Origin of the sequence: Leptospira vanthielii serovar Holland str. Waz Holland = ATCC 700522 (assembly GCF_000332455.1) — a bacterium.
GTDB classification, from domain to species: domain Bacteria; phylum Spirochaetota; class Leptospiria; order Leptospirales; family Leptospiraceae; genus Leptospira_A; species Leptospira_A vanthielii.
Map to the genome: position 1 here is coordinate 17501 of NZ_AOGY02000072.1, position 57671 is coordinate 75171.

General features: G+C 39.8%; 55 protein-coding genes (1 of these 55 cut by a window edge). 23 read left to right on the forward strand and 32 right to left on the reverse strand.

Annotated features, from left to right (window positions below):
* Window positions 1–242 precede the first annotated feature (242 nt).
* Window positions 243–1076 (forward strand): hypothetical protein, encoded by an 834-nt coding sequence (locus LEP1GSC199_RS17835; protein ID WP_002989545.1) that lies wholly within the window; start codon window positions 243–245, stop codon window positions 1074–1076.
* A gap of 27 nt (window positions 1077–1103) precedes the next feature.
* Complete coding sequence (locus LEP1GSC199_RS17840; RefSeq protein ID WP_002989153.1) at window positions 1104–1703, forward strand: hypothetical protein; 600 nt, start codon at window positions 1104–1106, stop codon at window positions 1701–1703.
* A 135-nt stretch (window positions 1704–1838) separates the two neighbouring features.
* On the opposite strand, the gene LEP1GSC199_RS17845 is transcribed toward LEP1GSC199_RS17840, so the two are convergent.
* Window positions 1839–3620 (reverse strand): methyl-accepting chemotaxis protein, encoded by a 1782-nt coding sequence (locus LEP1GSC199_RS17845; protein WP_002989375.1) that lies wholly within the window; start codon window positions 3618–3620, stop codon window positions 1839–1841.
* A gap of 138 nt (window positions 3621–3758) precedes the next feature.
* On the reverse strand, window positions 3759–4955 hold the full coding sequence (locus tag LEP1GSC199_RS17850; protein ID WP_002989259.1) for a metallophosphoesterase: 1197 nt from the start codon (window positions 4953–4955) through the stop codon (window positions 3759–3761).
* A gap of 70 nt (window positions 4956–5025) precedes the next feature.
* On the opposite strand from LEP1GSC199_RS17850, the gene LEP1GSC199_RS17855 reads away from it, so the two are divergent.
* Window positions 5026–6549, forward strand: a complete 1524-nt coding sequence (locus tag LEP1GSC199_RS17855) for a malate:quinone oxidoreductase (protein WP_002989473.1) — start codon at window positions 5026–5028, stop codon at window positions 6547–6549.
* Window positions 6550–6580: 31 nt separating this feature from the next.
* Here LEP1GSC199_RS17855 and LEP1GSC199_RS17860 read toward each other — a convergent pair whose 3' ends face one another.
* Window positions 6581–7837: an OmpA family protein gene (locus tag LEP1GSC199_RS17860; protein ID WP_002989240.1), complete on the reverse strand. Its 1257-nt coding sequence runs from the start codon at window positions 7835–7837 to the stop codon at window positions 6581–6583.
* 102 nt (window positions 7838–7939) lie between these two features.
* Between LEP1GSC199_RS17860 and LEP1GSC199_RS17865 the strand changes: the two genes are divergently transcribed.
* Genes LEP1GSC199_RS17865 through LEP1GSC199_RS17885 form a run of 6 tightly spaced genes read left to right on the forward strand, consistent with a single transcriptional unit; the run spans window position 7940 to window position 14360 of the window.
* Entirely contained in the window at window positions 7940–9112 is a 1173-nt protein-coding gene (locus tag LEP1GSC199_RS17865; RefSeq protein WP_002989585.1) for an NAD(P)/FAD-dependent oxidoreductase, read from the forward strand.
* A gap of 4 nt (window positions 9113–9116) precedes the next feature.
* Window positions 9117–10052: a sigma-70 family RNA polymerase sigma factor gene (locus tag LEP1GSC199_RS17870; RefSeq protein ID WP_002989653.1), complete on the forward strand. Its 936-nt coding sequence runs from the start codon at window positions 9117–9119 to the stop codon at window positions 10050–10052.
* Window positions 10006–11124: a 7TM diverse intracellular signaling gene (locus tag LEP1GSC199_RS21935; protein ID WP_002989621.1), complete on the forward strand. Its 1119-nt coding sequence runs from the start codon at window positions 10006–10008 to the stop codon at window positions 11122–11124. The genes LEP1GSC199_RS17870 and LEP1GSC199_RS21935 overlap by 47 nt, the downstream gene beginning before the upstream one ends.
* A 45-nt stretch (window positions 11125–11169) precedes the next feature.
* Window positions 11170–12522, forward strand: coding sequence for an ATP-binding protein (locus LEP1GSC199_RS21940; RefSeq protein ID WP_002989410.1), 1353 nt, complete (start codon window positions 11170–11172; stop codon window positions 12520–12522).
* Between the two features lie 12 nt (window positions 12523–12534).
* A complete protein-coding gene (locus LEP1GSC199_RS17880; protein WP_002989666.1) occupies window positions 12535–13566 on the forward strand; it encodes an MBL fold metallo-hydrolase in 1032 nt (343 codons plus the stop codon).
* Between the two features lie 56 nt (window positions 13567–13622).
* Window positions 13623–14360, forward strand: a complete 738-nt coding sequence (locus LEP1GSC199_RS17885) for an SDR family NAD(P)-dependent oxidoreductase (RefSeq protein ID WP_002989386.1) — start codon at window positions 13623–13625, stop codon at window positions 14358–14360.
* A 55-nt stretch (window positions 14361–14415) separates the two neighbouring features.
* Here LEP1GSC199_RS17885 and LEP1GSC199_RS17890 read toward each other — a convergent pair whose 3' ends face one another.
* The 3 genes from LEP1GSC199_RS17890 to nirK are packed head-to-tail and all read right to left on the reverse strand — an operon-like array spanning window position 14416 to window position 17220.
* Window positions 14416–15033 carry an SCO family protein gene (locus LEP1GSC199_RS17890; protein WP_002989145.1) on the reverse strand — a complete coding sequence of 206 codons (618 nt, stop codon included), beginning with the start codon at window positions 15031–15033 and terminating at the stop codon, window positions 14416–14418.
* Entirely contained in the window at window positions 15030–15797 is a 768-nt protein-coding gene (locus tag LEP1GSC199_RS17895; RefSeq protein ID WP_002989344.1) for a formylglycine-generating enzyme family protein, read from the reverse strand. Before LEP1GSC199_RS17895 ends, LEP1GSC199_RS17890 begins: the two co-directional genes overlap by 4 nt.
* A 22-nt stretch (window positions 15798–15819) precedes the next feature.
* Window positions 15820–17220: a copper-containing nitrite reductase gene (gene nirK, locus LEP1GSC199_RS17900; protein ID WP_002989209.1), complete on the reverse strand. Its 1401-nt coding sequence runs from the start codon at window positions 17218–17220 to the stop codon at window positions 15820–15822.
* Between the two features lie 208 nt (window positions 17221–17428).
* Between nirK and LEP1GSC199_RS17905 the strand changes: the two genes are divergently transcribed.
* Window positions 17429–19192 carry a GAF domain-containing SpoIIE family protein phosphatase gene (locus LEP1GSC199_RS17905; RefSeq protein ID WP_002989309.1) on the forward strand — a complete coding sequence of 588 codons (1764 nt, stop codon included), beginning with the start codon at window positions 17429–17431 and terminating at the stop codon, window positions 19190–19192.
* A gap of 37 nt (window positions 19193–19229) precedes the next feature.
* Here the strand turns inward: LEP1GSC199_RS17905 and LEP1GSC199_RS17910 are convergent, their stop codons facing one another.
* From LEP1GSC199_RS17910 to LEP1GSC199_RS17930, 4 genes are all read right to left on the reverse strand, one after another.
* The gene (locus LEP1GSC199_RS17910) at window positions 19230–20945 is read right to left on the reverse strand and encodes a methyl-accepting chemotaxis protein (protein ID WP_002989647.1); all 1716 of its coding nucleotides are present in this window, start codon (window positions 20943–20945) and stop codon (window positions 19230–19232) included.
* Between the two features lie 210 nt (window positions 20946–21155).
* The gene (locus LEP1GSC199_RS17915) at window positions 21156–21923 is read right to left on the reverse strand and encodes a GNAT family N-acetyltransferase (protein WP_002989597.1); all 768 of its coding nucleotides are present in this window, start codon (window positions 21921–21923) and stop codon (window positions 21156–21158) included.
* Between the two features lie 37 nt (window positions 21924–21960).
* Window positions 21961–22182 (reverse strand): hypothetical protein, encoded by a 222-nt coding sequence (locus LEP1GSC199_RS17920; RefSeq protein ID WP_002989399.1) that lies wholly within the window; start codon window positions 22180–22182, stop codon window positions 21961–21963.
* 299 nt (window positions 22183–22481) lie between these two features.
* Complete coding sequence (locus LEP1GSC199_RS17930) at window positions 22482–23015, reverse strand: gamma carbonic anhydrase family protein (RefSeq protein ID WP_039927404.1); 534 nt, start codon at window positions 23013–23015, stop codon at window positions 22482–22484.
* 158 nt (window positions 23016–23173) lie between these two features.
* Between LEP1GSC199_RS17930 and odhB the strand changes: the two genes are divergently transcribed.
* The 4 genes from odhB to LEP1GSC199_RS17950 all read left to right on the forward strand — a co-directional run bounded on the left by odhB (window position 23174) and on the right by LEP1GSC199_RS17950 (window position 29631).
* Window positions 23174–24397: a 2-oxoglutarate dehydrogenase complex dihydrolipoyllysine-residue succinyltransferase gene (gene odhB, locus LEP1GSC199_RS17935; protein ID WP_002989294.1), complete on the forward strand. Its 1224-nt coding sequence runs from the start codon at window positions 23174–23176 to the stop codon at window positions 24395–24397.
* Between the two features lie 6 nt (window positions 24398–24403).
* A complete protein-coding gene (gene lpdA, locus LEP1GSC199_RS17940; RefSeq protein ID WP_002989568.1) occupies window positions 24404–25810 on the forward strand; it encodes a dihydrolipoyl dehydrogenase in 1407 nt (468 codons plus the stop codon).
* 34 nt (window positions 25811–25844) lie between these two features.
* A complete protein-coding gene (locus LEP1GSC199_RS17945; protein ID WP_002989267.1) occupies window positions 25845–28613 on the forward strand; it encodes a 2-oxoglutarate dehydrogenase E1 component in 2769 nt (922 codons plus the stop codon).
* A 166-nt stretch (window positions 28614–28779) separates the two neighbouring features.
* On the forward strand, window positions 28780–29631 hold the full coding sequence (locus LEP1GSC199_RS17950; protein ID WP_002989548.1) for an outer membrane beta-barrel protein: 852 nt from the start codon (window positions 28780–28782) through the stop codon (window positions 29629–29631).
* A 37-nt stretch (window positions 29632–29668) separates the two neighbouring features.
* On the opposite strand, the gene LEP1GSC199_RS17955 is transcribed toward LEP1GSC199_RS17950, so the two are convergent.
* The 7 genes from LEP1GSC199_RS17955 to LEP1GSC199_RS17985 all read right to left on the reverse strand — a co-directional run bounded on the left by LEP1GSC199_RS17955 (window position 29669) and on the right by LEP1GSC199_RS17985 (window position 35425).
* Entirely contained in the window at window positions 29669–30439 is a 771-nt protein-coding gene (locus LEP1GSC199_RS17955) for a hypothetical protein (RefSeq protein WP_002989243.1), read from the reverse strand.
* On the reverse strand, window positions 30439–31560 hold the full coding sequence (locus tag LEP1GSC199_RS17960; protein WP_002989495.1) for a DegT/DnrJ/EryC1/StrS aminotransferase family protein: 1122 nt from the start codon (window positions 31558–31560) through the stop codon (window positions 30439–30441). Before LEP1GSC199_RS17960 ends, LEP1GSC199_RS17955 begins: the two co-directional genes overlap by 1 nt.
* A 16-nt stretch (window positions 31561–31576) precedes the next feature.
* Window positions 31577–31999 carry a hypothetical protein gene (locus LEP1GSC199_RS17965; RefSeq protein ID WP_002989327.1) on the reverse strand — a complete coding sequence of 141 codons (423 nt, stop codon included), beginning with the start codon at window positions 31997–31999 and terminating at the stop codon, window positions 31577–31579.
* Between the two features lie 3 nt (window positions 32000–32002).
* Entirely contained in the window at window positions 32003–32941 is a 939-nt protein-coding gene (locus LEP1GSC199_RS17970) for a PdxA family dehydrogenase (protein WP_002989526.1), read from the reverse strand.
* Window positions 32942–33382 carry a bactofilin family protein gene (locus LEP1GSC199_RS17975; protein ID WP_002989231.1) on the reverse strand — a complete coding sequence of 147 codons (441 nt, stop codon included), beginning with the start codon at window positions 33380–33382 and terminating at the stop codon, window positions 32942–32944.
* Between the two features lie 68 nt (window positions 33383–33450).
* Window positions 33451–34224 (reverse strand): hypothetical protein, encoded by a 774-nt coding sequence (locus LEP1GSC199_RS17980; RefSeq protein WP_002989466.1) that lies wholly within the window; start codon window positions 34222–34224, stop codon window positions 33451–33453.
* Window position 34225: 1 nt separating this feature from the next.
* Window positions 34226–35425, reverse strand: coding sequence for an LBF_1011 family protein (locus LEP1GSC199_RS17985; protein ID WP_002989520.1), 1200 nt, complete (start codon window positions 35423–35425; stop codon window positions 34226–34228).
* A 48-nt stretch (window positions 35426–35473) separates the two neighbouring features.
* Between LEP1GSC199_RS17985 and LEP1GSC199_RS17990 the strand changes: the two genes are divergently transcribed.
* From LEP1GSC199_RS17990 to LEP1GSC199_RS18020, 8 genes are all read left to right on the forward strand, one after another.
* Window positions 35474–37741, forward strand: coding sequence for a lytic transglycosylase domain-containing protein (locus LEP1GSC199_RS17990; RefSeq protein WP_002989288.1), 2268 nt, complete (start codon window positions 35474–35476; stop codon window positions 37739–37741).
* 68 nt (window positions 37742–37809) lie between these two features.
* Window positions 37810–39099, forward strand: a complete 1290-nt coding sequence (locus tag LEP1GSC199_RS17995) for a citrate synthase (RefSeq protein ID WP_002973093.1) — start codon at window positions 37810–37812, stop codon at window positions 39097–39099.
* Between the two features lie 54 nt (window positions 39100–39153).
* A complete protein-coding gene (locus LEP1GSC199_RS18000) occupies window positions 39154–41085 on the forward strand; it encodes a 7TM diverse intracellular signaling domain-containing protein (protein WP_002989663.1) in 1932 nt (643 codons plus the stop codon).
* Window positions 41082–41915: a class I SAM-dependent methyltransferase gene (locus LEP1GSC199_RS18005; RefSeq protein WP_002989274.1), complete on the forward strand. Its 834-nt coding sequence runs from the start codon at window positions 41082–41084 to the stop codon at window positions 41913–41915. The genes LEP1GSC199_RS18000 and LEP1GSC199_RS18005 overlap by 4 nt, the downstream gene beginning before the upstream one ends.
* A gap of 24 nt (window positions 41916–41939) precedes the next feature.
* Complete coding sequence (locus tag LEP1GSC199_RS18010; RefSeq protein WP_002989276.1) at window positions 41940–42773, forward strand: TrmH family RNA methyltransferase; 834 nt, start codon at window positions 41940–41942, stop codon at window positions 42771–42773.
* Window positions 42770–43072 carry a hypothetical protein gene (locus tag LEP1GSC199_RS21945; protein WP_232420835.1) on the forward strand — a complete coding sequence of 101 codons (303 nt, stop codon included), beginning with the start codon at window positions 42770–42772 and terminating at the stop codon, window positions 43070–43072. The genes LEP1GSC199_RS18010 and LEP1GSC199_RS21945 overlap by 4 nt, the downstream gene beginning before the upstream one ends.
* On the forward strand, window positions 43014–43838 hold the full coding sequence (locus tag LEP1GSC199_RS18015; RefSeq protein WP_002989149.1) for a hypothetical protein: 825 nt from the start codon (window positions 43014–43016) through the stop codon (window positions 43836–43838). The genes LEP1GSC199_RS21945 and LEP1GSC199_RS18015 overlap by 59 nt, the downstream gene beginning before the upstream one ends.
* Window positions 43839–45509 carry a DUF342 domain-containing protein gene (locus LEP1GSC199_RS18020; protein ID WP_002989425.1) on the forward strand — a complete coding sequence of 557 codons (1671 nt, stop codon included), beginning with the start codon at window positions 43839–43841 and terminating at the stop codon, window positions 45507–45509.
* Between the two features lie 7 nt (window positions 45510–45516).
* Here the strand turns inward: LEP1GSC199_RS18020 and LEP1GSC199_RS18025 are convergent, their stop codons facing one another.
* The 12 genes from LEP1GSC199_RS18025 to pyrB form a co-directional block, all read right to left on the reverse strand.
* Window positions 45517–46281 carry an LA_1326/LA_4305 family lipoprotein gene (locus tag LEP1GSC199_RS18025; RefSeq protein WP_002989152.1) on the reverse strand — a complete coding sequence of 255 codons (765 nt, stop codon included), beginning with the start codon at window positions 46279–46281 and terminating at the stop codon, window positions 45517–45519.
* 5 nt (window positions 46282–46286) lie between these two features.
* Entirely contained in the window at window positions 46287–46583 is a 297-nt protein-coding gene (locus LEP1GSC199_RS18030; protein WP_051122362.1) for an STAS domain-containing protein, read from the reverse strand.
* 117 nt (window positions 46584–46700) lie between these two features.
* Complete coding sequence (locus tag LEP1GSC199_RS18035) at window positions 46701–46889, reverse strand: hypothetical protein (protein ID WP_002989445.1); 189 nt, start codon at window positions 46887–46889, stop codon at window positions 46701–46703.
* A complete protein-coding gene (locus LEP1GSC199_RS18040) occupies window positions 46886–47680 on the reverse strand; it encodes a pentapeptide repeat-containing protein (RefSeq protein WP_002989481.1) in 795 nt (264 codons plus the stop codon). Before LEP1GSC199_RS18040 ends, LEP1GSC199_RS18035 begins: the two co-directional genes overlap by 4 nt.
* Before the next feature lie 45 nt (window positions 47681–47725).
* Window positions 47726–47926, reverse strand: coding sequence for a 50S ribosomal protein L31 (gene rpmE, locus LEP1GSC199_RS18045; protein WP_002989271.1), 201 nt, complete (start codon window positions 47924–47926; stop codon window positions 47726–47728).
* A gap of 10 nt (window positions 47927–47936) precedes the next feature.
* Complete coding sequence (gene rho / locus LEP1GSC199_RS18050; RefSeq protein ID WP_002989599.1) at window positions 47937–49340, reverse strand: transcription termination factor Rho; 1404 nt, start codon at window positions 49338–49340, stop codon at window positions 47937–47939.
* 140 nt (window positions 49341–49480) lie between these two features.
* Entirely contained in the window at window positions 49481–50644 is a 1164-nt protein-coding gene (locus LEP1GSC199_RS18055) for a helix-turn-helix domain-containing protein (protein WP_002989359.1), read from the reverse strand.
* A 46-nt stretch (window positions 50645–50690) separates the two neighbouring features.
* Complete coding sequence (locus LEP1GSC199_RS18060) at window positions 50691–51329, reverse strand: hypothetical protein (protein WP_002989332.1); 639 nt, start codon at window positions 51327–51329, stop codon at window positions 50691–50693.
* Between the two features lies 1 nt (window position 51330).
* Complete coding sequence (locus LEP1GSC199_RS18065) at window positions 51331–52323, reverse strand: adhesin OmpL37 family surface protein (RefSeq protein WP_002989430.1); 993 nt, start codon at window positions 52321–52323, stop codon at window positions 51331–51333.
* A 52-nt stretch (window positions 52324–52375) separates the two neighbouring features.
* Complete coding sequence (locus LEP1GSC199_RS18070; protein ID WP_002989657.1) at window positions 52376–53602, reverse strand: LL-diaminopimelate aminotransferase; 1227 nt, start codon at window positions 53600–53602, stop codon at window positions 52376–52378.
* A complete protein-coding gene (locus LEP1GSC199_RS18075; RefSeq protein ID WP_002989300.1) occupies window positions 53586–53954 on the reverse strand; it encodes a DUF2203 domain-containing protein in 369 nt (122 codons plus the stop codon). Before LEP1GSC199_RS18075 ends, LEP1GSC199_RS18070 begins: the two co-directional genes overlap by 17 nt.
* Entirely contained in the window at window positions 53947–54879 is a 933-nt protein-coding gene (pyrB, locus tag LEP1GSC199_RS18080) for an aspartate carbamoyltransferase (RefSeq protein WP_002989650.1), read from the reverse strand. Before pyrB ends, LEP1GSC199_RS18075 begins: the two co-directional genes overlap by 8 nt.
* 66 nt (window positions 54880–54945) lie before the next feature.
* Between pyrB and LEP1GSC199_RS18085 the strand changes: the two genes are divergently transcribed.
* Window positions 54946–55359, forward strand: a complete 414-nt coding sequence (locus LEP1GSC199_RS18085) for an acyl-CoA thioesterase (RefSeq protein ID WP_039927407.1) — start codon at window positions 54946–54948, stop codon at window positions 55357–55359.
* Here LEP1GSC199_RS18085 and LEP1GSC199_RS18090 read toward each other — a convergent pair.
* The 3 genes from LEP1GSC199_RS18090 to LEP1GSC199_RS21050 form a co-directional block, all read right to left on the reverse strand.
* Window positions 55343–55939, reverse strand: coding sequence for a UbiX family flavin prenyltransferase (locus tag LEP1GSC199_RS18090; RefSeq protein ID WP_002989221.1), 597 nt, complete (start codon window positions 55937–55939; stop codon window positions 55343–55345). The two genes, LEP1GSC199_RS18085 and LEP1GSC199_RS18090, sit on opposite strands and share 17 nt — an antisense overlap.
* Window positions 55939–56847: a UbiA-like polyprenyltransferase gene (locus LEP1GSC199_RS18095; protein ID WP_039927409.1), complete on the reverse strand. Its 909-nt coding sequence runs from the start codon at window positions 56845–56847 to the stop codon at window positions 55939–55941. Before LEP1GSC199_RS18095 ends, LEP1GSC199_RS18090 begins: the two co-directional genes overlap by 1 nt.
* 811 nt (window positions 56848–57658) lie before the next feature.
* On the reverse strand, window positions 57659–57671 hold the final stretch of the coding sequence (locus tag LEP1GSC199_RS21050; RefSeq protein ID WP_083901975.1) for an endonuclease III domain-containing protein. 629 nt of this gene lie beyond the right edge of the window; only the last 13 of its 642 coding nucleotides appear in the window; its start codon lies beyond the right edge, outside the window; its stop codon occupies window positions 57659–57661.

The following is a 57671-nucleotide window of genomic DNA, read 5'->3' on the forward strand; positions in this document are numbered from 1 at the left end:
CTAACGAAATGTCTCTGAAATCGCCTTTGAAAATTATTAGAAACAAACTAACAATGATTGTGTTTGGATAGAGAGCCCTTGCAAAAAAATTCTGAAGCTTAAATAGGCCGAAATGATCTATCTTCCAACAATTTGTCCAGACAAATGCTAAATTGATCTCAATATCACCGTCCTAACTACCCTTAATTACTTGCCAATTCCATTACCTGCTGTTAGGTTTGGAAAAAATTAAGGAAATCCAAATGAGAATATTAAAAATCCAAGGGATTATTTTACTTCCCTTACTATTGTTTGCAATGGCTTGCAAATCATCTGTCTACCGGCTTGAGTCCCCAAAGTCGAAAGATGAAATCAAGTCGGTGGGTTTGGTTGGCTATGGAATTTATTTAGAATACCCTCCAGGCCTTTTAGGTACGGAAAAGAATTACCAATTTGGTGAGGCTTTTGGAGACCTAATTGTAAAGCTAGACGCAGATAGCAAAGTGAATGCAAAGAAAAGAACTCCCGATCCGGCAGATGTCTTAGTGGAAGAAACGGAAAAGGAAAAAATTTACAACGGCAAAAAGTTACAAATTATTTCCTACATTTCACGTATTGTTCCCGCTGATGGGAAATCATATGCAGTTTCTACAACAGGCTATGTTTACTGCCAAACCAAAATTGTTTTCGTTAACGGTATCCCAACGACCCAACAACAATGTAATAATGTGTATATAGACTTTGATCCAGAAGATACAGCAAAGGTAATGAATATCAAAGCAAAACCAGGTGAAATTCAATACTTAGGATTATTTAAAGGCGTATTAAAGGAAACAACTTCTGATGATCCATTTGCACTTCCAGTAACATTAGATGAGTTAATCGGTATTTCCCAAAAAAAGAAATTTGTATTAGAAAAAGACAATGGTTTCATCCTAAGATCAAATTCAGAATTACTCAAAGACAAATACTATTACCCTGATTTACGTAGACCTGGATACGATGAATATGTTTTCCTAGAAGGGATCAGTAAATCAAACCCCAATTCTTATTGGAAAGAAGTTGCTGATAAAAAGTTGAGCAAGTTTAAAAAGTAAACATAACAACTAAAAAAAGGAAATAGAATGATAAAAACTTTTTATAAAACATTCACACTTGTAACTTTAGGAATTTTAACAGCCAACTGTTTGAGTTTTCGAAGTGGTGAGTTCGAAGGTGCTCCTGTCGTAAAAAAATTCGGTGTTCCCAAAAAGATTTCAGTGAAAGTGAATGCCAATTACCAAGTTTTGGTTGATGGACAGCCAGGTTCCACTAACGAATTCCTAGTGCAAAAATGGAAGAATGAACCTGCCAAACTTTTGAACGAAAGTGATGATGTTTCTGCGACAAGAAGTGAAACAGAAGCAAACTACATTTTTGATATCAAAGTTACTGAAGAAATGGGATTTTTTTCTGCGAATGTTTCTATTTGGTTTTTTCTGCCAACCTTAGGAATTTTGCCGTATTACACAGGTTCTCATATAACCATGACTTTAGCGGTGAAAGATAAAAAGGGAAAAGTTCTTGGAGAAATCAAAAGAGAAGAGAATAAAACAGAAATTGGTCAACTTTTATTAATTCTTGTTATGCCTTTTGCTGATCCAGTGGCAAAGGTAGATGCACAAAGACGAGAGTTACTTAGTTCTGCCTATTCAGAAATCAAAGAAAAAGGTTACTTAAAGTAACAAAGTTTAAAAGATTTTCATTTCGATCTCAGAAAGAAATGAAAATCTTTCCCATCTATGACAAAAGGAAGCCTTCACCTAAATTCAGTTAAAGTGGCAAATTCCAAATTTTGAATCATCTCATTTGTATTGTAATCAAAACCGAAACCTTGAAACAATCCTTTCCATAGAATCAGATACCTTTTGCAAACGGTTTGCTTCTTCGGAAATTTCACTGAATGTGGTTGAGATTTTGGAATGATTTTCCCATAACGCTTGCAAGTTGGTGTTAGATTCTTCGGTATAACCTGTTTGTAATTTCATCTCTTCGGTGATCTGTTCCGCATCCCTTTGGAACTCACCCACAAGTCCTTTTAAGGATTTTACATTTTCGGAACTGGTTTCACTGTTTCGACCAAACATCTGTACCACTTTTGAAATTTCTTCGAACTTTGATTTTACGTCTTCGTTGGTGGAGATGATTTCCTTCATAGATTCCAAACTTTCTTTAGAGGCCACTTGGGATAACTTCACCACTCGTTTGATGTCTTCAATATTTTTTGCCGTTTCATCGGCAAGACGAGACACCTCTCCTGCTACCACAGCAAAACCCCTACCCATAGAACCGGCTCTTGCTGCTTCAATGGATGCGTTGAGAGAAAGTAAATTCACACGATCAGAAATATCTTCCACTATGGAAATAGTGGCTTTGATATTTTCACTCATTTGGTTCATCACTTCCACCTTTTCATAGGCAGATTGGATGGCATCCTTGGCCACCTGCACAGTGCCAATCGAATGGACTGTATTCTTTGCCAATTCATCTGCTTTTTTTGAAAGATCTGTCATCTCATTGGTGACTCGTGTGAGTTCCAAAGCCAAAAAATTAGTTTTGTCTTTTTGGGAAAGAACACGTTCATAGGTTGCCTTGGATAAACTTTGGATTTGGTTTACGGACTCAAAAGTAGAATCTAGTTTTGTTTTTTCGGAACTGACCTGCAAATCAATCAACCCCCCTTTATCCAAGATTATTTTGGAGGTTTCCATAAGGGATATTGCTTCATCTTTTGCTGTTTGAAAGTATTGTCGCAACGAATCCATAAATAGGTTTAGTTTTGTAATCGTATGACTTAGGTTTGTTGCTGAAAGTTGAGGAATGGTTTCTGACAATTCTCCTTTGGACAATTTTTCGATGGAATGGTTTAGGTTATCAATATCTTCTTTCAAAGATTTACTTCCTACATAGGCCGCATAAATAATAATCACAACCATCATGCCAAACACAACAGGCATTTGGTAAACCCAATAAGGAGATTTAAATTCAGTCAGTAGAATCAAAAACAAATAATAACCCAAGGTTAACATTGGCAGAAGTGCCACGGCGATCATGGTAAATAGATTTCTTTGAAAAACACCAAAAATTCGGATTTTTGTCTCATCTAAAAGAATAGCTGATAATTCTTTAGCCTTGAGGACGGGACTTAGGTAAACCTCTGTTTGGAAATAAAAGGCCAAATAGATGATTGGCGAAAGCATGATACAAGCATAAGGTAAGGCAATAATTTCTTTCCAAGGAAGACCGAGTAAAGTCACTGCCATAAAAGAAAAACCAAAAATGGAAACTGTCCAACGAATGAGGATCACTCGACCTTCCCAATGCGGGTGTTCCAAAAGACCTTTTTTTAAACCTTCGAGAGTTTTTATGTCGGTGTTCTTTGTGTAGGTTAACAATCTCCTGAGTCTTTTGTTGCGAAGGCCAATACCAATCACCAAAGGAACCAGAGAAAGGAGAGTCCCAAGAATTCCTAATTGGATCAGGGTATCGGTAGCAAAACCTGAGGCAAACAGGCAGAAGTTGATAAAGTAAGGAAAGATGAGTAAGTATAAGGGAGCTTCAATCGCAATTGTCAATTTCCTGATAAGTAGATTCTGATTCATTTGCTTGGTATCCGCCGTTTAGTTTGTCAATATTCTAGAAAATCCAAAGAGACTTCACCTACTTTCGTAATTTTTTTTCTATCGAATACTCTCTGCAAACGTTCAGAAATGAGGACTCATCCGAAAGGTTAGGAAAAATCAAACAGATTGTAGCTCCAGAATGGAAATTTCAGAAGGTGCACCTAACCGGAACGGAGGTCCCCAATACCCAGTTCCTCGGCTAACATAGATTAGCGAGTCTTTATATTTATGTAAACCTGAGACAAATTTCTGCGCAAAATAAATAAGTATATTGCCAGGGAAAAATTGGCCCCCATGAGTATGTCCTGAAATTTGTAACTGGAATCCAACTTCGTTTGCTTCGTAAATACTATTGGGTTGGTGAGCCAAAAGAATCTTATAATCACAATCCTCTCCCCCTTCCATAGCTCGTTTAGGATTGGTTTGGTGGGATTTGATGATTTTTCCCGCAGCCAAATCGGTCACACCTGCCATCAGTAATTTGGCATTACCAATGTTTAGGATTTGGTTTTCATTAAGTAGAATATTGACACTTAACTTTTGAATTTCCGGTAACCAAGAAAGAACTCCCGAATAATATTCATGATTTCCTGTTACATAAAAAGTTCCGTATTTTGACCGAATATCGGCCAAAGGTTTTAGATGTTGTTTGAGAGTGGCTACCGGTCCATCGACCAAATCGCCAGTGATCACAACGGCATCTGGCTTTTGAAGATTGATTCGTTTGACTACACGTTTTAAAAATCTTTCTTTGATGGTCGCACCAATATGCACATCAGAGATTTGTACAATTTTAAAACCGTTCAAATCGGGATGTAAATCTTTTACAGGGATGGAAACTCGTTTGTATCTCAAACGAACATGGGCATTGAAAAACCCTAGAGAACTAAGGGCAGTTGCCACCACAATGGTAGAAAAAGCCAAACTAAAGTTTTTTACTTCGGTAACTCCGTCCAGAGGAAACCCAAAATGAAGTAAGGTCGAAAACAAAACTTGCGAATAATGAGTCACAATCCCTAAGTCAACCAGGCGAAGAAGGTCCATAAGAAGAACCAGAGTGAAGAGAATGGAAAAAAATCCAAAGTTAGTAAAGGTAAGATAGGCAAAAAATGTTTGGGTTTTTTCTTGTTTCGAGATCCGACTGAGTGCATAAGTCAATGGAACAAGCAAAACTAAAGCTCCAATTCCAAATAAAATCACTGTTACCACCGGCCCATTCAGTGAAAGTCCTGAAATCAAGCGAAAGGTAGAATAATAATAGATAAATCCAAGTAAGGATGTCAGAACGGACAAAAATAGGAAGAATGCTTTCAATCGAGTAACCCTATTCTTTGGACAGGGATTTGATTGTGAAAGTTGTCGATAATTAGACAGAAGGTAGAGGATGAAAGAAAAAGATACAGTTAGAACGAAATCCGATGTAATCTTGATAGGTGCAGGCATCATGAGTGCCACATTAGGAGTTCTTTTGAAAGAACTAGCACCCCACCTAACAATCACCGTATTGGAAAGGTTAGATGCCGCTGCAAGAGAAAGCTCAAATGCCTGGAACAATGCGGGCACCGGACACTCTGCATTCTGTGAATTGAATTATACCATAGAAAACGAAGATGGATCCATCCAAACCAAAAAGGCTCTGCAAATTGCAGAATGGTTTGAAATCTCTAAAGAATTTTGGGGATATTTGGCAGGCACCAAACGAATCCTAGATGCCGATGAATTCATCCATTCGGTTCCCCACTATAGTTTTGTTTGGGGAGAAGAAAATTTTTCCTTTCTTCGGAAACGTTACGAGGCCTTAAAAAAATATGAACTCTTTAAAGATTTAGTTTATTCGGAAGATAAAAGTACTATAACGGACTGGCTTCCTCTGGTCATGAAAGGTCGGGATGATTCGGAACCCATTGCGGCAACCAAAATGGAGTTAGGAACCGATGTCAATTTTGGAACTCTCACTCGTGCTATGTTTCGTTATTTAGAAAGTTTTCCTGATGTTCATGTGCATTATTTTGAAGATGTGAAGGATTTGGAACGTGGGGAAAATGGATTCTGGCACCTAACTTCAAATAATATACAAACCCATGAAAAAGAACACCATGAAGCCAAATTTGTATTTATCGGTGCTGGTGGAGGGAGCCTTCCTCTTTTAGAAAAATCGGATATCCCAGAGGCCGCCGGATTTGGTGGATTTCCTGTCAGTGGACAATGGTTACGTTGCCGTAACCGTGATGTGATCAAACAACATTTTGCCAAAGTGTATGGAAAAGCCAATGTAGGTTCTCCTCCTATGTCTGTTCCCCATTTAGATACAAGGATCATTGAAGGAAAAAAAGAATTATTATTTGGACCTTACGCTGGTTTTACGACCAAATTCTTAAAAAAAGGATCCTACTTAGATCTAGTAAAGTCATTAGAGTTTGATAATATTTTCCCTATGTTGTCTGCCGGAATGCACAACCTTCCTTTAACAAAGTATCTGATAAGTCAAGCCGTGCAGTCCCATGAAGATCGAATCTCGGCACTACGAGAATATTTTCCTGAAGTCAAAGCAGAAGATTGGGAATTGGTTGTTGCCGGCCAAAGAGTTCAAGTCATCAAAAAAGATGAAGAGGAAGGTGGAGTTTTAGAATTTGGAACAGAAGTTGTGGCCGCGAAAGATGGATCTCTGGCAGCACTCCTTGGTGCGAGTCCCGGTGCCTCCACTTCGGTTTCGATTATGTTAGAAGTTCTTGCGGATTGTTTTCCAAAAGAAATACAATCTATTGAATGGAAAACCAAACTAAAAACAATGATTCCCAGTTTCGGTGAATCAATGAAAGACAACCCCGATGTTTGTACAACAAGCAGAAGGAAAACAGAACAACTTTTGGAGTTAAACCAAGGAACGAGTATTAGCTCCAAAGTATAAGTTTTTATAAATCGATTGAGTTTCCTTAAAATTATCTATTTTTTCGAAGCTCAATCACTACTTTTTCTTTCGAATCCACATTGTACATCGTAGAACCTTGTGTGGAATCAGTAATCCTTTTGGGATTCACACCCTTTTCACGAAGCACACGAGAGATTGCTTGGGAACGCTCAAATCCAATATCATAATTTTCATAATTTCCTGGAACCTCTTCTTTGAAAGGAGTTGTGTAAGTGATTACCTGGACATCAAAGTCTTTGTATTCATTCTCTAAACTTCGAGCAATGGCATCCAATCTTGCACGACCTTCTAAGTGGATGCGGCTAGACGGAAGATCAAAAATCTCACGGGCAAGAAATACAAAACGTTCCAATTTTGTTTCAACCACCGGTTCTTTGGTTTGCGAGGGAATTTCAGGACCTACAGATTCAATTACTTTTGTTTGTTTGTTCTCCGGTTCAGGAATCGGATTTGTTGGTCCAAGAAGAGAAAAGTTGACTCCCAAACCCAACTTAAAAAAAGTTTCTTCATAATTTCCTCTGTTTCTATGTCCTGAATTTGGAGCTTCATACTTTACTATATAAACATTGGAATGTTCTATCTCTGTGCTTAAGAAAAATTGGGAATCAAAATGATACCTAAGACCGATAGCACCAAACACTCGATTTGTAATACCACCAAACATTTGTTCAAATCCAACTCCACCACCTATCCGAATATAAGGGTCGATTATTTCATTCGGAAGGAAGTGAAAGAACAGATTCAAATCTCCTGAATTTGCACTAAAAACAGTTCTTCTACTTTGGACTGCAAGATCATACGTATCACCTAAATTTAACTTTTCGAGTTGCGAATTTGTATTTGGTCCCAAAAAAGATAGTAAAATAATATTTCTTGCCTCTAAGGCACGAAAATAGGATGCACTAATCACTTGATTAGAATAAGAAAGACCAATCCCAAAATATCGAAATATACCATACTCGAACCCTAACTCCCCGCCATAACTCGAAAGTTCAGTACGGTCTTTTGTAAACTCTGCAATCATTATATAATTGCCAGCACGATTGATGGTATCTACATACGGTGAGTTTAACATGAGAAAGTTTGGTTGGTTTGTGGTCTCAACTGTTTTCTCCATACTTCCAGAATGATTTCCTAATCCAGAAGATCCAAAACCATAAAATACGAGACTCCCTCGATCAAAACCTTGGCCATATAGGGTGGAAGCCGAAAAAAAAATTGAAGTTGCAGTATAAATAAAAAGACATTTCCAATTCATTTTTTGCATGAATGATCGTTTTTCCTCTTAATTGTTTAATCAAGTCGAAATTTCTGAAAAACTCTGTCACAAATGTTTAGGCCTATCTCGTCTTGGTAACGAGGTATAACAATGAAACCGAAAATATTAATCCTTGGGGCCGGATATGCTGGAATTTTGGCGGCAAACCGTTTAGACAAACAATTAAAAGATGCCGAAATTACAATCGTTTCTGAATCGATTGGTTTTAAAGAGAAAATTCGTTTCCACGAGTTGGCATCTGCAGGCACAAAAAAAGAATTAAAAATCAAAGATCTTCTCCGAACAAGAATTAGTTTTTTACAAGGAAAAGTTAAGAAGATTCTTCCCATTGAAAAATCAGTCCTAGTCGAAGGAAATCCCGATCGAATCAATTACGATTTTCTTGTTATTGCTCTCGGGAGTTCCCAAATTCGCCCTATACAAATCTCAGAAAATTCTATCCAATCCAAAGAGGCTGTTTCTGAGTTTTTGAAAAAAAACCAACATAGGGAAATTCAAAAACTTTGTATTATTGGAGCTGGACTTACAGGTATCGAAATGGCAGCCGAATGGAAATACTTTCATCCCCAATCAGCAGTCACTATCATTGACAAAAACGAATTAGGAGCTTCCTTTTCAAAAAAAGGAAAAGAATATTTACGAACCTTTATGTTGGAAAACAATATCAATATTTTGGATAATACAAATATTGAAAAGGTAAGTGAAAATGAAATCACACTAATAAACCAAGATAAGTTATTGTTTGACTGCTTTATTAACTGTAGCGGATTCAAAGGTTCCGATCTACTGAAAGAAGCAGGCTTTCAAACGAATACCCAGAATCAAATTTATGTAGATCCCTTCCTCAGATCCCGTCAATACCCAAATGTTTTTGTTGCCGGAGATTCAGCTTACTTAGAAAATTCAATCTTACGTATGGGTTGTGTGACTGCATTGCCAATGGGAGCTTATATTGCCGACCAACTAACAAATCTGATTCAGGGGAAAAAACTATCACCTTTTTCATTTCAATTTGTTGGCCGCTGTGTTTCTCTTGGTAGGAAAGAAGGTCTCATCCAGTTTACTTATGGAGATGACAGACCCAAAGAACGGATCATCAAAGGAAGATGGGGGGCGATAATTAAAGAACTAGTCAATCGATTTACTATTTTTTCGTTAAAGATGGAAAAACGATCTCCCTTTCGATTCTATTTTTGGCCAAAAGGAAATCCATTACAAATGGAAAAAAATATTTCACCAAAAACAATTTCTATTAGGACATAAAAACGTGAATGATATAGATTTATTTTTAAAATGGAAACACTATATTTTCTCTATCGCATACCGAATTACAGGTAGTTATGTGGATGCAGAAGACATTGTCCAGGAGAGTTATCTTAGATGGCTCTCCGCTGAAAAACTCTCTATTCAAAACCATAAATCTTATTTAGGAAGCATTGCCGCAAGACTGGCGTTTGATCTTTTAAAGAAAGCCTCACGAAAAAAAGAATCTTATATTGGACCATACTTACCTGAGCCAATCCCCGAAACCGCAGAGACAATGGATGATGAAAAAATCAATTTTGCTTTTCTTGTGATATTAGAAACACTCAATCCGACAGAACGAGCAGTCTTCATATTACGAGAGTTATTTGATTTTGACTATGAATCCATTTCTGAGATTGTGGGAAAAAATACTGATAACTGTAGGCAAATATTAAGCCGCGCTCGGACGGCCATCCAATCTCGAAAGAAAAAATTTGATCCAGACCCCAAACTTCATTCCAAGTTATTAATTGAATTTAGCTTTGCTTGTTACAACCAGGACACAAAATCTCTAACCAATTTGTTGCGCGAGGACGTCATTGCCTTCTCCGATGGGGGAGGAAAGGTTCATGCTGCAAGGATTCCAATTCCTGGAATACAAAGAGTCATTTCTCTACTCGCAAGAACCACAAAGAAAGCAACAGAATCCACAGAAATATTTTTCGGTTATGCGAACGGCTCGCCAGCTATCATTGGGTATTCCAAGGAAGGACCTAGTATTGTCCAAATTTTTACTACCCAAGGGAACAAAATTGATACTATCTATAATTTAGTAAATCCTGATAAACTAAAAGGCTTCCAGAACAAAGAAAACCTTATAAAATTAGGATTTCTACGAAAACCAACATTTTTTGAATGGTTTTCGTCTCATTGGAAGCATTTTATTTCCTTTTGGTAAAACACAAAGATTTACTTACTTTCCTTCGTCTCATTATACAAAGGCAATGAAGATATCAAAACCGATCTTCCTTTTGATCCTGCTCATCACAACACTTAGTGGTTGTGATACCAGTAACATTGCTGCTGTACCTATCGCCAAAAAAGCAGTGTTAGACCTTCGGGGTTGGGACTTTGAAACCATGGGAAACGTTCCACTCAATGGAGAATGGCAAATCGATTGGAAAGATTGGAATCCAAAAGAAAATTCTCTGAACAAGGAATTCACAATAGTTCCGGGACATTGGGCCAACTCAAATTCAGAAAAATACCCAACTGGTTTTGGCACACTAAGCCTCACAATATTAGTTTCTGAAACTGCAAAAAATTTATACCTTCAGAATGGAGTCACTCGCAATGCTTTCGAAATTTCTGCGGGAAAGGAAACCATTTACAAATCAGGAACTATTGGAGAAAATTATTCCGCTGAGATTCCTAATCTCAACATACAAACTGTATCTTTACCAAATTCTCTTAACAACCAGATTCATCTTTCCGTAAGAATTTCCTGCTTTCATTACCATATTTGTGGGATTGCAACGCCATATATTCTAGGAACCCATTTAGGAATCAATAAATCGTTTTTAGAAACCATAAGCCGAGATGTTTTTGTATTAGCATCCCTTCTTACTTTAGCACTCTTCCATCTTGTTTTATACCTTTTTTGGAGAGATGAAAAAACTCATATCTACTTTGCATCTGTTTGTTTTTTAGCTGCCATTCGTTTATTAAGCACAGGCGAAACTCGATTAATCTATAACTACCTTCCACCTGGAATCTACGAAACCATGGTAAGAATCAATGGAATCAGTTTTGTTCTATTGTATCTTTCTTTTGTCCTCTATGTCAGAGAAATTTACAATTCAGAAAAATACAAACTTATCTATAGGATTAACTTCTTTGTGGCATTCTTATTATTCTTTGCACTGCCTCTAAATATACTTACTTTTTCAAAATTTCTAGCTTTTCATCTTATCCTTTCCCTCCTAGCAATTTTTGGGTTACTCTATCCTATCATTCACGGAGTGATTTAAAAAAAACCAGGTAGTCGTTTCTTTTTATTTTCTTTGATTGCAACCTTGTCTTTATTTTCTTTAGACATACTCACTGAATTTGCAAAAAAAGGAACCGCCTATCTTGCGCAATACGGGTTTCTTGTATTTGGACTTTCACAAGCGCTCTTCATTGCTGATAGGATGATTGAGAACTTTAGAAACAAAGAAAGACTCAAACAAGAGAAAGAAAATGCAGAAGCAAAAGTAAACTTTAAAACTTCTTTCCTTTCCACAATGAGCCATGAAATCAGAACACCCATGAACGGAATTTTGGGAATGACTCAAATATTAAAACAAACAGAATTATCTGAAGAACAAAAAGAATATTTAAATCTCATTCAATTTAGTGGGGATAATCTTTTGCTACTTGTGAATGATATTTTGGATTTAACAAAACTAGAATCTGGACAATTTGAGTTACATTTAGAACCAATGCCTCTTCCAAAATTTTTAAATGATTGTATCAATCTCTTTAAATCGCAAACAGATCCAAATCAACTGAAGATTGAATTAGATTTTTTAAACAAACTACCTACTTTTCTGATCACGGACCAAAGACGATTTGCACAGATTTTGACAAACCTACTCAGCAATGCAGTAAAATTTACCGAAAAAGGAAACATCACTGTTTCTATAGAATCAATTCCTTTATCAGACAATCAAGTTCGATTGGTGATTTCAGTTAAGGACACTGGGATAGGAATTCCAGAAGATAGGATGGGGATTTTGTTCCAACCATTCTCGCAAGTGCATTCTCATCTAACTGAAAAAACTGTGGGAACAGGGCTTGGACTTGCAATTACGAAAAAATTAATCGAAGAAATGGGAGGATCCATATCCGTACAAAGTATATACGGAAGGGGTTCCAATTTTACATTTCAATTTAATTCTCAAATCCCAGAAGAATCCTTTCAGCCAAATTCATTTACCAAAGTGGGAGAAACCATTCCCAAAATCGAATGGGATTCTAAGTTATCCGAAAAATATCCATTGAAAATTTTAATTGCTGATGACGATCCCATCAATCAAAAGGTATCCAGCCTTTTTCTAAAGAAACTTGGATACACCGCCTTACAGGCTGAAAATGGCGAAGGAACATTGGATATGGTGCGATCAGAATTACCTGATCTGGTTTTTATGGACATTCAGATGCCGGACATGGACGGGATCACAGTAACAAAATGTATCCGTCAATCTCAGGCCATTCCCAAACAACCAGTGATCATTGCTCTTACTGCCAATGTCCTCGAAGAAGAAAAACAAAGATGCCTTTCTAGTGGAATGGATGATTTTATGACAAAACCACTCTTGTTACACGATCTTGATTTTATGATCCGAAAATGGGCCAAAAAAGATTTGGCGCCGTCCAATACTTAAAGGACAATACTTTTGGCTACAACTCTCGGTAAACTTCCCCATGGGGAGATTCTCAAACGTATCTCTCAGTCAGAACACTTTCAATCAGGGAGTTTCCAAAACCTGGAACATACTGAGATGTTAGCACCTAACAGTTCCTACTGGAAAATGGCGATTAAATATTGGCAAAAACCAAATTCAATTCGACCCTCGTCTCCCATTCCCTCTTTAAAAATCAATTTAAAAGAATTAGATGTTAAAAAACCTCAATATATCTGGTTTGGACATTCTTCTTATTTGTTGTTAGCTGATGGAAAAAAAATCTTAGTAGACCCGGTTTTTTCCGGTTATGCCTCTCCTGTTCCTTTTGCTGTAAAATCTTTCGAAGGAACCGATGTTTATTTACCAGAAGACATGCCAGATTTGGATATCTTACTCATCACACATGATCATTATGACCACCTAGATTATGAAACTGTAATCAAATTACACCCAAGGACAAAAACCATCATTGTTCCGTTAGGTGTATCTGCACATTTACTTTCTTGGGGTATTCCTTTACAGAAAATTGTGGAGTTGGATTGGTTTGAGTCGAAAGAAATTGCTGCGAACTTAAACGTAACTGCCACACCCACAAGGCATTTTTCTGGACGAAGTATACTCCGAAACAAAAGTCTCTGGTGTTCTTATGTTTTAAAAATGGGAGAATATAAAGTATTTGTGGGAGGAGACTCTGGATTTGGATCGGTATTCGAAACCATAGGAAAAAAGTATGGCCCCTTTGATTTGGCATTTTTGGAATGCGGGCAATACGGTGACGACTGGCCTTCAATACACATGCGCCCAGAAGAAACAGCACTTGCAGCCGAAACCATTGGAGCCAAATCTTTTGTGCCAGTCCATTGGGGGAAATTCATTCTTTCCCTCCATCCATGGAACGATCCAATCAAACGAGTGCTTGTTGCTTCTCAAAACCTAAAACTTAATTTGCAAGTTCCTAAAATTGGTGAAAGTTTTGCCTTCACTGGATCTGGTAGTGTGGATGGTTGGTGGAATTTTCAGTGACAAAGAAACTGAATTCCTACTATCGTTAGAATGTAATTTATCCAAGGTCCTAAAGAATGAATCATGCCTTAGTTGTTGGTGCCACTTCCGATATTGGAATGCATATTGTAGAATCCCTAACCAAAAGAGGATTTTCTCTTTCCTTAACCGGAAGAAACAAACAAAAGTTAGATGAAATTAAAGAAAAACTTAATTTCCGCTTTCCGACTACATCCATTGATACTTTTGTCTTGGATATCACAAACTTTTCCTCTCATACTTTATTTTATGATTCCTTAACTACCAAACCTTCTATTGTTTTTTTTGTCCCAGGTTATTATGAGGACCAAACCAAAGCCAGGGAAGACCAAACAGAACTACTAAAAACAATTAACACCAACTTTTCAGGTGTCGCATCTCTGATTAATATCATCTCATTGGATATGGAAAAAAAAGGGAACGGAACCATTGTTGCCATCAGTTCTGTGGCGGGGGACCGTGGCAGACAATTGAATTATATCTATGGAAGTGCCAAAGCAGGTTTAACAACCTATCTTTCTGGCCTTAGATCTCTTTTGTTTTCCAAAGGGGTCCATATCTGTACCATCCAACTGGGGCCTGTCTATACCAAAATGTCAGAAGGCCACAATCTCCTTCCATGGCTCACCTTACAGCCGGAAGTTGCAGGTGAGCTCATTGTCAAAGCAGGAATCTCGAAAAAGGATTTAGTTTATATCCGTTGGCCTTGGCGTTGGATCATGATGCTGATTCGAATGATTCCTGAATGGATTTTCAAACGCCTTCCACCATTTTAATTTTTTGAAAACAACCAGAACAGACAAGTCGGATAACAAAAATCCGTTTTGCCAATTACTTTAATTTCTGATACTGTGTTACCAGTGCATCGGTATTAGAACCAATCCCTTCGATTCTTGAGACCACAATACCTTCTTTAGAAACCAAACTATAAACGGCAGAATGATTAAATTCACCATTCGAAATCTTTTTGTAATTGATTCCAAGAACCACTGACAACATACGAACATCTTCTTCTTTACCAGAAAGAAGAGTCCAATTGTCGTTTAAGTTCATTTTCTTTTTATAAACACTAAGAACTGCCGGTGTATCTTTTTCGGAATCAAAACTAACAAGAACCATACGAGGATTCTCACCCGTTGTTTCTTTTATTTTTTTTGCAAGTTGTTCCATATCTGCCACAAGTCTAGGACAAATCGATTGGCAAGTGGCATAAAACATACTAATGATAAAAAGCGAACCTTTGTAATTTTTTAGGACCTTCGGTTGGTTCGATTCTGTTGTCCACTGGGAGCCCAAGTCAAACAAACTCCCCTGTGCACCGTCACTAGCTGCCAAAACATGGTCGTCTCCATGATGGTGGTGTTCACCGGAACTATTTTCGTCACAACCAAAACTCATGGTAGAGGCAATAAGAAGAATTGTGATTTTGTGAATGAATTGAATTTTCATAATGAATTGTCCTTAATTTTTTTATCTGACGCACATCGGAACCCTAAATACTTAGCGGTATACCAACCTTTTAAACCTGCACGATACCCATAACGCATGTAAGATGCGTAATTGGAAAAATCATTTGCTTTTAAGGAACCACCCCCGCAAAAAAGACTACTTTCTAAATCTGTATCTTGTCTGGAATCTCCAGTGACGGAAGTGTTATTAAAATCAAAGACCCACTCCCAAATCATTCCATGTTGGTCATACACACCGAACCCATTTTTGTATCGACCCACAGAAGGAAGGTATTGTGGTTTTTGTTCTCCATACCAAGTAAGGATTACCGTTTCCACTGCCTTTTTATTTTTACCAGTAGGTGGGATGTTTGCGACATACTCCCACTCTGATTCTTTGGGTAACCTTTTTCCTTTCCACTGGCAATAGGCGTTGGCTGAAAACCAAGAAACATAAGTAACAGGGGAATTCGTTTGGTTTTGATCTGGACCTTTTCCCTTCCAATCCCCTAAATAACCACCATCGGCAAATAGAGGAGATACTTTTCCCTTTTTCCATTCTGGATTTACTTCGAGAAATTCGAAATATTCTTTCTGTGTCACCGGATACTCATCCAAATAGAAACTCTTAACTTTGACACTAACACCTAACTTTGAATCGGTTTCCTTTAGAAAGGGTTTCCAATTCCCGGCAGGGATTTTTACCATTTCACTGGAAAGTGGAAACACAAAAATTAAGATCATAAGAAAAAACAAACGATTCATTTTTGGCTCGTAAACTTTGAAGTTATTTGACCTCTGCTTCTGAAACCATAATTCCTTTGTTTCCCCACTGGTTGTAAACATAACTAAGGACACTGGCAATCTCCTCATTGGAGAGTTCTAAGTGAGGCATCACGTTGTTGTATTTTTGTCCATTCACGGTGATAGGTCCACTCAAACCCTTTTTCAAAATTTGGATGGCACGACCTTTGTCCGCATTGAGATAGTCCGACTTGGCAAGTGGAGGAAACACACCCACGACACCTTGTCCTTCTTTCATGTGACAAGCGGCACAAACCGATTTATAAACTCTTTCCCCGTTGGCCAAAATTTCTTTCGGAGTTTTTGCAGAAACTTTCGGTTTGACTTCTGTTACCATTCTTTGGATAGCGGGTCCTTCGGGAAGATAAACTGTATCATCTTGTTTTCCAGAATAAATTGTGGCGTTAGGTTCCCCTTCTACCTTCAACATCCCAAGCGAACCTTTGTTAAATGTTCTAAAGATAGAATGGTCGACCAAAATAAGGGTACCCGGAACATCTACTTTAAAATCAACAATGGCGGAACCACCAGCAGGAATGAGTGTAGTTTGTACATTTTTTTGGTTGGGAAGAACTCCACCTTCAGTATACACATTGTCAAAAATTTCTCCAATCACATGAAAAGAAGAAACTAAATTGGGTCCTCCGTTTCCTACAAAAAGACGAACCTTTTCGCCCACTTTTGCAGTGATGGCTCTGTCCTCTACAAGAGAACCTACGGATCCGTTAAACACAACATAATCGGGAATTTCAGTGACTGCTTTTTCCATACTAAATGGTTGGAGTCCAGGTTCTCCATTTTTCCCTTTGGTATAAAATTCGCTTTGAACCACATAATATTCTTTATCTACTTTTGGAAGATCATCCTTGGGTTGCACAAAGATCAAACCATACATACCGTTCGCAATATGCATTCCCACGGGAGATGTAGCACAGTGGTAAATATACAAACCTGGATTTAAGGCTTTAAAAGAAAATTTAGAAGCATGGCCGGGAATGGTTAGGGATGCAGCAGCTCCTCCCCCTTGGCCAGTGACTGCGTGCAAATCAATGTTATGTGGCATTTTACTCGAAGGGTGATTTTTTAGATGAAATTCTACGTCATCCCCTTCTCGAACGCGGATCATGGGGCCTGGCACCGAACCTCCAAAGGTCCAAAAGGTATACTCGACTCCATCGGCAAGCCGACCCACCACTTCCACGGTTTCGATATTTACGATCACTTTAGCTTCACTGGTTCTGTCGATATGAGGTGGAACTTCAGGGGCATAAGTGAGTTTGGCCTCTTCTGTTTTTTGTCCTGAACAAACAGTGAATAGGCTTGATATGACCATAAGGAGAAGATAAATTTTTAAGGTCTTTGGTTTCGGTAGTTTCATATACATTTCCGTATCCTTTCGTTTCATTCTAAATTGTCTAAACGCAACTCTCATTGATACAAATCAATAGATTCGATTATAATCGTTACAAATTGCACAAAATTTGTGAATAGAGAAGTATTTTTTCCTTCACTTTCTTTCATTCAGGAAAAAACTGAATTGAAATTCTAAATCGACGGATTCGAAACTGGGATAAATATGGGTTTGGTGCCCCATGACTTTAGATCCTCAAAGAAGCCTCAGTAAGTTTCGTAGCCTACTCCATATCTCTTCCATTCTGAACGCAAACTTAGATTTGCACCAACTCCTCCCCCTCATTATGTTATATTCTAAAGATCTACTAGAGGCCGAGGCAAGTTCCCTTTTTCTTTTGGAAGATGAAGAATTTCTCTATTGTGAAGTGGCTCTCGGAGAAAAGGGAGAAATCATCCAAGAATATGCTCGCTTAGAGTTAGGGGAAGGAATTGTGGGCATGGTGGCCCGAGAGAAAAAACCCATTGCCCTGGAAGATGCATATAAGGACCCAAGGTTCAATGCTAGTATGGACAAACGCACAGGATTCAAAACCAAGTCTCTAATTTGTGTTCCTCTTTTTGTAGAAGGTAGAATCATCGGGACTCTTGAGGTCATCAATAAAACCAACAATCGTTTGTTTGATTCCTCGGACTTAGAATATTTAATTTCTCTTTCTGAAGTGGCCGCAACTGCCATCCAAAATGCAAATACCAAAGATAGTTTAGACAAACGTATCCTCGAATTATCTTTGTTAAATGAATTTGAAAGATTGTCTGTATCCGAAAAAAGTTTACACGAACTAGGAAAGTGGATTCTCAATCGTGTTTTAGAATATTTGGGTGCAACTTCTGGAACCATTTACTTGGCCAATGCAGAAAACAAGGAACTCAGTATACTTTCCGCAAAAGGAATTCCAGAAGAAGCCTATGAACAAATCAAAGTTCCCTATGGAACGGGTGTATCTGGTTGGGTGGCAGAAAAAAGAGAAAGCCTACTCATCCACAACTTAGATTTGGATCCTCGGTATAACAAACTCTCTCCCTATAAATTTGAATCCAAATCTCTCATTTCCGCACCACTCATCTTTCAAAACGAACTACTTGGTGTGATTAGCATCAATAACAAACTTTCTGGATATGCTTTCCAACATTCCGATTTGGATTTACTCACAAACATTGCAGCAAGACTCAGTAGTACGATTAAAAATGCACAACTTTTTCATCAAATTGTAGATACAGGAAAAGAACTGAATCGTGCCAAAAATATCATGAAAAAAATCATGCCTTCGATACTTCCGAGTACGAACGAACTATCCTATGGAGTGGCACACATTCCTTTGGAACAAGTGGGTGGTGATTTTTATGATGTCACCCAACTAGAAGATTCTAAGTTTTCCGTTTTGATTGCAGATATCTCAGGTCACGGTCTTTCGGCTGCAGTTCTTGCGGCTATGGCACATATGGTTTTAAAAAACTTTGAACAAGACATCAAACTTAGCCCTTCTTTGTTTTTAACAACGCTGAACCACATGTTGTATGGAAAATTGGCCGGAAATTTTCTCACTGCATTCTATGGAATCATTGATCTGAAAAACAATACCATCCTTTGTGCCAACGCAGGCCACAACGCCCCATTTTTATTAGATAAAAAAGACTCACCTATTGTCCAGTTAGATGCGAAAGGAAAAATTTTGGGGCTCATCCCTGATTTGTTTTATGAAGAAAAAACCTTCTCCTTCTCTTCTGGAAATCGTTTGGTAATGTATACAGATGGAATCACGGAACATATGTCTAAAGACCATAACAAACGTTATGATGAAGAATTATTCCAAAAGGCAATTCAAAAAACGAAGTCTCTAGGTGCCCAAAACACAGCCGATAATCTCATCCAAGCCGCAAAAGATTATGTGGGATCTAACGAGTTTGCCGATGATGTAACTGTTTTGTTAGTGGACCGGATTTAATACCGATCCATTTTTTTAACTCTTTTTTACAAAAAAACTATGTCGTTACTTTCCAACTTTCGGTACTTCCCGTATGGTAGTGTTCCACTAAATCCATAATTTTCTTTGGTTCAGAAACCACGAGAGAACTTTTTTCAAATAAGGTTTCCGATTTATAAGCAATGACTTGGGCCTGTTCTGATAACCCAAGTAGGATATTGGAAATTTGTTTGGAGGCAAGATTTGCTTCCAAAACTGATTGATCGATTTGTCTAACTTGGTCTTCTACTGATTCCAACTGTAACGTCACTCGAGTGGATTCTTGCAAATCATGATACAAAGACGTAGATACTTTCTTTAAAATTGATTTCATTTCAGAAGACAAATCAGAAACAGAAAAAATCTCTAACGAGGCTTCTTGCACCTTGGTTGAAGTTGCTTTAATCACTGATAATGTTTCAGCTACGTAAGTTTTTATTTCTTCCGCAGAGACAGCAATTTGTTCATTCAAACTCATCATCTCTTTTGCCACGATGGCAAACCCAGCGCCAACATGACCAACTCTAGCAGCCTCAATGGATGCGTTTAAGGAAAGTAAGTTGGTCCTATCGGCAATTTCTGTGATGATAGAAACAATATTTAAAATTTTACTAGAAGCATGTTTAATGGCATCCATTCCTTCTAAAGAATCAGAAATTTTTTGTTTTCCTAAAGTTGCTTTTTCAGTGGATCTTATAGATATTTCATCCAAACCTTTTAGAGCACTTTGTGTTCCGTTCAAGTTTTGATTTACTGCATTCATATAATCTCTCATGTCTGACATGATGATCGAATGGTTTGCCGTAATTTCTTTGATATTGGCGAGAGCAGAGGTCAGTTCTTCCATACAAGCTGCAGCTTCTTCACTTCCCGAAGCCATAGAATGCGTAGAAGTAAAAAAGTGATTCGTTAAGTCTGTCAGTTCTTCAGAAATACGAAGCGAAACATGAGTTGCCTTTTGGATTTGAGAAACAATACCCCAAAGGTTAATACTCATACTTTTCATTGAGAGTAACATAATTTTTATTTCATCTCTGCTATCGTTTTGGAAATGATCTGGGTATTGAAATCTTCCAGAAGAAACAGAAATGACTGATTCTGTAGCCTTTTGCAACTTTCTGTTTTTCTTAGATAAAACGTATAAAAAAGAAGAAGCAGTGACTGTTTGTAAAAGGAATAAAAGGCCACAATACAAAGGAGTTTCGGGAAAATGAAATGTAAAAAGAATCAAAAAAGGTAAAGAAACCATAAGGATTAGAAAAAAATCAAGGTATTTAAAAGTGCGAATGTTTTTGACGACCTTCCCTTTTTTTCTCAAAGTAAAGGAACGGTTTCCCATTTTTTGGTACAACTTCTCGTAAAAATCTTTCTTTTCCTCTGCCAGTTTTTTCCGAACGGAAACATAACCTACAATCTTCCTTTCTTCATTGAGTATAGGTGTGATAGTTGCATCCACCCAATAGAAGTTCCCGGATTTGGCTCTGTTTTTCACAGCCCCAGTCCAAGGAAGGCCCACTTTAATATAATCCCAAAGTTCTGCAAATACAACAGTGGGCATATCGGGGTGTCTTACTATGTTATGCGGTTTTCCTATCATCTCTTCCACAGAATATTCTGAAATTCTTGCAAAGTCGGGAGATACATAGGTAATCAACCCTTTTGTGTCAGTGCGGGAAATAATTACATCTGATTCGGTGAGGATGTTTTCTACTGAATTCACTTTTACATTTTTCAACTTTTTAACCTCAAACTAGATGGTAGTTGTATCGTCGAAGGAAATACCATACACTGTTTGTTAATGTGTTTAGGTATTTTTAAGTCGACTAACGTTACGTAAGTTAGAAAAGTAGAAATTTGTAGCAACTCGGTTGTTCCTTTTTTACCACAAGAAGCTCTTGATATTTGTCAATAGGGAATAAGCGTCCGTTATGTGTTAAAAAAAAAGTTATAAACCTAACCCAACAATGAGTGTTTCAAATTTCTTTTCGGTCATTAACTCGTGAGTTAAAAATGTTCCATCAAAATAAATTCCTAATGTTCCAAAGGGACTTCCCAGGTCTTGCGCTTCTTTGTGGTTCTTCAATTTTTTAATTTCCACAGGAATTTTGTGTTTTTTGGATAAATTGGCAAGTATTGCAACATACTCATCCATAAAGGGACATTGGTTCGAATAAATAAAAGTAAATCCTTTTTTAAGGGAATGAATGTTTGTTTTTGTTTGATGGATAAAAGATGGGTTTTTTGCCTTTTTGTTTAGTTTTAATACCAGTAATTCGAAATAAGGTGCGGCCGTATCCACCAGTTCAAACCCATGTTTCAAATAGAATTTTTTATCAGTTAAAAATGGTTTTACCTGGTTACTTGTCACAACAGCAATCCCATCCATTTTTTTCTGTTTCGTATCACTGATACACTCATTCAACAATTGAGTAGAAAGACCTTTGCCTTTAAACTGACCCGATACCCATAGACAATGGATCACCATAAAATTTTTTCCAACAATCGGTTTCCATACTTTCTCAATGGGCATGTATTCGATAAATACTTTCCCTCTTTCATCCAATCTTTTGAAAACAAGACCATCATCGAAACGGTCCTTCATCCATTGTTTTTTGGATTCTGTCCGTGTTTTGTTTTTAAGATCGTTTCCAATCGCACAACAAATATGTTCTGCATCAATATTCTCTTTATCGATTGAAATGATCTTCATCATAAAAATCTCCTAAACCAAAGTCGTATTATTTGCTTGGTTAGTGTGAATACAAAGCACCCACACAAGTCCCGCAGATATCGGCATCAGCGTTCGCCGATTTAGCAACAGCCACTCGGATTTTTTTTAGGTCCAACCTTTGGGATGATTTTTCCATTGTGTGTTTGGAAGGATCGAAACCACAGGGAAAGGATTTTACGCCCCCCTTTTCTACTTGGATATGTGCTAGTTCAACATTTTCATAACGAATGAGTGTATACAAACTTTGTCCTCTTCCTTTTTAAAAAAGGAAATTCCCGGATTTGGTCAAGGGGATTTAATAAACAAGAAGAATTTCCTATTTAGAATGGTTCCAAACCTTTGGAACCAAACCCAATTTCTTAGAGTTACAAAAGAATCGGAATCAATTAACAATTTATTTTGTTTGAACGGTGGTAAACTTCAGAAATCCACTAACAAACGTAAGTTTCTTTGCGAATCCAAAATCCCGCACAAGGGATAGAAGCGGAAATCCTTTTGCGTCTCGCAAAAGATTGGAGCGAATAGCCCGGTCCCTTTCTGTTAGGAAAGGGATGTGCCCCCGATTCCTTCCGTGCGGTAATTTTCTTTATACTTCGCATAGTTGTTTGCCGTGCGAGTGATGATTTCGCGGTCTTTGTCTGTGATGTCTCGGATGATTTTGGCGGGGCTACCCATAATGAGAACTCCTGGGGGAATTTTTTTTCCAGGGGGAACAAGGGAACCGGCGCCCACAAAGGACCATTCACCAATCTCCACATCGTCCATAAGCATGGCGCCCATTCCGACAAAACTATGGTCTTTCAAAACACAACCGTGGATGGTCGCATGGTGACCAATGGATACATAATCCCCGATGGTGACCGGGAACAAATCTCTTGCCACATGTACGAGAGTCATGTCTTGGATATTGACATGTTTGCCAATGGTGATGGTATTTACGTCACCACGAAGTACACATTGGAACCAAATGGAAGACTCTTCGCCAATTGTGACTTTTCCAAGTACATCGGCAGAGGGTGCCACCCAGGCCGTGGGGTGGAGAGAAGGGGTATGGCCTTGGAAAGAACGGATCATTCCTGCAAGCGCAAGGCAATCCAAGGGAAACTCAAGGCCTTTTCGTTTTTTCCGCTTGCGTTTTTACCTTCAACTAAGTTACCGTAGTCTTAGATTCAAATGGGATCTCACTCCTCAAAAACGCTATTTTTCTCTAAAAACCTGCTAAGGAACATTTCATGGCAATAGAAATCAAAGTCCCCGAGATGGGGGAATCCGTAACCGAAGCGACTATCAGTGCTTGGACCAAAAAAGAAGGCGATGCTGTCAAAGTAGACGAAGTGCTCGCCATTTTAGAAACAGACAAAGTCTCATTAGAAATCCCTGCTCCTACATCCGGTGTTCTTAAATCCATCTCCAAAAAAGTGGGAGATGTAGTCCATGTGCGAGATATCATCGGTGCCATTGAAGAAGGTGCTGTGGCTGCGGCCCCTGTAAGTCCTTCTGCACCGGCTCCTAAGTCAGAAACTCCTACAGCACAACCTAACACGGGAAAAGTGAACGAGGAACTCCCTCCGGCAGCTCGCAAACTCATCGAAGAAAATAAATTAGATGTAACAAAGATTACTGGAACCGGTCGTAACGGCCAGATCACAAAAGAAGACGTCATCCTCTTTATGGAAAAAGGTGGCGCTTCTTCTCCTAAGGCTGCCGCACCAAGTCCTGAGATTCCAAAAGCAGTGGTTGTCGGTGTGAATAATGGCCCAAGAGAAACTATCGTTCCTATGTCGAAACTGCGCCAAACGATCGCTAATCGACTCGTGAGTGCGCAACATACAGCAGCCATCCTCACTACGTTTAACGAAGTGGATATGTCTCCGATTATGGAACTTCGTAATAAATACAAAGACAAGTTCAAAGAAACTCACGGTGTGGGTCTTGGATTCATGTCCCTCTTTACAAAAGCAGCGGTGGCAGCCCTCAAAGCCTATCCTGCGATCAACGCAGAAATTCGAGGAACAGACATCGTTTACAAAAACTTCTATGACATCGGAGTGGCTGTGGGTGGACCGAAAGGTCTTGTGGTTCCCATTGTGCGTAACGCCGACCTACTTAGTTTTGCGGGCGTAGAACAAGAGATCGCAAGGCTTGCTGGCAAAGTGAAAGATGGAAAAGTTTCTCTCGAAGATATGGAAGGCGGAACTTTTTCTATCTCTAACGGTGGGGTTTATGGTTCGATGATGTCGACACCCATCCTCAATCCGCCGCAATCCGGAATTCTCGGGATGCACAATATCGTCAAACGCGCCGTAGTGGTGAATGACCAAATTGTGATTCGTCCTATGATGTATTTGGCTCTTTCTTATGACCACAGAATTGTGGATGGAAAAGAAGCCGTTCAGTTCCTAGTCAAAATCAAAGAAATGGTAGAGGATCCAACAAGACTCCTCTTTGAGGTATAAGGTTTTATGGAACAATTCGATATCGTTGTCATTGGTGCAGGTCCCGGTGGGTATGTAGCGGCAGTTCGTGCCGCACAGTTGGGTAAAAAAGTTGCCATCATTGAAAAAAGAAAAACACTCGGTGGGACTTGTTTGAATGTAGGTTGTATTCCTTCCAAAGCCCTTCTCGATTCTTCTGAAGAATACCACAAAACAAAACACAAATTAGCCGACCATGGAATCTCTGTAAAAGATGTCAAAATTGATATCGCAAAGATGATGGCCCGTAAAGACAAAGTGGTGGGGGAAGTGACATCGGGTGTGGACTACCTGATGAAAAAAAATAAAATCACTCGTTACCTAGGTCATGCGAGTTTTGTATCTAAGACCGAAGTATCCATCACATCGGAAGATGGAAAAAAAGAATCCATTAGCGGAACGAACATCATCATCGCTTCTGGCTCCACTCCAATCGAGATTCCTCCCCTGCCTGTGGATGGAAAAAATATCGTAACCTCTGACCATGCCATTGGTTTTGATTCGGTTCCTGAACACCTAATCATTGTAGGTGCAGGAGTGATTGGACTCGAACTCGGATCGGTTTGGTTACGCCTCGGTGCCAAAGTCACTGTGGTGGAACTGATGCCACGGCTTTTCGGAACCGCTGACCAAGCGATGGCAAGCCTTGCCGAAAGACTTCTTACCCAGCAAGGGATAGGCTTCCTCTTTGAAACCAAAGTCCATGGTGCCAAAGTGAAAGGTAAAAAAGTAGAAGTAGAGATCGAAGGCAAAGACGGAAAAAAATCCATTCTCGAAGGAGACAAGGTTTTAGTTTCCATCGGTCGCCGCCCGAACACGGACGGACTTGGTGCCAAAGAAATTGGTATCGAGATGACAGACCGTGGTCGCGTGAAAGTGGAACCAAACAAATTCCAAACAAACATTCCGAATATCTATGCGATAGGCGACGTGGTCGATGGACCGATGCTTGCTCATAAAGCCGAAGACGAAGGGATCGCTGTGGCAGAACTCATCTGTGGTAAGTATGGTCATGTAAATTATAAAGCCATTCCTTGGATTGTGTACACTTGGCCGGAAGTGGCTTGGGTGGGACTTGGGGAAGAAGAATTAAAAGCCAAAGGCATTGAATACAAAGTGGGTAAGTACATGTTCAAACCGAACGCTCGTGCCAAAGCCATGAACGAAACGGATGGACAAGTAAAAGTTTTAGCCGACAAAAAAACGGACAAACTCCTGGGAATTTATATCGTGGGACCCCGTGCTTCCGACATGATCGCTGAAGCTGCGATTGCCTTTGAATTTGGTGCTAGTGCGGAAGACATTGCCCGTTCCACACATGCCCACCCCACTCTTTCCGAAGTACTTCGGGAAGCGGCGATGGATGCTGATGCGAAATGGTCCATCCATTCGTAATTTAACTGTTGTTTTGTTGTTTTAGGGAGAGTATATGACAACCGACCAGATGATGAGTTTATACGGCGATAACGTCGTATTGTTGGAAGAGTATTACAAGTTATTTAAAGAAGATCCGTCTTCTTTATCCAAAGATTGGGTTTCTTTTTTCCAAGAATTGGAAAGGACATCCATTCCGAGTAACGGATCTGGCGGGAATGGATTCAACGGAAACGGATATGTCAATTATGCATCCACCGAACACCGGAAAGACTCCTCACTCAGTGACTTCGGGATCATCAACCTACTTAATGCCTATCGTAGACAAGGCCACTTGGCGGCAAACCTCGACCCTCTCGGAATCAACAAACCCAACCGCGAATTCATCGACCTCAAAATTAAAGCCCTAAAACAAAGTGACTTAGAAACAGAAGTCGATTCTGGAATTGCCAATTTAGGAAAAGCCAAACTAAAGGATGTGATCGATTGGTTTGAAAAAACCTACTGCGGATCGATTGGTTGTGAACACTACTACCTTGTCAATGATGAGGAACGTGAATGGTTACAAAACCGAATGGAACCACTCGCAAACAATGAACCGATCAGCAAAAAGGTCGCCTTACGTTTGTTTGAGAAACTTTACCAAGCGGATAGTTTTGAAAACTTTCTCGCTAAAAAATTCGTAGGGAAAAAAAGATTTTCCCTCGAAGGTGGAGAAACCATGATCCCGATGCTTGACACTCTAGTCGAGGAAGCTGGTGGTCATAATATGGATGCCCTTGTCATTGGTATGGCTCACAGGGGACGACTCAATGTTCTTGTAAACATCATCAGAAAACCAGCAGGACTTATTTTTGCTGAGTTTGAAGAAAAACTAAATCCAGGCCAACTGGGTTATGCAGACGTAAAATACCATCTTGGTTATTCCAACCATGTCATGACTCATTATGGAAAAGAAGTCAAACTCTCTCTTGCCTTCAATCCTTCCCACTTAGAAGCGGTGGATCCTGTGATTTTTGGATCAGTTCGGGCCCGCCAAGAAATGGCAAAAGATATGGACCGTTCCAAGTTTATGCCAGTCGCCATCCACGGGGATGCGGCCCTTGCAGGACAAGGTGTGGTCGCCGAAACTCTCAACATGATGAACCTAGATGGTTATACAGTTGGCGGAACTTTCCACATTGTGATCAATAACCAAATTGGATTTACCACTCTTCCCAGTGAATCCAGATCGACTTTGTATGCGACAGACCTTGCCAAAGGATTCCAAGTTCCAATTTTTCACGTAAATGGAGATGACCCGGAAGCCACTTACCGAGTCACAAAACTGGCGTTAGAATACAGACAAAAATTCAAAAAAGATGTGATCATAGATCTTATCTGTTACAGAAGGCTTGGACATAACGAAACAGACGAACCAACTTTCACACAACCACAGATGTATGATATCATCAAAAAACATCCCAAAACCATCAGTATTTATGAAGAGAAATTACTAAAAAGAGGAGATATCACTCCTGAAGAAATCCAATTCATTAAAGATGGAATCCAACAAGGACTCGAAACTTCTTTCCAACAAGCGAAAGAAAAAGACACTCGCATCACGGTAGATACCCTTGGTGGTGTATGGTCTAGATACACAAAAGAACCATTGGATTCTGATGTGCATACAGAGCTTCTCCAACAACAGTTAGGTGGGATTGTCAAGGCAGTCACGACTCTTCCTGAAGGGTATACTGCGAACCCAAAACACATTAAGGTTTTAGAAGATCGTAAAAAAATGGGTGCCGGGGAATTACCGATTGATTGGGGATTTGCAGAATCCCTTTCCTTTGGTTCCATTTTAGAAAATGGATTTCCGATCCGTCTAGGGGGACAAGATGCACAGAGAGGAACTTTCTCTCATAGACATGCAACTCTTTCTGACATTGTGAATGGAAAAAAACTCACCCTTCTCAATCATATCAGCGACAAACAAGCAAAAATCGACATTGTAAACTCTTCCCTTTCGGAATACTCTTGTCTCGGATTTGAATACGGATATTCACTTGCTGACCCCAATAGCCTTGTGATGTGGGAAGCGCAGTTTGGTGACTTTGCCAACAATGCACAGGTGATCTTTGATCAGTTCATTTCCAGTTCGGAAATCAAATGGCAAAGGATGTCTGGTCTTGTTTGTTTACTACCGCATGGGTATGAAGGACAAGGTCCAGAACACTCTTCGGCAAGATTAGAACGGTTCTTACAACTTTGTGCTTTGGACAATATCCAAGTCGCAAACCTAACTACACCGGCTCAGTACTTCCATATCCTACGTCGCCAAATCTTACAAAGTTTTAGAAAACCTCTTATCATCATGACACCGAAGTCTCTACTTCGTTTGAAAGATGCGGCTTCTAGTTTGGAAGATATCACAACGGGTGCGTTTAGAAAAATCCTTCCCGATCCAGTGGCAAAACCGGAAAAAGTAGAGAAGTTACTTTTCTGTTCTGGGAAAGTGTATTACGACCTACGCAAAGCCATCGATGCCCAAAAGTTAGAAAACGTGGCCGTGGTTCGAATCGAACAACTTTACCCATTCCCAGAAAACCATATCAAACAAATGATCACAAGTTACGGTAAATTGAAAAAATTTGTTTGGGTTCAGGAAGAACCAAAAAACCAAGGAGCATGGTTTTTTGTTCGTGATCGAATTGAAGCAGTGATGCCAGAGAACAAACGTTTGCATTATGCAGGTCGTTCGGAGTTCCCAAGTCCTGCTTGTGGTCACGTGGTTACACACTTAAAAGAACAAGAAGATTTAGTAAAGGATGCCCTATCCTAAAGATAGATCATCCCACTACAAGTTAAGATTATCTTGAATGAGGCCTTGGGAGAAATCTCAAGGCTTTTTTTAAGTTACCAAGAATCTAATGACTTGATTATATAACAAGTTTGTAATCAAATTTACATTTGACAAACCATTAAGCAGCTGTTAGGATCTCATCACCATGAAAAAAGCTTCTAACATTAGTTATTTTTTAAGTATCCTTTTTATCCTTGTTGGATTCCATTTTTCCGTATTTTCACAAACTGTATCCCAAACGCCGACTCCAATACAAAAAAAGGAAATCCATTTCGGTTTTTATGAGGGAAGATTTTCTCTACAAGTTACAGGAGGGGATACAATTTACACTGGCGGAAGTCTTACGAACCGAGAAACTTCGTATCAGAATTCTCTCAAAACACAATCAGATCTAGGCCTCATTCAAAAAAGATTGTTAGCAACAGCCAATGTTCCGAATGGGCTACCTCTTCCAGAAAGTAAATTCAATACCGGTAGAACCGAAAGAGTCACTTTTGAATATGGATTGACCGACCATATAGGCATTACTGCTTCGCTTTCAAACAATACTGTAAGTGGAAAAAGGCTCAATCAATTTGTACTTTCCGACCGCACGAATCCAAATGGTTTCAGTCCCTATCTAGAAGCTGTTCCGACTAATTACAGATTTTATGAAGATAAAATTTATGGTTTAGGAATCAACTATCATATATTTTCAAAAAATCGATTCGATCCTTACGTAGGGATTGAGTTAGGGTTTGTTAACTTCAATACATCTTATCGTTCTTATAACAACAATAGTTTATTTTTATACAGTTCCATTGTTTCAGGGCTGGGATATAGTGCACGGATCGCAAGTGGATTCAACTACCACATAACACCTGAGTTTGGATTTACGGTAGAAATCCATGGGATCAAACGTAAGTTAAAGTCTGATGCCTTTCCTTCCGAGACTTTTGAACAAGTGGGATTTCAGTTTGGTGTGATTTTTAATCTGGACAATATGGGTAACATTTAAGATAAAAATTGTTGAACTAATTTTTTTAATAACGTTTCTATTCTGGACTAGAAACTGGTGTCACCAAAGCTTCCAAAGATCCGCTAAGGATCCCTTTGTTTGTTGCCGCATCATAATCAAAAATATGCAGTTTGATCTCCGGCTCGGGAAGTTTTCTTCTTTTATTGATTTGTTTGTCAGGATTTTTCCCCAAAACTAAAGTTAAGTGATTTTTCGCAGAATTATAAACTAACTTTCGAAAATGGAATCCCACAGGAAGAACAGTGTTGAGCCCGCTAGTCTCTGGATCAAAAAGATACACCAATTTATGATCTTTGTAGTTTAGAACTCCATCTAAATTACTATCTTCTGTAACTGCCAAAATTATGATTTTTTTCTCTAAGGCAAGAACATCTTCTTTGGGATCATCAATGGTATTAGAAACAGATTTTTTCGCAAAGTCTCCAGCGAAAAAATCCCAGATGTATACATCGTGAGGAAAAAGTTTTTGCACCTTCCCATCTTTTAAATTGATAGAGTATAAATTCCTTGCATGAGACAAAATCCCATCGGGGCCAAATCCACCCGATTCAGTGACAAGGCCATGAGGGTAGATAAAGTATTGTTTCCAATAAATTTTACCATTCCCATCTTCTAAATCCAAACTATCAGTGGGTTCTGGGCTGTTGTCCTTTTCTTTAGACTCGGGAGTTTCTACTGTGACTTCATACCCATCATCATAGAGGCGCCAACTTTTAGACAAACTAAAAGTAAGCACCGCTAAGATGAGTAAAAAGAATAGAAAGACTCCGACTCTAAATTTTTCCATTATTTATTTGCGTTGTATGCCTTTATGGCACTAAACACTTCATCCAATTCTGAATCTGTCATATAAGCAAAAAGTGGAAAGTTAAGAACGGATTTAGAGATCCTTCGTGCATTCCCATCCTTCCCAAATCTTTCAATCAGGTATGGTTTGGCGCCCGGTTGGTCAGACATGGCCCCAGGATAAATATTTCCAAATCCAATTCCTTTGTCTTTTAAGACAGCTTCAATTTTGGGACGCACCTCTGGGTCCACCAAAGTCACGTTACAGTAACCATTTTCATCGTAACCTTTGGGTGGTTGGATTACTCCAATCCCAAGGCCTGGAAGTTCTTTGTAGTATATGTTCTGTGATTTTTTACGAGAATCAATTCTTGTCTGCAGGTGTTTTAAAGATAAATTAAGGAAAGCTGCTTGCAGTGAATCAAGCCTTGAGTTCCAACCCACAAGTCCATGTTCATAATGAGAAGTCCTTCCATGGTTGACTAAACGACGAGTCACAACCGATAACTCTTCATCGTTTGTAAATACAGCACCACCATCACCGGCAGCACCTAACACCTTTGCAGGGTAAAAGGAAGTCGTGGAAATGAGAGCGTCTTTATACAAAGACTTGCCGTTGAACTTCACTCCAAAACACTGAGCTCCGTCTTCAATAAGAGCTACGTTCTTTTCTTTGCAAAATTTACGAAGTTCTTCAATTTTGGAAGTTCCCCATCCATACAAATGCACAACAAGCGCAGCCTTTGGTTTTACTTTTTCCACAGCTTCCTGGAAAACTTGGAAATCCATTTGTAAATCGTCTGGATTGGTATCAATGGTGTAAGGATCCCCACCCACATTCACTACCGCTTCAAACGTAGCCCAAAACGTAGAATCCGGTAACAAAACTTTATCGCCACGACCCACACCCACAGCACGAAGAGCTAACTGCAAAGCATCCGTTCCATTGGCACATCCAATGGCATACTTTGTTTCTGCCCAAGTGGCAAGACCTGCTTCCAAATCAGAAACTTCGTTTCCACCGATAAACTGTGCGTTTTGTGACATGGACTTTACTTTTTCATTCCAGGTGTCCAAAAATCCTGGTTCAAATCGTTTGATATCTATAAATGGAACTGCCATTGTATGCCCTTTCTAATTACTTATTTGTGAATATTTGATGAAGCCAACCATTGAACTCTTTGGAGTACATAGTCCAAAGAAAAAATAAAGCCCAATACAGAACCGTCCCATAAGCAAGTGCTGGAATCAAGGTTTTACTTAAGTTATTGGATGCAGAATAATAAATTCGAATGAGAACAAGGGGCCATAAAAAGAATAAAAAAACATAGATGGAATTTCCCATAGCAGAGATCCAAAGGAGAACTTCTGCTTTGGGGTTTTCCTTCCAACGGGCCACCCCTTCCCAAAATTCAGGAAAGAATTGAACCAGATAAAAACAAAACACAAGAAAGAAAAAAAACTTCCAGTGTGACTCTAAATCTCTCCGGAAGAGAGTGAGAAGGAGGCCCACAAACCAAATGAATAAAACAGGAAAGGCAACGGTTTCCAATAGTGTCATGAGTTATTTTTCTTTTGTCTCCGTGAGTCTTTCTAAACAGGAGATGAGTCCTGTGGGATCACAGATCCCTTTTCCTGCAATGTCAAAGGCTGTCCCATGGTCCGGGGACACACGAGTAAAATCCAGTCCTAAGGTTATGTTGACTCCCTTTTTCCCTTCAAGCAATTTAAATGGAATGAGTCCCTGGTCATGATACCCGGCCAAATACAAATCGTATGTTTTGGCTCCTGGCAAAAAAGCCGAATCCGCAGAAAGAGGACCTTCCACCTGAAACTTTGCTTTTCGTAAGATTTTAGCGCCCACTGACAAGATGGTGGATTCTTCATCCCCAATCTTTCCACCCTCACCCGCATGTGGGTTTAGCCCTAAATAAGCAATTTTTGGATTTTTTAAAAACTGCGAACGGCGGAGTGCAGAACTCAGATCCTTCCAAGAAAATCGTTTCAATTCTTTCACCACGTCTTTTAGGGGAACATGAGTGGTTAATGGAATTACATTTAATTTCTCACCCGACATCATCATAAACGTAGGTCGTTTATAATACGTAGCCAAGGTTTCTGTATGACCCCGAAATCCTTTGATACCTGCCTTATTTACCCACTCCTTCGAAAGAGGAAGAGTGATGAGGTCAGCTCCTAATTCCTTTTGTAAGTCCATAGCGGCAAGAAGTGAATCGTAGGCCATTCTACCTGAGGTTTTGGAGGGTTTACCGAGAGTAAAATTACGCGATTTTTTAGAATCAGACCAAGGGAGAGAATAGAATCCAGGTCCGGCACTCGGTTTGGAAAGGCTTGGAAGCGAGGGGACCGTGAGATTGTGGGGGCCACGGATGAAATAAATGCGATGGCGTTTCCCTAAGGATAACAAGAGAGGGAAGGCAGAAACCAAAAGTTCGTAGTTGATACTTGTGGGATCGCCTTCCGAAATCAGAATGGTTTTCAATTATTCTTTTGCGTTTGGTTGTTTCCCAAAAATTTTCTCAACACTTAAAGAATCTTTGGAGTATTCCAACTCGATTAAGTCTTTAGCGCTGTGTTTGAGGTCGTTGGAAATCATACAACGTCCTTCTAGAATCACCCCATTTTGTATGATGAGTTCCGGTGTTTTGATATCGCCAAGGATTTTTGAAGTAGGAAGGAGCATCACGCGGTTTCTTGCAGTCACGTTTCCCGCCACAATTCCTTCTACGATGACACTGGCAGCTGTGATGTTGGTTTTGACCTTTCCGGTAACACCAATGTAGAGGTGTTCGGCTTGGAGGGATTTCCCCTCGAATTTACCGTCAATTTTTAAGGATCCATTGATAAAGAATTTACCGTTGAAGTAAGAATTCTCACCAATAGTTGAATTGGTAACTTCGGTCTGATTTTTGACTAATGCCATGCTGTTACGGGTCCGTGAATGTGATTTTTCACAGTGTCCTCGTTCCCCCCGGGAATGAAAAGGTTTTTTTACCCTCGAAAAGACGGGAGTCGAATCAAATCGCAAGCCTCTTCCGCAAATTCTTGAAATTCACGAAGCCCTTCCATAATCGAACGGCCTTCCAAAACCGTGGCCCTTTCAAACCTAGGATTGAATTTGATCGGTTCTTCCATGTTCATAATCACATTTACCCCATCTTTGATGTCTTTATTCACCGCAGTGAGGAAATCACGAAATTTACCCAAGGTTTCAAAGGATTCAGCGATGAAAATTCGGGACTGTTTGTTTTTCATCCTAGATAGCTGTTCACGGAACTCTTGTTTGTCGGCAGCCGCATACTCTTCGACAGTTTCCACAAGGATTTTCATATTTCGTCGCAAGTTTTCCATATACTTAAGAACAGTATCCCTTTCTGTAGCATGAGAATAATCAAATTTAATATGGCCATCCCCAAGGATAGGGATATATTCCAAATCCATAATATTTACAAGGGTTCCAATTTGATTGATTTCGCTATCATTCGAATTGGGTGATATTTTCATTACCGGATACTGAGATATAACCTTGTGTTTGAGGTTTTCAGGATTTTCCTCTCTGGTTTTTGCATTACGCATCGTCTGCTCTAAGTTATCTGGAATTCCTTCGGGAGAAACTTCTTGCATACGACGTCTGTAACGTTCTATGTCATATGCCACTCGTTCCTTTTGCAGATCATTTTTTGCATTTCTTTCAATTTTCTCCAAATTCCTTAGCATTTTCTGCAATTTGGAGAGTTCCATAATCTGTTCTTGCGTGAGTGGCATTTTATTCCCAACCTTCTGGAATACTAACAGATTCACCAGATGCCAGAAGCGTTCGCTCAATAGAAGAACCTAATGTCTCATCACCAGTAACTTTTAAAACTCGAAAGTACAAATTGAGAGCAAAAGGCAAATACTTAAGTCGCCCGGCTTTTTTATAAAAGTTTAAAAACTTGTCATTTTCCTTTTTAACAAAAGCAATAGAGGCCAATTGTAAATTGATAAAATAAGAATATGGTTTAAGAAGTAATTCGTTTTTTAAATCATCTTCGTAACGGGTTCCTTCATTTCGAAATCGAACTACCGTTTCGACAAACGGATCCATTTCATGAGACAATTCATATCCAAATCCATTGCTAACGGTCCAGTCTCCGCGAAGACTAGTTTCTAAATCTTCTCTGTAACGTAAAAAAGTTTCTTCTGGAAAATATCGTTTCGCATAACGTAAAGCAGGGAAGGCAGGAATTTTCCCAAGGGAAACCGAACAAAATTTTTGTTTCTCCCAATCTTCCCATTCTGCGTAAAAACCTATCAGGAACTTCCAAAATCGGAACGTTTCTTCTCCACTAAACCATCCCATTTCAATTGCATGAAAAAGAACTCCAGAAACCTGCCAATGAGAATCGAGAGTTACGGCATCGGTGAGAGTTTTAAAATCTAAATATTCGCGTTTCCCCTGCACATATTCAACTAACGCATGCAATATGGTATTTTCATAGGGAAGTTCAGAAAATTCCCACCCCAGTAAAAACAAAAATCTGCGGTTATCATCGGTTTGACCAAAGAATTCTTTGGTTTTTAAGACCCAATTGCGAAACTCGGCGATCTGACCCGAATACAAAAGGCCAAATCCAACAAGCTCCCAATCCTCTCTTTCCATCTCTTCAAACTCTCGGTTTTGGCAAAGTTCCCAAATTTGGTCTAAAGACTGACTTGGGAACGGCGATGGGGTGGTCAATTGCGGGTCTTTGAACCGATTGGCGACTTCATTTTCCCCCAAAAAGGAACAAAGGCTGAACCCACCAGAAAAATCGGTCGATAAATAGTAGAGATAGTTTGCAAAACGAGACTGATCGCCTGAAAAGAAGGCACGTAAACTAGGCCAGAGTTCGGAAAGTGTGGCCGTTTTAGGAAGTACGGGCCCTTTGTGGAATTCGATACGATATTCCGGCCATTGCAGTTTGTATTCTGTTTGTAAGCTCATAAGGAGAGGAACCTTCCCTCTCTAAATTCGTAATCATAGGAAGTATGCATGAGGCATTTTTGGTTAGCAAGTAGAATTCTTCTCTTTTTCACAACATCCCTATTTGCGGAAACTGATCTCCAATATCTAATCAAATCCCACCAGTGGGGGCAAATTGAAAATCATTTTAGAAATACAAATCCGTCTCGCGAAAGTGAAGTGTATAGTCTTATCGAATTTCATGAAAAATCACCTAACGGAGACAAGGAGAAACGATTTCGGTATTTGATTTCTCTCGTTCGTGGTGTTTTTGTCACGGAATCATCGGAAGAGGAAGTAAGAAAAATCCTGACACAAACCATGCCTTTCCAAACCACTCTATTCAAACTGAGTTATTGGAAGTTGTACACAGAGATTACCCAAAGAAACTACCTGACACCTGCCGAAAGAATCCAATTTCTAAACCGATTGAATTTAGAAGAAGATCCTATTTGCCGCCGTCTTCTGGATGAACTGGTAAGACTACTTGCCGCAAACAACCAATGGAAAGAAATTTTAGAAAAAATCAACTCCATCCAAGAAACACACAGAAGATACCTTCTCACTGGGGACACACAGTACAGATACGGAAAAGCAAAACTCATTTTAGGTGATGAAAAGTCCGCAGTAGAAGAGTGGCTAAATCTCCTACAAAGAGATGGATTATCAGACTCTACGGTACAGATGGTCGCAGCGGATTGGTCCAAATACAAAGGTTCTGGTAGTATCTTACAACTGGCCCCATCTGAGCTCACCCTTCTACTTCCTGCGGTCAGTCATAATGACAAAGAAGCATTGTTTCGCACAAGGCCTGAACTTTTTTCGACAAGACTTGCCTACTATGAAGGTTTTAAACACCTAACTTTAGTTCTAACAAAAATAGGAAAAACAAACGAATTATATAGAGTTTTGCGTTCCAACAAAATCTTTGTGGATATGGATTCTTCATGGATCGTTTCCCTTGCCGATGTTTTGTACCAACAAAACAAATTCCAAGCGGCCATTGAACTCTTAAAAACTTTCCCTGGCAAAGATGCAGGATACTACCGAGTATTCACCGCATCTTACGACCGTTTGGGGGATAGAGAATTGTATTTTGAAAATCTAATTCTGTATTTAGGGAAGTATCCATTTAATCTTTTTTACCAAGACCGACTAATCGAATATCTTGTGGACCGCCAAGGAGAAAAATCCAATTATGCACCACTGGCAAAATTTGAAAGGGCTCTTGCTGAAATTCCAAACCTCCCCGTTAAAGGCCGACTAGTATATTGGTATTTACGTGCTCTGAAAGAAAATGGTGACATTGAGAAATTAAAAAAAGAACTCAAACGTTATTATGCCCTTTGTCCTGGCTCTTACTATACAAGAGTGATCCGAGAAGAATTTTTATCAATCATCAAAGAATCAAATAAACCAGACAATCCCACGTATAACAAAGAGTATCTTTTTGAATACCTATCTTACACTGCAGGAATTCCAGAGGAATCCTATGCAATCCTTGGTCGCAACTTGGGATTTGTTTATCCGAAGGATTCCTATGAATTAGGAAACAAACTGGGAGGGATGAGTTCAAGGATCCAAGGACATAAACTACTCAACCTCGCCAAAGAATACTTCCGTGTGGGAGAAGATAGTTTGGGTTTAAGCCTTGTTAACTTTCACGTAAAACGAGAGAATCTTTCCGAAGAAGAAAAAGATGAAATTTTAGTAGGAATTGGGGACCTAACTTATAACACATATTATACGGCATTTCACACCAGATCACTTCTGAAAAGACATTTTATCCCCGATGATCCCATCCTACTCCCCACGTCTATCTCTGTCAGGATCTATCCAAGGCCCCACCAAAGTATTGTCTCTCGTTACGCAAATGAAAACGATATCTCGGAAGACAAGGTTTACGCTCTCATGCGACAAGAATCCTTCTTTAAAGAAACGGCGACCTCAAGATCCAATGCACGAGGGCTCATGCAAATAATGCCTGCTACGGGCAGAGAACTTGCTTCCCGGATGGGAATCACATCCTACTCGCTCTATGAACCCGAAACCTCCATCCGTTTGGGGACAAAATTTTTAGCTTATCTTTTGAAATCCAATGGGAACGAATTAAAATGGGCATCCATTGCGTATAACGGTGGGCCAGGGAATTTGCGGAAATGGAAGAAGTCCGTTTACTCAGGTGATTTTAACCATTTTTTAGAAGACCTTCCTTACAAAGAGTCGAGAGATTACTGTCGCATCGTGGTTTCGAATTTCTACGCTTATGACATCATGAAAAAATACCATAAGTTATAAAAAATGGCTTTTCCCCACCCTTTCCTCTGTCTATCCTTTGAAATAGACAGAGATATACAGGAGAAGATATGTCCGAAAAGGCAATTCTGAAAGTGGATGGAAAAGAGTTCGAACTTCCGATTTTAGTGGGAAGCGAAAACGAGAAGGCAATTGATATTACTAAACTCCGCCAATTGTCCGGTTATGTTACGATTGATTCCGGTTATTTAAATACAGGTGCTTGCACCAGTGAGATCACCTTTCTCGATGGAGAACAAGGGATCCTCCGTTACCGCGGAATTCCTATTGATGATTTGGCCGCTAAGTCTACTTTTACTGAGGTAGCTTATTTACTCATCTACGGCAAACTTCCAAACGATGCACAGCTAAAAGAATGGAATAGCTCCATTACCAAACATACTATGATCCACGAGGATCTCAAACGCCTGTTCAACGGTTTTCCAAAAGATGGTCACCCAATGGCGATCATGTCTTGTATGATGGGATGTTTATCTACATACTACCAAGATAGTTATGATCCAATGAATGAGGAACACAGAGAGATCTCCATCATTCGACTCCTTGCAAAATTCCCAACAATTGCCGCTTACGCTTATAAAAAATCTATCGGACAACCCATCATCCACCCACTCAATGAATTGGACTATGCTTCTAATTTTATGAATATGATGTTTGCGGTTCCTGCGGAAGATTATCATATTGATCCAGAAATTGTATCTGCACTCAACTTACTTCTCATCTTACATGCAGACCACGAACAAAACTGTTCTACGTCTACTGTTCGTTTGGTGGGATCATCTCTTGCCAACTTATACGGTGCCATTTCTGCAGGAATCCTAGCTCTCTGGGGACCACGTCACGGTGGGGCCAACCAAGAAGTATTGGAAATGTTGGAAGGAATTAAAAAAAGCGGACTCTCGGTTAAAAAAATCGTAGAACAAGCCAAAGACAAAAACTCCAGTTTCCGATTGAATGGGTTTGGTCACCGAGTTTACAAAAACTTTGACCCTCGTGCCAAAATCATCAAAGTGGCTTGTGATAAAGTTTTAAACAAACTTGGTATCAAAGACCCACTTCTTGACATTGCCAAAGAATTGGAAGAAGCGGCACTCAACGATCCATACTTTGTCGAAAGAAAACTCTATCCAAACGTAGACTTCTATTCAGGAATCATCTACCGTGCACTTGGAATTCCAACTAATATGTTTACAGTCATGTTTGCAATGGGAAGGCTTCCAGGTTGGATTGCGCAGTGGAAAGAGATGATTGAAGACCCAAGTTTAAAGATTGGTCGACCACGCCAAATTTATACAGGTCCACAAGAGATCTCTTACGAAGCAGCAAAAAAACAGGCTTAACACCGAAACGAAAAAAGGACAGGGGATGAGGATCTCCTGTCCAAGACCAATCAATTGAAAAAAACTGCTCGGACAAAAATCCTTTTTCTAGCTTTACTCTCCTCTCTCTCTTTTACAAAACCAATTCTTTCTGAAACTCCAAGCGACGTTGGGGAACGAATCATCCACACCACAAAATTCACTTATTGGATTGATCCCACATCTTCTGTTCCCTTAGAATCCGTATTAAAAACAGGGCAATTTTCAAAGATTACTGATGATTTTATCAACTTTGGATTTTTGGAAGGAACCCTTTGGTTAAAACTAGATCCCAAAGATTTCCCCGATCCGATCAAATACCCATTACTTCTGATCCAAGCACATAACATTGATTCCGTGGAACTATTTCACAAAAACGATGGGAATACTTATGTAGTTTCCAAGTCCGGCCATATCCAACCCGTATTTCAAAGAGAAATCCCCCATAGAAATTTTGCCTTCCGAATCGGGCACGAAAAAGAAACCATTCTCATCGCCATTCGATCAGAAATCTCTCTACAGTTTGCTTTTGTTTTCACTAACCAAAGAAATCTGCAACGAGAGGACTACATTTCACAATGGATCTATGGTTTATTTTTTGGAAGTTTAGGAATCATCATCTTATACAATCTTGCAATTGCCTTTTTCGTAAGAGATCGGAATTATTTTTATTATATTGGTTATGTGCTTTTTTTTGGCCTCGGCCAACTTTCTCTTTTAGGTTTTTGGGGGTATTTTTTTGTCCCTGATTCTTATTTTTGGAAACGGATAGGTATCCCCGTTTTTTTCAGTATTTGTCTTTTTTTCTTTGTATTGTTTACATCCCATTTTCTAAAACTAAAAACACGAATACCCAAAGTGGCTCGCTTCTACCAAGTTTTGGGAGTTTTTTCCCTACTGAATGCCGTAGTCGCTTTGTTTGGTGGGATCTCACAATCATCCATCGGTGTGAGTCTGCTTTCTGTTTTGATTTGTATCAGTTTACTAATCGTACTTGTCTGGGGAATTTGGCGGAGAATTCGTTCCTTTTATTATTTTGCCATTGCCTTTGTTTTATTACTTCTTACTTGCACAGTGTACGGGTTACTCAAATTTGGGATCCTTCCTTCTAATCCATTTTTAGAAGAAATGTTATTTCCCATCGCTTCTCTTGCTGACATCACTTTGTTTGCATTGGCTTTGGCTGATCGTATCCAATTGTTACGCCAAGAAAAAGATATGGCGCTGGCACAGGTCACTAGCCTACGAAGAGAAAGAAAGATTTCCAGGGACATCCTCATGCAATCTCTTCCAAAAACCATTCCCAATGTGAAGAATTTACAGATCCAAATTTTTATTTTGCCAATGAAAGATGTGGGTGGTGACTTCTATGAATACTTCTCACCTAATCCCTATGAAATAGGCATTGTACTCTGTGATGTTTCGGGGCATGGAATTCCTGCTTCTCTGATTTCTGCCATGGGAAAAGTAGCCTTTACCACACAAAAGGACAATATCTCTTCACCCAAACAAGTATTAGAGGGTATGAACCGCGTGTTATACGGTAACTGTAATCCTCAATATGTAACTGCCTCCTATGTATATCTAAATACATCCACCAAGGTTTGGCGGTTTGGACGGGCGGGTCATCCAAGTGCCTATCTCCAAAGAGCCAGTGGTGAGATCATCAAAGTCCATCCCAAAGGAAAAATTATTGGTGTGTTTCCAGAAATCCAAATTGAAGAATCAAGCTACCTAGTCGAACCCAAAGACCGAATCCTTATTCTTAGTGATGGAGTTTTGGAATGTTTTACTCCCGAAGGGAAAATGTATGGAGAAGCGGGTTTATTGGAATTTTTACGGACTAACAGGGGGCTGCCAAACCATCTATTCAAAGGAAAACTCATCCAGGATTTAGAGTCGTTTTCTAAAGCCGAAATAAAAGAGTGGGAGGACGACCTAACGTTTATTTTTCTGGAATTGGTATGACAAAAAGTTACGAACTCTTGGATTCAGGTGATTTATCCAAATTGGAAATTGTAGGTGGTTACAAACTCCTTCGCTCTTCCCCTACTTCTGCTTATGGGAAAGCAACTCCTGAAATTTGGACCGACCTCCATGCGCAGTACATCAAAAATGATTCCGGTGCCGGACATTGGAATTTTCAAAAGAAAGTTCCCGAAAGTTTTACCATTGAATTTTCCAACCTAACTTTTAAAATCAAACTCACTCCTTTTGGTCACATCGGACTTTTCCCAGAACAAGAAACCAATTGGAACCGAATCCGAGAGATTGGAAAAAAGAAACAAGGCCTCGAAGTCCTAAACCTATTTGCTTATTCAGGGGGATCCACACTTGCTTGTTTGGATTCGGGTATGGGAGTTTGTCATGTGGATGCTTCCAAAGGAATGGTGGACTGGGCACGCGAAAATGCGAAACTATCAGGGTTGGATTCCAAACCAGTCCGTTGGATTGTGGATGACGTAATGAAGTTTATTCGTCGAGAAATCAAACGCGGGAAAAAATACCAAGGCCTCATCCTCGACCCACCAAGTTTCGGACGTGGTTCCAAAGGAGAGGTTTGGAAGATTGAAGAAAACCTTTCAGAACTTATGGATGCTCTTATGGAACTCTCCGATTCCAAACCAGAATTTGTCATCCTCAGTTGCCATAGCCAAGGGTTTAGTCCCCTAACATTAGAAAGGATATTGTCGTCGCGAATCAAAACAAAAGGCACTTACCAAACATCCGAGTTATTCATCCCTGAAAGATCAGGAAAAAAATACCCTGCCGGATTTTGTACTTTCTTCTCCAAATAAAAAAGAACATTCTTTGTAAGCCCTATGCCAAACAGAAAACAATACATCACGAGTTTTTCCAACCCTAAGGTTAAGTGGGTAGCGGGCCTCAAAGAAAAAAGAAACCGCGACGAAGAAAAAAAATTCTTCATTGAAGGGTATCGGGAAATAAAAAAAGCCATTACAAGTAACCCGAGCTCACCTATCCCTTGTTTGCCTGTCAATATCACAAGTTTGTTTATCTCACCCGAATGTTTTCTCGGCGAAAACGAAGAACTATTGATCCAATCAGTCCATTGTCCGATATTCGAACTTCCCCGTAAAATTTTTGAAAAAATTTCTTATAGGGATAGGCCAGATGGGCTCATCGCTGTGGCAGAAACCCCGGATGCCACAGTCCCTTGGGAAAAAATAAAATCTTTAGAAACAAACCCCGTCCTTATCATTGAAGGTGTGGAAAAACCAGGAAACCTCGGGACCATTTTACGTACCGCAGAAGGTGCTGGGGTTGGTCTTGTGATTGTCACCGATCCGAGAATTGACCTTTTTAATCCTAACGTAGTTCGTGCAAGCACCGGCACGATATTTACTTTACCAGTTTATATTGGAGAATTAAAAGAAGTCCTTACCAATTTTCAAACGCAAGGATACAAACGTTATGCGGTCACACCCGAAGGAAAATCACTTTATACTTCTATCAATATGAAAGAAAAATCCGTATTTCTTTTTGGAAGTGAGCAGTACGGACTAAGTCTCGGAGCCAAAGAATTATCCGACGACACTCTTTACCTACCAATGTTAGGTGAAGCTGATTCATTAAATCTAGCCATGTCTTGCGGAATTGTTTTATACGAATCCATCCGACAAAGAAACAAATGAAGATCTATTTTTACATCTCAGGCCATGGGTTTGGGCACATCAGTCGCTCAGGAAATATCATTAAACACCTGCTAAATGCCGAGTTTATTGAAGAAATTCATCTAATCAGCACAAGGATACCATTTTTAAATTTCACCCATCCCAAACTAAAAATGCGAAATCTTAAACTGGATGTAGGGGTTTCGCAAAAAAACTCTCTTTCGATTGATTTACAAACTACAAAGGAAGAACTCCAAGATTTTGAAAAAAAACAAAGTCCGACTCCTAAAAGAAGAATCAGAATACTGCAAAAAAAATAATATCTCACTCATCCTAACCGATAGTTCTTCTTTTCCCATCACCATTGCTTTAGAAACAGGAATCCAAAGTATTTTTCTCGGTAACTTCACTTGGGATTTTATTTATAGAAACTATGCCAAAGATGATTCCTATTTCGGGAACTTAAGTGACCAATTGCAGGTTGAATATGGGTTTGCAACAGAAGCACTCATTTTACCTTTTTCTTGTCCCATGCCCACATTTCTGGAACAAACTAACATTGGTCTTGTGGGCAGAAAACCAACCCTTTCGAAAGAATTGGCCAGACAAAAATTTGGGTTTAAAGATGATACTACCTACATTCTTTTATCCTTTGGTGCTTACGGTTTAGAAGGAACCCAATTACAAACAAAAAATCTCACCCCTTCCATTCAATTAATTGCTTACGGAGTTCCAGGAATCCAAACAGATGGAATCCTTGTGCCAGAAGTTTCTCATTATCCCGATCTTGTGGCAGCAGCAGATTATGTTTGCACAAAGCCGGGATACGGAATTTTAGCTGAATGTTATTATGCAAAAACTCCTATTCTTTATACCGATCGCGGTGATTTTGCAGAATATCTTTATTTGGTAAATGCACTCGATCTTTACTTTCGTTCGGCTTATATTGACCTTACCCGAATAATTTCTTGTCAATTTGAGGAAGTGCTGACTCTAATTAATACAATCGACTCGATGACTCCCAAGTTAGAAATAAAAACGGATGGAGAGGAAGATGTCGTTTCTCACTTATTAGAATACAATTAAATGCCAGGCCCAGACTCCTATACAGATAGAATCCTCCAAGATTTAGAAGCCAACGAAAATGGTTACTTCCAAATCGAAAACTCCTCAGGCAAAGCTGTATTAAAAATCACAAAACCTGGCCCTAAAGGAAAAAAAGTCGATTATAAAGATGTACTCGCACGTGTCCAACTCTTTGGTGTTGAAGGATATAACACAGAACAAATCAAAAAAGCTGTTGCCTTAGCGGAAAACAAACCTGTAGAAATTGGAACCTGGTCCAAAGGGGATCCAGTAAACTCTTATGCGGACATTACCATCTCCGAAGATTATATGGAAGCCAAAATGGTTCTCCATCCTCCCAAACATGGGGGAGCGCTCCTCAGCGAATACCAGTTACGTGAACAGATTGCATCAGTTGGAATCTCTGTTGGTATCCTTGATTTGGTCATTCAAAGCCAAGTCAAAAATCCCGATTTTTTTGTTCCTTATACAATCGCAAAAGGTTATCAACCTGTTCCTGGTAAGGATGGAGAAATTAAAATTTACTTTAGGTCAGACAACAAACCCCAGTTAGAAGAAGACGAACATGGACGTATCGACTATAAAAATATTGGGGTCATCCAATCAGTTAAACCAGAGGATTTGATTGCCGAAAGAATCCCTCCCAAAAAAGGAGAATTCGGAAAAACCGTCAATGGATCCATGATCCCTTACCAAGAAGAGAAAACAGTCGACTGGAATCTGGGACCAAATGTGGAACTGAGAGGGGACAAACTGTACGCTAAAATCGCAGGCCGACCGGTTTTATCGGCAGCATGGGAAATCAAAGTGGATGAAGTGATCCAACTGGAAGCCGTTGATTATTCCACGGGAAATATTGATTTTCCTGGAACCATTATTGTCGAAGAAAAAATTGGAGATGGTTTTTCTTTAACCACAAGTGGCAGTATCATCATTCGCAATTCTGTCGGTAAAGCTTTTCTCAAAGCCAAAGGGGATATTGTTTTGTCAGGTGGGTTTATGGGAAGGGGCGAAGGTTATATCGAATCAGAAGGAAACATCTACGCCAAATTTGTAGAACAGGGAAAACTTACTGCGCAAGGAAGTATCTTTGTAGAGGAAGCAGTCATGCATTCCGAACTTTCTGCCAAAGATTTTATTCGAGTTGCCGGAGGCCGAGGTGAAGTTATTGGAGGAACTGTCATAGCAGGAAACTCCCTCACGTGTGTCAAACTCGGCGCCGTTGTGGAAACCAAAACCAAAGTGGCGATTGGAACTCCACCTGAGTTACTTGATGAACTCAATCGGATGAAAAAGGAAATCGCAGACAAAGAAATCACCCTTCACAAAGTCCAACTGACACTCACAAAACTTGTAGAGAAAAGTCAGAAAAAAGACCTGACACTTGAAGAAAAAGAAACCATCACCAAACTAAAAGATGCAAACGAAAAATTCACAAAAGTTTTAGAAGCACAAACCAAACAATTCGAAACTGCGCTTGGCTCCTACGAGCCAAACCCAGAAGCCTTTGTGGATGTAGAAAGAGAAGTATTTCCCGGTGTAGACCTAAGTTTTGGTGCCGGAAAAAATTACCGCATGGGAATCAATTCCCTGGTTGGAAAAACTCATTTTTATTTAGGAACTGACGGTAACATTCAAACCGACAGAACCGTTATCAGGAAGGAAGACTAATACGAATTTATTCTTCGTTTAGTATCCCCTCTTCCTCATCTTTTGAAATTTTCTTTTCAGGTTTAAGATCTGCATCAACAGAGTTTGTTACCTCTGGGATGATCGTTTTCTTTCTTTTCTCAAATTTCAATTTTGTCAAATCGGCTTTATCGAAAACTAACCAATGTTTATTGCGAAATCCAGAAACTTTTTTAAAGGAAAAACCTGGGCTTTGCAGAATGTATGTGGACTGAGGGAAATGTTCAAAAGGAATGTCTGGGATATTGGACCAGTCAAAATAATTTCCTTGTTCATCATAAGAAATTTCTTTTTGGAGTTCCCCAAAAAGAATTTCTATCGAGGTTTCAGTTGACCAGATATAAAAACCCGTCCTAGAATAATGAGATACCACGGATCGAACCGGGTTGTATTTAGAAATAACAAGGAGTAGTTGGTCTGGTTTTAATTTTTGTAAACCGTCTACAAGATCCAATGCAAACTCTTTGATTTCCTTTTCTTCGAAAATATATCGGTTTACATCGCCATAAGAACTTTCTTCACGAAAACGAATGTTCCCAAGTAAATCTAAAACCTTTTCTTCTGTGATTTCCACCGGATGGGCGAATGTCTTTGAAACAGCAGTCTCTGACTTTAAGCTGATTTTATCTCGAGCAACTGTGTAGATGGCAAACTCGTTACTGCGGAAAAGTAAAGATCTAGACTTAACACCTGAAGCACAGGAATTCAAAGTGATTGAAAGAATTAAGAGAGAGAAAATTCGATAGAGTTTCATTACGCTTATGCCTCTAGAGTTTTTTGAAACTCCGGAAATTTAGAAAGGTATTCATCCAACGTCAAAATGGAAAGGATATGATTGAGTCCAGAAAGACGAAATACAGAGTTTAGGTTTTTATTCAAATTGGTTACGAAAATCTCTACGCCACGATTGTGAAGGGCAGAAGATGCTTTAATCACAGCTCCGATTCCACTCGAGTCGAGAAATTTTACAGAATGGAAATCCATTGTCAATTTTCCGAAATTCTGACTTTCAATCGCCTTCTCAAATTCTTGGTAAAACTCTCTCGAGTTTTCCATCAGGACATCCCTTTGGATCGATAGAAGCAGGTGATTTTCCTGACGGTGGCTTAGAATCAACATAGTTGGATTAACAATACGTTACGATTCTCTGGATTTGTGTCAAGAAAATCGGCTTTATGAAAGAGGGGACAAATCCGCTAGATTCATCTCTAAATCGTGGGGAAAGCCTTCTTTATCATTATAAACAACAATGGCTTTGTCTGATTGGATTTCTTTGATTTCCACAGTGGAACCGGTAAAAATAAAAATACCTTTGTTTAGGAATGTTGGTTTTGTCAATTTTGCCTTATCGCCTGGCTTCATTCCCCATCCTCTGTTTTTAGATAGAGGTCCTTACCCGCCTTTTTCATGACATCAAAGATGTACATCTGGCTGTGATCCACTCGGGTTCCAATGTCATAAATGGCATCGGTAAAATCAGCACCTTCAATTTTGGCAGAAGCGAGTTTGGCAAAACGTAAGTCAGCACCACGAAAATTGGCATTTCTCAGATCGGCTCCATTAAAAAACGAAGCCTTTAAGTTAGCACCTTGGAAGTTGGCTCCCACAAAACTAGAATTTTGAAGGAAGGCATTGTGAAGGTCCGCACCGCTAAAATCGACTCCGTCCAACTTTTCTTTTTCCAACATAACACTGGATAACTTGGCTTCCCGAAGGTGGCCTTGGTTGTGAAGGATTTCCATGGTTTGGGATTTTGTGATTCGGTTTTCTTTGGGAACACCCTGTCCAGATTCATAATCTTCGACAGCTTTTTTGAGAGCAGCAACAGCGGATTCTGGGTAGTTCTTTCTTCTTTCAGGAAACTCAAACAGAGTTTCTAAAGTTTCAGGAGTGAGGTTTTTCAGTTCTAAAAGGGATTTACCTTTAGCGTATTCGGTGGCCATAGCAAGAGCTACAATTCCAAACCCGCAGCCAGTTGTGGTATAACTTGCGTCTTCCACAACAGACTCGTCGTTTAACTTTAAGTAAATGCGATAACCGTCCCCGCAACCTGTGTTGCGGTAGTAGGAAACGACGGTAGCGTCGTCCATCTCACGGTAATTCATCCTTTGGTCGTTGATTTCTTTGTAGCGAGCAAAGTCCATTACTGCCATGAGTGTTCCCCCTGTTTATGATTAGACAGACGCGAGCAAGTGCTCTTACTTCATTTTGTATTTTTTCTTGAATTTGTCTACGCGGCCTGTCGTATCCAATAGTTTGGATTTTCCAGTGAAAAACGGGTGGCAGTTGGAACAAATTTCCACACTGATATCCCCGGCAGTAGATCTAGTTTCGATCACAGTACCGCAAGCACATTTGATTTTAGCAGCAACGTATTTTGGATGTATGTCAGTTTTCATGGTGGCCCTTTTAGTTCGTATTCATGCTGGCGAGGAATTGGTCGTTGGTCTTCGCACCGCGCATTTTTTCAATCAATAGTTCCATACTTTCGGTGATACTCATGGGAGAAAGTACTTTTCGGAGGATAAAGACTCGAGTGAGGGTATCCTGCGGAAGTAGGAGTTCCTCTTTTCTTGTTCCCGAGCGATTGATGTCAATTGCAGGGAAAATCCGTTTGTCAGCGAGTTTTCGGTCTAGATGGATTTCCATATTTCCCGTTCCCTTAAATTCCTCAAAAATCACCTCGTCCATTCGGGAACCTGTGTCAATGAGGGCCGTAGCGATGATAGTGAGTGACCCACCTTCTTCAATGTTTCTTGCGGCTCCAAAAAAACGTTTTGGTTTGTGAAGAGCGTTGGAATCCACACCCCCAGAAAGGATCTTTCCGGAAGTAGGAACCACTTGGTTGTAAGCCCGGGCAAGCCTTGTGATGGAATCGAGTAAGATGACCACATCCTTTCCATGTTCCACCAGTCGTTTTGCTTTTTCGATGACCATCTCTGCTACTTGGACGTGGCGTTGTGCTGGTTCATCAAAAGTGGAACTTACCACTTCACCCTTCACATGGCGAGCCATGTCCGTTACTTCTTCGGGGCGTTCATCAATAAGTAAAACAATGAGAAAAATTTCTGGGTGGTTTCTTGTAATTGCATTGGCGATGGATTGCATAAGAACCGTTTTACCAGTTCTAGGTGGCGCTACAATGAGAGCTCTTTGTCCCTTTCCAATCGGACACATAAGGTCAATGATACGAGTGTCCAAATGACTTGGATCAAACCCCATATTGATTCTTTCATCAGGATAGAGAGGAGTTAAGTTATCAAATAAGTTTCTTTTCTGCGCGACTTCTACCGGAAAACCATTGATGGACTCCACACGAAGCATAGCAAAAAATCTTTCTGCTTCTTTAGGTGGTCGGATAAGTCCTGTTACTGTATCACCAGTGCGAAGACCAAAGAGTTTGATTTGAGAAGGAGATACATAAATATCATCTGGACCTGGCACATAATTGTAGTCAGGTGACCTTAGGAAACCATAACCATCGGGAAGTCTTTCCATAACTCCTGCTGCATGCACTTGACCGTCTTTTTCGGTCTGTGCTTGAAGAAGAGCAAACATCAGGTTTTGTTTTTTTAATCCATGAGTGTTTTCCACTCCCAAACCTTTGGCAAGGTCAGCAAGTTCATTGATGTTTTTTTTCTTTAGTTCTACTAAATCAAGTGGAGGAGGAATGGGACCTTCGTATCGGCCCTTTTTCTTCTTAAATTGTTTCGGTGGTTCGGAACCATCTTCTTGGTCCATGATACCGTTTGTATATTCGGTTTGGTCTTCGGGGGGATTAACTTGAATTTCGTCTTGTTTGCGTGATGCCATAGATTGTTCTACATTGATTGTTAGAGTATTTGATTAAATTTGGGAAACCATTTGTGCAAGTTAAGTATGCAAGGGAAACAGCGAAGTGCGGAGGTGTTTTCTCAAACGGTAAGGAAAAAATCGTTTTTCCCTCATTTTCGTCAACGTCTTTTTTTTGTCTTTTTTCTCGCTGGACTTTGATTTTTATTCTGTTTCTTCGCCGGGCCTTGCGATTTCAAAGATTTTACCGGTTTTTTGAGGGTTTTGGCCTTGGAAGAAGGAATCGGTTTGGCTTTCTCTGTTGTTTTTTTGGGTTTCGGTTCCGGTTTTTCCGAGCGTTTTCTAGGGATGACTGTTTTCACTTTGGTTTCATTGCGAAAACGTTCCGAGAGTTTTAGAAACCGAATTCTATTTTGTAAGGTAGTTCTCGGGACCCCAAGTTCCGTTGCCGTATGGGAGATATTGTTTGAATTTCTTTTAAGCGACTTATGGATGTAATGCGCTTCCATTTCTTCTAAAACTGATTCCAAAGGAAGTTTGGAACGAAACGCTTCGTCTAAATTCGGAAATTCAGACTGTCCATTTCCTAATGAATTGGTAAAAGAAGAGGGAGAAAAATGGTATAAAAACCCAAATACTTTTTTTTCCTTTTTCAAAGTTACAATCCGAAGTGTAACCCTAAGCTCTGTAATGTTTGTATACAAAACACTAGTGTCAGCATCCTTACCCAAACTCATATCGTGGTCTTTTAAATAAGTGGCTAGAACTTCTCTGTTGAGATTGTGAAGGTATTTTTCCGCTAATTGAAGCGAATCACGAAACAAAGGTTTTGTGAGGATTTGATTCTCGAAAGTTTCGTTATAAAAAACAGTAGATCCAGTGACATCTGTCGCAATGAGTCCATCTGGGAAATGAGAGAGAATAAGCTCCATAAACCACTGAACAGAATCAGCGTTTTCTTTTTTTCTTTCCAGTTTAGATTCAATTTCTTCTAGTTTGGGATCACGAATATGCGAAGAATCTAATTTAGTAAAGGCGGCTAGAAACCTAGGTTTGTCCCAATTATCTTTTTTTTCTCCATCAAGTCCGATGACTGGGATCTGGGTAGATTCTTTGAAAAATAAAAGCAGGTTTTCGTGGAGTTCTGTTTCGAGGATTTCCAAAGGAATTTCGTCCAGGTCTTCCCTTTCTCTTCCCAAATCGGACAACTCGCGGTGGACACGATCTTTGGAAAGTAGGCCTAATAACTCACCCTCCTCCGAAATCACAGGAAGGTGGGTGGCCCTTGTCAGCAGAAAATGACGATAGAGTGATTCGAACTTCACTAAGCAGTCATTCTTTCGAATTTGGTATCAGTGAAAATCGAAATTTTTAGTTTTCTTGAATCGTGTTTTGCTTTTGTTTATGAAGGCCCATCCAAATCGGTTGGACCCAAACAGAATCTGCGGTTTGGTATTCTTCGGGTATCTCTACTTTTTGGGACCGTAAAGACATAAGACTGTAAACTAGCGAACGTTTGTATGTGTGGAGCGAAAGTTGGTAATTCCCGGACAAAAAGTATTCTTTTGCATGGTCTTTTTCGCTTTTTGCCATCACAAGATACCTTTGGATTTTTTCTTTGGTATCCCATTCCAAAGGTTTGGCACCTGACTTATCTTCTCCTTCGAGAAGAATCCATTGTCCCATGGCTTTTTGGTAAAGCCCGTTTGCTGATTCTTCCATGGGAAAACAGAGTTTACGCTGAGTGACAAGAAGGTCCCCTTCGGCAATGGAAAGAGTTTTTTCAATTTCCAGTCGGTTGCCAGCGCGGTAGGTTTCCTCTACTTGTGTGCGAATGGCTTCAATCGAAGTTTTTCCAATTTCTGGTTCCAACTTCAATTGTTCTTTGATATCAAGAACCAGTGTTATTTTTCCATCGATTTGTTTTTTACGTTCTCTGTAAGACATTGTGGTTTTGGCCACAAGTGTGAGTGAAAAAACAAAGATGGTAACACCGGTAATCCACTTCATATTATTTTTTCTTTTCTTCTGGGTAGATGGCTTTTCCATTTTCATCAAACTTAGGAGTGGGAGGAACTGATTCACGTCTCGCACCTTCTGTCTCTTTGATTTGAGCATTGGCTTCCATTAACAAATCTAATTTTTTGGAAGTGATAAGACCATAGTTGTCATCATGTTGTTCCAAAAGATCCAAAGGTTTTGCATCAGGATTTCCTGGAGGGACAATTGTTCTTTCCATTCGTTTGTTTTCAATGAAGTTGATGAGAGTATCTCTCACCTTCTCGTAGTTACGTTGCTTTTCTTCGTTACGAGCATCTTTCAAATCTTCATTAGAACGATATTGGTATTCTGGTTTGTCCTCATCTGGTGTTTTGCTATAAATCATCGCAAGGATAGCAAAACGTTTGGCGCGACGCAAATTAAGAATCCCTTCTTTATAAAGAGTCAGTTTATATCGGTATTGATGTGGGCTGGAATTAAGACCTGTAGTGTAAAGATCTTCGGAAGAACGTAAGTCACGAAAACCTAAACGTAACAATGCTTTGGCGTTGTTGTCATTGGAACGAATGATGGTGGGTGCAGCGGCTTCAAGAAGTGCTCTTGCATCTTCAATGTATTTTTGAAGAACGATTTCAAAGATACTTTTCAGTTCCCCTTGGGCTTGTCGGAGTTGGCGAAATCCATACACATAGTTACTTTGTAAGTACCACATGTTCCCGCTAAAGTCAGATTGGTTGGCTGCTTTGAGAAGTTTAAAATAATCAAAGTCCAAATTCTTTTTGGCAGGATCTTGGGTCGGAGTTTCGGCTCCGGGTTGCGTTGACGTTTGTGCCTCTTCTTGGGAAGGAGCCAAATTGCTCAGAGCAATATTGATAAAATTTAAGTTTTCTTTGTTTTCAAAGATTAAAATCCCCAGATTCGTTTGTTCTGGAGATACTGCGCTGATATGTGAGATGTGACCCACGACCATTGCAAAAAAGAGGATGAATTTCCATTTTCCCATAGCTCTACCTTGTTTTATATATCGGAGCTACAGGAAAAACCAGGACTAAATTTTACATTTTTTGGATTCGTTCTATGGCAGAAATGACATCTTCCCGCTTTCCAAAGGCAGAAAGTCGAAAATATCCCTCGCCTGCCGGGCCAAATCCCGAACCAGGGGTTCCCACCACTTGCGCTGTTCCCAAAAGTTCGTCAAAAAAATCCCAAGATTTGAGACCTCTTGGAGTTTTTAGCCAAATGTAAGGAGCGTTCATTCCCCCAAATACAGTGTAACCTGCCTTTACCAATCCTTCTCGGATGAGTTTCGCATTCTCCATATAGTAGGAAATTTGTTCTTTAATCTCTAATTGGCCTTGAGTGGAAAAAACTGCCTCAGCTCCTTTTTGTGTTACATACGACACTCCATTGAACTTGGTGGTATGGCGGCGGTTCCAGAGAGAATTGAAACTAATCTCTTCTCCCCCTTTTGTTTTTCCTTTTAAGTCTTTGGGAATCACAAGATAAGCGCAGCGTGTTCCGGTAAATCCTGCCGTTTTGGAAAAGGATCTAAATTCCATAGCCACTTCTTTGGCCCCAGGAATTTCATAAATGGATTTGGGAATTTCTGGATCTTGGATAAAGGATTCATAAGCCGAATCGTATAAAATGATACTACCGATTTTTTTAGCAAAGTTGACCCATTCCGTCAGACGTGCCTTAGTTGCGACCATCCCGGTCGGGTTATTCGGATAACAGAGGTAAATGATGTCTGGTTTTTCTTTTGGAAAATCCGGCTCAAAATTGTTTTCTTCTGTGGCAGGCATATAAATGATGTTCGCATATCGCCCGTCAGGTCCTACTTCTCCCGTACGACCTGCCATCACATTGGTATCCACATACACAGGGTATACGGGATCCACTACGGCAATTTTACTATCTAAAGAAAAGATCTCTTGGATGTTTCCACAGTCGCATTTAGAACCGTCAGAAACAAATACTTCATCTTCCGCAATTTGGACCCCACGCGCTGTGTAGTCGTGAGCGATGATTTTTTGGATGAGAAAGGAATATCCTTGTTCTGGACCATACCCGTGAAAACCCCCAGCACTTCCCATTTCTTTGGCTGCATCTACCATAGCATTCACAATCGTAGGTGCCAAAGGCAGAGTGACATCTCCAATCCCAAGACGGATGATTTTAGCATTTTGGTTGGCATCGGAATAGGCTTTGACCCTTCTTCCAATTTCAGGAAACAAATATCCTGCTTTTAATTTTAAATAGTTTTCATTTATCTGAGTCATCTTCTTCTTTATTTTCCTCTATGAGTTTTCTCGATCTAAATCCTTCATGATAACCGTGTTCGTATAACACATCTTCTTCGCCCCAGGTCCAACAATAGAACCCAGTCCCGTGGTCAAAATCAACGAGCCACAATCCTTTGACATCGATATGCATGGCCAAAATTTCATTCGTCCAATGTTTTACAATTTCACCGATTTCTTCTTCTTTGGCTTCTAAAACATTTTCCGGTAGTAATTTGTTGCGCACATCATCAGCAAGAACGCTAGCCCTTAAATAGTATTCTCTTGTGATGTCTCGCACAAGTGGTAGGACTTCTCTTGCTTCGCTGAGTGTCCAAATCTTTTTAGTCAAAATCCACTCCAAGACTCAGACATAGTAAGGCCATTCTAACGACTACCCCATACTTCGCCTGACGGAAGTAAGCTGCATTGGGAAGGTCATCTACATCTGTAGAGAGTTCATTCACACGAGGGAGTGGATGGAGAATGGTTGTATCTTTTTTAGAAGCAAGGACAAGTTCCTTATTCACTTTATAAATATCTTTTAGTTTTTCGTATTCTCTGTGATCAGGAAATCTTTCTTCTTGGATTCTTGTGACATAGGCAACATCGGCATCCCAGAAGGCTTTGATGTCTGTCGTTTCTTCCCAAGTCATAGGAAAACCTTCTAAGTTCTTTTTGTACTTTTCGGGAAGCCGCAATTCTTCGGGACTGATGAGATACAAATGCACTGGGTAATGACGCAGTAGATTGATAAGAGAGTGGATGGTTCTTCCGTATTTCAAGTCGCCAATAAAGGCGATGTTTAGGCCATCGATCTTTCTTTTTTCGGATACGATGGTATATAAATCGAGAAGTGCTTGGGTGGGGTGTTGGCCTGCCCCGTCTCCTGCGTTGATCACAGGGATGTTCACGGCCCCTGCGGCAATCCGTGAGGATCCTTCTACTGGGTGGCGGATGACAGCAATGTCACAATAGGCTTCGATCATCTTCATCGTATCATACAAGGTTTCCCCCTTAGAGATCGAGGAAAACTGGAAACCCACGGTAGAGATCAGCCTTCCCCCTAGCCTTTCCATGGCCGCTTCAAAACTCATTCTCGTCCGGGTGCTGGCTTCAAAAAACAAAGAGGCCAGGAGTTTCCCATGTAGAATTCCAAAGGCTTTACCTGATTCATGCAGGGCATTCATACGGTTTGTTTTTTCAATTAGGTAATTGAGGTCGTCTTTGGAAAATTGGAGGGTGTCTAAAATGTTTTTGTGAGAATAAGAGTGCATAAGTCCGAAATCTTTTCTCTAGGGTTTTTGGTATCGAATAAATCGAAAACATATTTTTTGGTATTTATGGTCGAGACAATTCAGAACAAACTCCGCGATATGGAACTGGTCACCCAACACCTGGTCCAACCTGACGATTTGAACTACCATAACAATCTTTTTGGGGGGAAAATGCTCTCCTGGATCGATGAAGGGATGGCAATGTACGTGATGAATAAAATTCGTTATACCAATATTGTGACGATGAGTATGGACAATGTGGTTTTTCGCTCGCCTGCCAGGGCCGGAGACATCATCCAAATCTACGGAAAAATCGTAAAATACGGAAAATCTTCTGTCACTTCCCGGACTTTGGCGATTACCAACAACCCGCAAACGGGAAAAATGTCTGCAGTGATCGAAAGTGATATCACCTATGTTTGTTTAGGTGACAATGGAAAACCGACCGCTTACTTTCGGAACTTTACCCCAACCACTTAGGATAGAGAGTTTGATCGATTCCGATTAAATTGAATATCCTTCCCGCAATAAAGTCCCCAAGGTCGTCCAAAGTTTTTGGCATTTGGTAGAACCCGGGGGATGCAGGAAGAATGATGGCCCCCGCCTCGTCCAATGCCAAAAGATTTTTTAGATGGATGCGGTTGTAAGGAGTCTCTCTCGGAACTACAATGAGCCTTCTTCTCTCTTTCAAAGAAACATCGGCAGCTCTTTCAATTAAGTTCTCTGTAAGGCCTTGGGACATCGAAGCCACAGTCTTCATACTACAAGGAACCACAACCATTGCATCCCAACGGTTGGACCCACTGGCAATATCGGAGCCTATATCAAAAAAATTACGCACATGAAATTTATGTTTGGGTTTGGTTTTCCATTTGGTTTCCACAAAAGATAGGATGTCTTCTGCGGACTCCACTTTGATTTCATACTCTTCTGAAAAAATGCGAAGTGCTGCGGGACTTGCGGTAATATAAGTTTCGCCTTCTACTTCAGACAAAGCACGAAGAAATCTTGCGGCATAAATACTACCACTGGCTCCCGCAAGACCCACCACTAGTTTCATTAGAAACTAATTCCGGAAGAGACTTTGAGTAAAAATTCGTTCCATTTATCAAAAAGAATCGCGAGGAACAAAACTACACTGATCCAAGAATTGATTTGGTAAAAAACCATCGGCAAGTCTTTGGATTTGTACTGATAAGAAATTTTATGTTCATACAAAACTAAAACTCCAATCACAGATAAAATCAGAAAATACATCACCCCAAGACCTGCACTGCTTCCGGCAAAGATAAAAAATACAAAAGAAAGGATATGTAAAACCACCGCCACAGCACGAGATTTGGTTTCTCCGAGGCGAGAGGGAATGCTATGCAGATTTTCTTTGACATCAAAGTCCATATCTTGGATGGCATATAACACATCGAAGGCGGAAATGTGAAAAAGAAGTCCCAGAGAAAATAAAATAGGAACTAAGTTGATGGTTTCTGTGATGGCAATCCAAGCTCCGAGGGGAGCAAGAGAAATGGCAAATCCCAAAACCAGATGACAAAAAAGAGTAAAACGTTTGGTGAGCGAATAGAGAAATAAAACAAAGAGAGCCGGGAAAGAAAGTAGGAATGCCAGTTTGTTTACAAAGAAACTCGCAAAGATAAAAATAAAGGAGGACAATCCAATAAAAAGAAGGGCTGAGAGTTTGGAAATTTTTCCCGAAGGAATTTCTCGGTTTTGGGTGCGTGGGTTTTTTTCATCAATTTCTGAATCCACATAACGATTGAACCCCATGGCGGCACTGCGAGCACTCACCATACAAACTAGCACAAGGGCCGCAATCCGAAGTAAGTCTCCCGTATCCAAAGTGGATTCCAAATAGGCGAGGAGGAAACTGATCCCAGCGAAGGGCAAGGCAAAGAGTGTGTGGGAAAATTTTACCATTTTAGCGTAGAGAATTAGGTTTTTAAAGAAGTTCATGGCATCCTTTCTGCCCATAGTTTAGACAGAGAAAAGGTTTTTTGGTTCATTCAGATTCGATTTCTTCCGTTCTTAGAACCAAGGTCTTAATTTATGAATATCCGTCTTTCATTTCTTGGTAGATTCCCCGTATCCTTCGTTACATTCGGGATTTTTATTCTTACCACACTCAGCTCTAGCGTGAGTGCCCACCCCAGTTTGGAAGACCGACCGTTACGAATTTTTTTCCATTGTGGAAAGGAACTCTTCACACGAATGGATGAGGAAGGTCGTGGGGGCCTCAGTGCTCTCCTTGGATTTGTGGAACGAGAAAAAATGGATTTGGATTTAAAACGGGGAAAAGGGTACATGTTGTATCCTTTTCAACCCAAAGACAAACCCTTGGAATTTCCTTTTGATGGATTTACGCTGGGAAAACCCAAAGAGATGAACCATGGCCCTGTGAAACTTGGTTTAGGCTCCATCCAAGAACTTATCGATGTCAAAAATATTGAGGATTATGATGGTTGGATTGTTTATGCAGGGGCCGATGAGCAAACAAAGATTCCCCTCCTTCCTTGGCAAAACCACCCGGAGCTTCCCCTTTTCCTTCTTGTGGAAGGAAACGCACAGGCGCGGTTTCGTTACCTGTCCAATGTCCACCAAATCGAATGTCCTAAAGATTATGGAAGGCTTGGAACTTTAAACCTATTCTTTCGAAAACGAAATCTGATTCGATTGGATTATAAATTAGAATCCATTAACTTAACTGACCGCAATCGATCTTGGAAACAAAAAAAGGAATCAGAATCAGAGGAAGGACTGGATAAACCTACTCCGAAAAC

Coding starts and splice junctions, on each gene's coding strand:
- LEP1GSC199_RS17835 (WP_002989545.1), top strand. CDS start 243: ATGAGAATATTAAAAATCCAAGGGATTATTTTACTTCCCTTACTATTG.
- LEP1GSC199_RS17840 (WP_002989153.1), top strand. CDS start 1,104: ATGATAAAAACTTTTTATAAAACATTCACACTTGTAACTTTAGGAATT.
- LEP1GSC199_RS17845 (WP_002989375.1), bottom strand. CDS start 3,620: ATGAATCAGAATCTACTTATCAGGAAATTGACAATTGCGATTGAAGCT.
- LEP1GSC199_RS17855 (WP_002989473.1), top strand. CDS start 5,026: ATGAAAGAAAAAGATACAGTTAGAACGAAATCCGATGTAATCTTGATA.
- LEP1GSC199_RS17860 (WP_002989240.1), bottom strand. CDS start 7,837: ATGCAAAAAATGAATTGGAAATGTCTTTTTATTTATACTGCAACTTCA.
- LEP1GSC199_RS17865 (WP_002989585.1), top strand. CDS start 7,940: ATGAAACCGAAAATATTAATCCTTGGGGCCGGATATGCTGGAATTTTG.
- LEP1GSC199_RS17885 (WP_002989386.1), top strand. CDS start 13,623: ATGAATCATGCCTTAGTTGTTGGTGCCACTTCCGATATTGGAATGCAT.
- LEP1GSC199_RS17890 (WP_002989145.1), bottom strand. CDS start 15,033: ATGAAAATTCAATTCATTCACAAAATCACAATTCTTCTTATTGCCTCT.
- LEP1GSC199_RS17895 (WP_002989344.1), bottom strand. CDS start 15,797: ATGAATCGTTTGTTTTTTCTTATGATCTTAATTTTTGTGTTTCCACTT.
- nirK (WP_002989209.1), bottom strand. CDS start 17,220: ATGTATATGAAACTACCGAAACCAAAGACCTTAAAAATTTATCTTCTC.
- LEP1GSC199_RS17905 (WP_002989309.1), top strand. CDS start 17,429: ATGACTTTAGATCCTCAAAGAAGCCTCAGTAAGTTTCGTAGCCTACTC.
- LEP1GSC199_RS17915 (WP_002989597.1), bottom strand. CDS start 21,923: ATGATGAAGATCATTTCAATCGATAAAGAGAATATTGATGCAGAACAT.
- LEP1GSC199_RS17930 (WP_039927404.1), bottom strand. CDS start 23,015: ATGATCCGTTCTTTCCAAGGCCATACCCCTTCTCTCCACCCCACGGCC.
- odhB (WP_002989294.1), top strand. CDS start 23,174: ATGGCAATAGAAATCAAAGTCCCCGAGATGGGGGAATCCGTAACCGAA.
- lpdA (WP_002989568.1), top strand. CDS start 24,404: ATGGAACAATTCGATATCGTTGTCATTGGTGCAGGTCCCGGTGGGTAT.
- LEP1GSC199_RS17945 (WP_002989267.1), top strand. CDS start 25,845: ATGACAACCGACCAGATGATGAGTTTATACGGCGATAACGTCGTATTG.
- LEP1GSC199_RS17950 (WP_002989548.1), top strand. CDS start 28,780: ATGAAAAAAGCTTCTAACATTAGTTATTTTTTAAGTATCCTTTTTATC.
- LEP1GSC199_RS17955 (WP_002989243.1), bottom strand. CDS start 30,439: ATGGAAAAATTTAGAGTCGGAGTCTTTCTATTCTTTTTACTCATCTTA.
- LEP1GSC199_RS17960 (WP_002989495.1), bottom strand. CDS start 31,560: ATGGCAGTTCCATTTATAGATATCAAACGATTTGAACCAGGATTTTTG.
- LEP1GSC199_RS17965 (WP_002989327.1), bottom strand. CDS start 31,999: ATGACACTATTGGAAACCGTTGCCTTTCCTGTTTTATTCATTTGGTTT.
- LEP1GSC199_RS17975 (WP_002989231.1), bottom strand. CDS start 33,382: ATGGCATTAGTCAAAAATCAGACCGAAGTTACCAATTCAACTATTGGT.
- LEP1GSC199_RS17980 (WP_002989466.1), bottom strand. CDS start 34,224: ATGCCACTCACGCAAGAACAGATTATGGAACTCTCCAAATTGCAGAAA.
- LEP1GSC199_RS17985 (WP_002989520.1), bottom strand. CDS start 35,425: ATGAGCTTACAAACAGAATACAAACTGCAATGGCCGGAATATCGTATC.
- LEP1GSC199_RS17990 (WP_002989288.1), top strand. CDS start 35,474: ATGAGGCATTTTTGGTTAGCAAGTAGAATTCTTCTCTTTTTCACAACA.
- LEP1GSC199_RS17995 (WP_002973093.1), top strand. CDS start 37,810: ATGTCCGAAAAGGCAATTCTGAAAGTGGATGGAAAAGAGTTCGAACTT.
- LEP1GSC199_RS18005 (WP_002989274.1), top strand. CDS start 41,082: ATGACAAAAAGTTACGAACTCTTGGATTCAGGTGATTTATCCAAATTG.
- LEP1GSC199_RS18010 (WP_002989276.1), top strand. CDS start 41,940: ATGCCAAACAGAAAACAATACATCACGAGTTTTTCCAACCCTAAGGTT.
- LEP1GSC199_RS21945 (WP_232420835.1), top strand. CDS start 42,770: ATGAAGATCTATTTTTACATCTCAGGCCATGGGTTTGGGCACATCAGT.
- LEP1GSC199_RS18020 (WP_002989425.1), top strand. CDS start 43,839: ATGCCAGGCCCAGACTCCTATACAGATAGAATCCTCCAAGATTTAGAA.
- LEP1GSC199_RS18025 (WP_002989152.1), bottom strand. CDS start 46,281: ATGAAACTCTATCGAATTTTCTCTCTCTTAATTCTTTCAATCACTTTG.
- LEP1GSC199_RS18030 (WP_051122362.1), bottom strand. CDS start 46,583: ATGGAAAACTCGAGAGAGTTTTACCAAGAATTTGAGAAGGCGATTGAA.
- LEP1GSC199_RS18035 (WP_002989445.1), bottom strand. CDS start 46,889: ATGAAGCCAGGCGATAAGGCAAAATTGACAAAACCAACATTCCTAAAC.
- LEP1GSC199_RS18040 (WP_002989481.1), bottom strand. CDS start 47,680: ATGGCAGTAATGGACTTTGCTCGCTACAAAGAAATCAACGACCAAAGG.
- rpmE (WP_002989271.1), bottom strand. CDS start 47,926: ATGAAAACTGACATACATCCAAAATACGTTGCTGCTAAAATCAAATGT.
- rho (WP_002989599.1), bottom strand. CDS start 49,340: ATGGCATCACGCAAACAAGACGAAATTCAAGTTAATCCCCCCGAAGAC.
- LEP1GSC199_RS18060 (WP_002989332.1), bottom strand. CDS start 51,329: ATGAAGTGGATTACCGGTGTTACCATCTTTGTTTTTTCACTCACACTT.
- LEP1GSC199_RS18065 (WP_002989430.1), bottom strand. CDS start 52,323: ATGGGAAAATGGAAATTCATCCTCTTTTTTGCAATGGTCGTGGGTCAC.
- LEP1GSC199_RS18070 (WP_002989657.1), bottom strand. CDS start 53,602: ATGACTCAGATAAATGAAAACTATTTAAAATTAAAAGCAGGATATTTG.
- pyrB (WP_002989650.1), bottom strand. CDS start 54,879: ATGCACTCTTATTCTCACAAAAACATTTTAGACACCCTCCAATTTTCC.
- LEP1GSC199_RS18085 (WP_039927407.1), top strand. CDS start 54,946: ATGGTCGAGACAATTCAGAACAAACTCCGCGATATGGAACTGGTCACC.
- LEP1GSC199_RS18090 (WP_002989221.1), bottom strand. CDS start 55,939: ATGAAACTAGTGGTGGGTCTTGCGGGAGCCAGTGGTAGTATTTATGCC.
- LEP1GSC199_RS18095 (WP_039927409.1), bottom strand. CDS start 56,847: ATGAACTTCTTTAAAAACCTAATTCTCTACGCTAAAATGGTAAAATTT.